The organism is Serratia odorifera, from assembly GCF_041448735.1.
In the GTDB taxonomy this organism is placed as follows: domain Bacteria; phylum Pseudomonadota; class Gammaproteobacteria; order Enterobacterales; family Enterobacteriaceae; genus Serratia_F; species Serratia_F odorifera.
This window is the reverse complement of the sequence record NZ_JBGMUT010000018.1, coordinates 4,895-47,968: the sequence shown is the minus strand read 5'-3', so window position 1 is coordinate 47,968 and position 43,074 is coordinate 4,895. Positions and strand designations below refer to the sequence as shown.

At 56.0% G+C, this 43,074-nt stretch carries 41 protein-coding genes, 2 tRNA genes and 1 pseudogene; 23 read left to right on the top strand and 21 right to left on the bottom strand.

Annotated features, from left to right (window positions below):
- Window position 1: 1 nt before the first annotated feature.
- A tRNA-Gly gene (locus ACCC84_RS22715) sits at window positions 2-77 on the bottom strand.
- A gap of 215 nt (window positions 78-292) precedes the next feature.
- Window positions 293-838 (bottom strand): oligoribonuclease, encoded by a 546-nt coding sequence (orn, locus tag ACCC84_RS22710; protein ID WP_004956002.1) that lies wholly within the window; start codon window positions 836-838, stop codon window positions 293-295.
- A gap of 243 nt (window positions 839-1,081) precedes the next feature.
- Between orn and rsgA the strand changes: the two genes are divergently transcribed.
- The 3 genes from rsgA (at window position 1,082) to mscM (ending at window position 6,478) form a co-directional block, all read left to right on the top strand.
- On the top strand, window positions 1,082-2,131 hold the full coding sequence (rsgA, locus tag ACCC84_RS22705; protein WP_039991290.1) for a small ribosomal subunit biogenesis GTPase RsgA: 1,050 nt from the start codon (window positions 1,082-1,084) through the stop codon (window positions 2,129-2,131).
- A gap of 74 nt (window positions 2,132-2,205) precedes the next feature.
- A complete protein-coding gene (gene asd / locus ACCC84_RS22700; protein ID WP_004956008.1) occupies window positions 2,206-3,102 on the top strand; it encodes an archaetidylserine decarboxylase in 897 nt (298 codons plus the stop codon).
- 13 nt (window positions 3,103-3,115) lie between these two features.
- On the top strand, window positions 3,116-6,478 hold the full coding sequence (mscM, locus tag ACCC84_RS22695) for a miniconductance mechanosensitive channel MscM (protein ID WP_004956010.1): 3,363 nt from the start codon (window positions 3,116-3,118) through the stop codon (window positions 6,476-6,478).
- 66 nt (window positions 6,479-6,544) lie between these two features.
- Here mscM and epmA read toward each other — a convergent pair whose 3' ends face one another.
- A complete protein-coding gene (gene epmA / locus ACCC84_RS22690) occupies window positions 6,545-7,522 on the bottom strand; it encodes an elongation factor P--(R)-beta-lysine ligase (RefSeq protein WP_039991292.1) in 978 nt (325 codons plus the stop codon).
- A 489-nt stretch (window positions 7,523-8,011) separates the two neighbouring features.
- Here epmA and frdA point away from each other — a divergent pair, with 489 nt between their 5' ends.
- The 5 genes from frdA to blc all read left to right on the top strand — a co-directional run bounded on the left by frdA (window position 8,012) and on the right by blc (window position 11,930).
- Entirely contained in the window at window positions 8,012-9,808 is a 1,797-nt protein-coding gene (gene frdA / locus ACCC84_RS22685) for a fumarate reductase (quinol) flavoprotein subunit (RefSeq protein WP_004956017.1), read from the top strand.
- Entirely contained in the window at window positions 9,801-10,535 is a 735-nt protein-coding gene (locus ACCC84_RS22680) for a succinate dehydrogenase/fumarate reductase iron-sulfur subunit (RefSeq protein WP_004956020.1), read from the top strand. The genes frdA and ACCC84_RS22680 overlap by 8 nt, the downstream gene beginning before the upstream one ends.
- Before the next feature lie 16 nt (window positions 10,536-10,551).
- Window positions 10,552-10,944 carry a fumarate reductase subunit FrdC gene (frdC, locus tag ACCC84_RS22675; protein ID WP_039991293.1) on the top strand — a complete coding sequence of 131 codons (393 nt, stop codon included), beginning with the start codon at window positions 10,552-10,554 and terminating at the stop codon, window positions 10,942-10,944.
- 12 nt (window positions 10,945-10,956) lie between these two features.
- Complete coding sequence (gene frdD / locus ACCC84_RS22670; protein ID WP_004956026.1) at window positions 10,957-11,316, top strand: fumarate reductase subunit FrdD; 360 nt, start codon at window positions 10,957-10,959, stop codon at window positions 11,314-11,316.
- Window positions 11,317-11,399: 83 nt separating this feature from the next.
- Window positions 11,400-11,930: an outer membrane lipoprotein Blc gene (gene blc, locus ACCC84_RS22665; protein WP_039991294.1), complete on the top strand. Its 531-nt coding sequence runs from the start codon at window positions 11,400-11,402 to the stop codon at window positions 11,928-11,930.
- On the opposite strand, the gene sugE is transcribed toward blc, so the two are convergent.
- The 4 genes from sugE to efp all read right to left on the bottom strand — a co-directional run bounded on the left by sugE (window position 11,927) and on the right by efp (window position 13,484).
- A complete protein-coding gene (gene sugE, locus ACCC84_RS22660) occupies window positions 11,927-12,244 on the bottom strand; it encodes a quaternary ammonium compound efflux SMR transporter SugE (RefSeq protein WP_198773936.1) in 318 nt (105 codons plus the stop codon). The genes blc and sugE overlap by 4 nt on opposite strands.
- Window positions 12,245-12,463: 219 nt before the next feature.
- On the bottom strand, window positions 12,464-12,595 hold the full coding sequence (locus ACCC84_RS22655) for an entericidin A/B family lipoprotein (RefSeq protein ID WP_004956032.1): 132 nt from the start codon (window positions 12,593-12,595) through the stop codon (window positions 12,464-12,466).
- A 120-nt stretch (window positions 12,596-12,715) separates the two neighbouring features.
- Window positions 12,716-12,847 carry an entericidin A/B family lipoprotein gene (locus ACCC84_RS22650; protein WP_004956035.1) on the bottom strand — a complete coding sequence of 44 codons (132 nt, stop codon included), beginning with the start codon at window positions 12,845-12,847 and terminating at the stop codon, window positions 12,716-12,718.
- 70 nt (window positions 12,848-12,917) lie between these two features.
- Entirely contained in the window at window positions 12,918-13,484 is a 567-nt protein-coding gene (gene efp, locus ACCC84_RS22645) for an elongation factor P (RefSeq protein WP_004956037.1), read from the bottom strand.
- A 42-nt stretch (window positions 13,485-13,526) separates the two neighbouring features.
- Between efp and epmB the strand changes: the two genes are divergently transcribed.
- Window positions 13,527-14,555: an EF-P beta-lysylation protein EpmB gene (epmB, locus tag ACCC84_RS22640; RefSeq protein ID WP_273872454.1), complete on the top strand. Its 1,029-nt coding sequence runs from the start codon at window positions 13,527-13,529 to the stop codon at window positions 14,553-14,555.
- A 68-nt stretch (window positions 14,556-14,623) separates the two neighbouring features.
- On the opposite strand, the gene ACCC84_RS22635 is transcribed toward epmB, so the two are convergent.
- From ACCC84_RS22635 to ACCC84_RS22620, 4 genes are all read right to left on the bottom strand, one after another.
- Window positions 14,624-14,968 carry a DUF4156 domain-containing protein gene (locus ACCC84_RS22635; RefSeq protein WP_039991297.1) on the bottom strand — a complete coding sequence of 115 codons (345 nt, stop codon included), beginning with the start codon at window positions 14,966-14,968 and terminating at the stop codon, window positions 14,624-14,626.
- A 352-nt stretch (window positions 14,969-15,320) separates the two neighbouring features.
- On the bottom strand, window positions 15,321-16,967 hold the full coding sequence (groL, locus tag ACCC84_RS22630) for a chaperonin GroEL (protein WP_004956042.1): 1,647 nt from the start codon (window positions 16,965-16,967) through the stop codon (window positions 15,321-15,323).
- 45 nt (window positions 16,968-17,012) lie between these two features.
- A complete protein-coding gene (locus tag ACCC84_RS22625; RefSeq protein ID WP_025123790.1) occupies window positions 17,013-17,306 on the bottom strand; it encodes a co-chaperone GroES in 294 nt (97 codons plus the stop codon).
- A 235-nt stretch (window positions 17,307-17,541) separates the two neighbouring features.
- Entirely contained in the window at window positions 17,542-18,033 is a 492-nt protein-coding gene (locus ACCC84_RS22620) for an FxsA family protein (RefSeq protein WP_039991300.1), read from the bottom strand.
- Window positions 18,034-18,381: 348 nt separating this feature from the next.
- Between ACCC84_RS22620 and aspA the strand changes: the two genes are divergently transcribed.
- The 7 genes from aspA to ACCC84_RS22585 all read left to right on the top strand — a co-directional run bounded on the left by aspA (window position 18,382) and on the right by ACCC84_RS22585 (window position 25,700).
- Window positions 18,382-19,818: an aspartate ammonia-lyase gene (gene aspA / locus ACCC84_RS22615; RefSeq protein WP_198773938.1), complete on the top strand. Its 1,437-nt coding sequence runs from the start codon at window positions 18,382-18,384 to the stop codon at window positions 19,816-19,818.
- A 125-nt stretch (window positions 19,819-19,943) separates the two neighbouring features.
- Window positions 19,944-21,245 (top strand): anaerobic C4-dicarboxylate transporter, encoded by a 1,302-nt coding sequence (locus tag ACCC84_RS22610; RefSeq protein ID WP_004956057.1) that lies wholly within the window; start codon window positions 19,944-19,946, stop codon window positions 21,243-21,245.
- Between the two features lie 131 nt (window positions 21,246-21,376).
- Window positions 21,377-21,700, top strand: coding sequence for a divalent cation tolerance protein CutA (gene cutA / locus ACCC84_RS22605; RefSeq protein ID WP_004956058.1), 324 nt, complete (start codon window positions 21,377-21,379; stop codon window positions 21,698-21,700).
- Entirely contained in the window at window positions 21,676-23,406 is a 1,731-nt protein-coding gene (locus tag ACCC84_RS22600; protein ID WP_273872458.1) for a protein-disulfide reductase DsbD, read from the top strand. Before cutA ends, ACCC84_RS22600 begins: the two co-directional genes overlap by 25 nt.
- 41 nt (window positions 23,407-23,447) lie before the next feature.
- Complete coding sequence (gene dicD / locus ACCC84_RS22595) at window positions 23,448-24,023, top strand: division control transcriptional repressor DicD (RefSeq protein ID WP_039991301.1); 576 nt, start codon at window positions 23,448-23,450, stop codon at window positions 24,021-24,023.
- Between the two features lie 159 nt (window positions 24,024-24,182).
- Window positions 24,183-24,258, top strand: a tRNA-Phe gene (locus tag ACCC84_RS22590).
- Between the two features lie 746 nt (window positions 24,259-25,004).
- Window positions 25,005-25,700 carry a hypothetical protein gene (locus ACCC84_RS22585; protein WP_371902366.1) on the top strand — a complete coding sequence of 232 codons (696 nt, stop codon included), beginning with the start codon at window positions 25,005-25,007 and terminating at the stop codon, window positions 25,698-25,700.
- Window positions 25,701-25,817: 117 nt separating this feature from the next.
- Here ACCC84_RS22585 and ACCC84_RS22580 read toward each other — a convergent pair whose 3' ends face one another.
- Genes ACCC84_RS22580 through ACCC84_RS22570 form a run of 3 tightly spaced genes read right to left on the bottom strand, consistent with a single transcriptional unit; the run spans window position 25,818 to window position 28,643 of the window.
- Window positions 25,818-27,170: an ATP-binding protein gene (locus ACCC84_RS22580; RefSeq protein ID WP_233092428.1), complete on the bottom strand. Its 1,353-nt coding sequence runs from the start codon at window positions 27,168-27,170 to the stop codon at window positions 25,818-25,820.
- On the bottom strand, window positions 27,139-27,813 hold the full coding sequence (locus ACCC84_RS22575) for a response regulator transcription factor (RefSeq protein ID WP_233092429.1): 675 nt from the start codon (window positions 27,811-27,813) through the stop codon (window positions 27,139-27,141). The genes ACCC84_RS22580 and ACCC84_RS22575 overlap by 32 nt, the downstream gene beginning before the upstream one ends.
- Window positions 27,814-27,824: 11 nt before the next feature.
- Window positions 27,825-28,643, bottom strand: a complete 819-nt coding sequence (locus ACCC84_RS22570) for a MipA/OmpV family protein (RefSeq protein ID WP_233092430.1) — start codon at window positions 28,641-28,643, stop codon at window positions 27,825-27,827.
- 281 nt (window positions 28,644-28,924) lie between these two features.
- Here ACCC84_RS22570 and ACCC84_RS22565 point away from each other — a divergent pair, with 281 nt between their 5' ends.
- Window positions 28,925-29,350 (top strand): cyclophilin-like fold protein, encoded by a 426-nt coding sequence (locus tag ACCC84_RS22565; RefSeq protein WP_371902365.1) that lies wholly within the window; start codon window positions 28,925-28,927, stop codon window positions 29,348-29,350.
- Window positions 29,351-29,367: 17 nt separating this feature from the next.
- On the opposite strand, the gene ACCC84_RS22560 is transcribed toward ACCC84_RS22565, so the two are convergent.
- The 5 genes and pseudogenes from ACCC84_RS22560 to ACCC84_RS22540 all read right to left on the bottom strand — a co-directional run bounded on the left by ACCC84_RS22560 (window position 29,368) and on the right by ACCC84_RS22540 (window position 35,162).
- Window positions 29,368-30,714 carry a c-type cytochrome gene (locus ACCC84_RS22560; RefSeq protein WP_233092431.1) on the bottom strand — a complete coding sequence of 449 codons (1,347 nt, stop codon included), beginning with the start codon at window positions 30,712-30,714 and terminating at the stop codon, window positions 29,368-29,370.
- 46 nt (window positions 30,715-30,760) lie between these two features.
- Window positions 30,761-33,028 carry a xanthine dehydrogenase family protein molybdopterin-binding subunit gene (locus ACCC84_RS22555; RefSeq protein WP_198773943.1) on the bottom strand — a complete coding sequence of 756 codons (2,268 nt, stop codon included), beginning with the start codon at window positions 33,026-33,028 and terminating at the stop codon, window positions 30,761-30,763.
- Between the two features lie 158 nt (window positions 33,029-33,186).
- A pseudogene (locus ACCC84_RS22550) lies at window positions 33,187-33,633 on the bottom strand ((2Fe-2S)-binding protein); the annotation flags it as partial.
- Window positions 33,634-34,300: 667 nt separating this feature from the next.
- Window positions 34,301-34,945, bottom strand: coding sequence for an FMN-binding negative transcriptional regulator (locus ACCC84_RS22545; protein WP_004956086.1), 645 nt, complete (start codon window positions 34,943-34,945; stop codon window positions 34,301-34,303).
- Between the two features lie 22 nt (window positions 34,946-34,967).
- Window positions 34,968-35,162, bottom strand: a complete 195-nt coding sequence (locus ACCC84_RS22540; protein WP_197718874.1) for a rubredoxin — start codon at window positions 35,160-35,162, stop codon at window positions 34,968-34,970.
- A gap of 98 nt (window positions 35,163-35,260) precedes the next feature.
- On the opposite strand from ACCC84_RS22540, the gene pdxR reads away from it, so the two are divergent.
- From pdxR to ACCC84_RS22510, 6 genes are all read left to right on the top strand, one after another.
- Window positions 35,261-36,748 (top strand): MocR-like pyridoxine biosynthesis transcription factor PdxR, encoded by a 1,488-nt coding sequence (gene pdxR / locus ACCC84_RS22535; RefSeq protein WP_371902364.1) that lies wholly within the window; start codon window positions 35,261-35,263, stop codon window positions 36,746-36,748.
- 103 nt (window positions 36,749-36,851) lie between these two features.
- Complete coding sequence (locus ACCC84_RS22530) at window positions 36,852-36,974, top strand: hypothetical protein (RefSeq protein WP_273872471.1); 123 nt, start codon at window positions 36,852-36,854, stop codon at window positions 36,972-36,974.
- Entirely contained in the window at window positions 36,938-38,254 is a 1,317-nt protein-coding gene (locus tag ACCC84_RS22525) for a sensor histidine kinase (RefSeq protein ID WP_371902363.1), read from the top strand. The genes ACCC84_RS22530 and ACCC84_RS22525 overlap by 37 nt, the downstream gene beginning before the upstream one ends.
- Window positions 38,254-38,874 carry a response regulator transcription factor gene (locus ACCC84_RS22520; protein ID WP_004956095.1) on the top strand — a complete coding sequence of 207 codons (621 nt, stop codon included), beginning with the start codon at window positions 38,254-38,256 and terminating at the stop codon, window positions 38,872-38,874. The genes ACCC84_RS22525 and ACCC84_RS22520 overlap by 1 nt, the downstream gene beginning before the upstream one ends.
- 137 nt (window positions 38,875-39,011) lie before the next feature.
- The gene (locus ACCC84_RS22515) at window positions 39,012-39,509 is read left to right on the top strand and encodes a GlcG/HbpS family heme-binding protein (protein ID WP_039991306.1); all 498 of its coding nucleotides are present in this window, start codon (window positions 39,012-39,014) and stop codon (window positions 39,507-39,509) included.
- A gap of 34 nt (window positions 39,510-39,543) precedes the next feature.
- The gene (locus ACCC84_RS22510; protein ID WP_273872473.1) at window positions 39,544-40,227 is read left to right on the top strand and encodes an outer membrane protein; all 684 of its coding nucleotides are present in this window, start codon (window positions 39,544-39,546) and stop codon (window positions 40,225-40,227) included.
- Window positions 40,228-40,303: 76 nt separating this feature from the next.
- Here ACCC84_RS22510 and ACCC84_RS22505 read toward each other — a convergent pair whose 3' ends face one another.
- Together ACCC84_RS22505 and ACCC84_RS22500 are read right to left on the bottom strand one after the other, a co-directional pair.
- Window positions 40,304-41,782 (bottom strand): SulP family inorganic anion transporter, encoded by a 1,479-nt coding sequence (locus tag ACCC84_RS22505; RefSeq protein WP_004956103.1) that lies wholly within the window; start codon window positions 41,780-41,782, stop codon window positions 40,304-40,306.
- The gene (locus ACCC84_RS22500; protein ID WP_039991307.1) at window positions 41,760-42,407 is read right to left on the bottom strand and encodes a carbonic anhydrase; all 648 of its coding nucleotides are present in this window, start codon (window positions 42,405-42,407) and stop codon (window positions 41,760-41,762) included. The genes ACCC84_RS22505 and ACCC84_RS22500 overlap by 23 nt, the downstream gene beginning before the upstream one ends.
- Window positions 42,408-43,074 lie beyond the last annotated feature (667 nt).

Below are 43,074 nucleotides of genomic sequence, written 5' to 3'. Positions count from 1 at the left end.
TTGGAGCGGGAAACGAGGCTCGAACTCGCGACCTCAACCTTGGCAAGGTTGCGCTCTACCAACTGAGCTATTCCCGCGTCGTATCGATAGCCGAACTTTTTCAAATTCTTCATCGGTACGGGGTGCGCATTATACGAGAAATCCTTTTTGCCGCAAGCCCCTAAAAGCAAAAAAACGTTTTTTTTGTTTGATTGCCGATTAATACGCCAAGATGGTGAAATAAACGGCGCGACCTGCGCATTTAACATTCAGTCATAACGAAAACGGCCGGTTATCGGCCGCGATCCACCGACTAGAGCTGAATAAAATGTTCACGATAGTAGGCCAGTTCGGCGACCGATTCGCGAATGTCATCCAGCGCCTGATGCGTACCCTGCTTTTTAAAACCGACCAGTATTTCCGGTTTCCAGCGACGCGCCAGCTCCTTGAGGGTACTGACATCCAGATAGCGATAATGGAAGTAGGCTTCCAGCTGCGGCATATAACGGAACAGGAAACGGCGATCCTGTCCGACGCTGTTGCCGCAGATCGGTGATTTACCGGCCGGCACCCATTGCTGCAGGAAGGTAATGGTAGCCAGTTCGGCGGCTTGGGCATCGTACGGACTGTCTTTAACCCGCTGCACCAGCCCGCTGCCGGTATGGGTGCGCACGTTCCAGTCATCCATCAGCGCCAACTGCTCATCCGGCTGATGTACCGCGATCACCGGCCCCTCCGCCAGGATGTTCAGGTTGGCGTCGGTCACCAGCGTGGCGATTTCGATAATGCGATCGCGTTCAGGATCCAGACCGGTCATTTCCAGATCGATCCAAATCAGATTGTTTTCGTTTCCTGTCATGTGATGTCCTGCTTATCAGTCCTGGCGGCGACCACCGTCGCCCACCGATTGCCGTAGTACGGTCAACAACGGTTATTTAATATAAAATAGCGTGTATCATAGTCTTTTTGGTCGTAACGAGCGATATACTCGTGGTATCTATTCCCCGCAGCGGCGTTGGCTTGGCCCGTTTGCCCTGGCGCCACGGGTTTGTTGCCTTGTCGCCGCATGAATGATGCCGAGTATCCCGCCGAGAGAGGTGCAGTGAGCAAGAACAAACTGTCGAAAGGTCAGCAACGCCGCGTGCAGGCGAACCATCAGCGTCGCCTGAAGCGCACTGATAACAAACCGGAACTGGACGATTCCCAACTGGGCGAGCCGCAAGACGGGATCGTAATCAGCCGCTTTGGCATGCACGCCGATGTTGAAGCGGCAGATGGTAGTCAGCATCGCTGCAACATCCGCCGCACGCTGCGTTCGCTGGTCACCGGCGATCGCGTGGTGTGGCGTCCGGGACTGGGCAGCCATGAAGGGGTAAAAGGCATCGTCGAGGCGGTTCACGAACGAACCTCGGTGCTCACCCGCCCGGATCTTTACGACGGCGTTAAGCCGATCGCGGCCAACATCGATCAGATCGTCATCGTTTCGGCGATCTTGCCTGAACTGTCGCTGAACATCATCGATCGCTATCTGGTGGCCTGCGAAACGCTGGAGGTTGAACCGCTGATCGTACTGAACAAGATCGATCTGCTGGATGCCGAAGCCCGCAAGCTGGTCGATGGCATGATGAACATCTATCGCAACATCGGTTATGGCGTGCTGGAAGTCTCCAGCCGAACCCGTGAGGGGATGGACGCGTTTGAAAAAGCCCTTGCCGGGCGCATCAGCATCTTTGCCGGCCAGTCCGGCGTCGGCAAGTCCAGCCTGTTGAATGCCCTGCTGCCGCCGTCCAAACAGCAAATTCTGGTAAATGAGGTTTCCGATGTCTCCGGCCTCGGGCAACATACCACCACCGCGGCGCGTCTGTATCACTTTCAGCATGGCGGTGATGTGATTGATTCGCCGGGGGTGCGTGAATTTGGCCTGTGGCATTTGGAGCCGGAACAAATCACCCGCGGTTTTGTCGAATTCCGTGACTATCTGGGCAGTTGCAAGTTCCGTGATTGCACCCATGACAACGATCCCGGCTGTGCCATTCGCGCGGCGGTCGAGCGTGGCGATATCGCGGAAGAACGTTTCGACAACTACCACCGCATCCTGGAAAGCATGGCGCAGGTCAAGGTTCGCAAGAACTTCCCCGACGCCAACGGCTAAGTCTATCGGGCGAGCGTTGACAGCGGCCAAACCACCGCTACAATGCGCGCCCTTTACCCTTTCAAGAGGTTAACGTGCTGGATAGCATTAAAATTACATTGCAGTACTGGCTGCCAAAGCTGGCGCTGACGCGTCTTGCCGGCTGGGGCGCCGATAAAAAGGCCGGTTGGCTGACTCAACTGGTGGTAAAGGCATTTGCCCGCTTTTACCGCGTCGACATGCAGGAAGCACAAAACCCGGATCTGGCTTCCTACCCGACGTTCAACGACTTCTTTGTGCGCCCGCTGCGCGACGGCGCGCGCCCGATCGTCGACGATGCCAACGTATTGGCGCTGCCTGCCGATGGCGCAATCAGCCAGCTCGGCCCAATCCGCGACGATCAGATTTTCCAGGCCAAGGGCCACAACTACAGCCTGGAAGCGCTGCTGGCCGGTAATTATCTGCTGGCGGAGCCGTTCCGCAACGGGCTGTTTGCCACCATTTATCTGGCGCCGCGCGACTATCACCGCGTCCATATGCCGTGTGACGGCGTGCTGCGTGAAATGATCTACGTGCCGGGCGATCTGTTCTCGGTCAATCCGCTGACCGCCGCCAACGTGCCAAACCTGTTTGCCCGTAACGAACGCGTCATCTGCGTATTTGATACTGCCTTTGGGCCGATGGTGCAGATTCTGGTCGGCGCGACCATCGTCGGCAGCATTGAAACCGTCTGGGCCGGCACCGTCACGCCGCCACGCGAAGGCATCATCAAACGCTGGACCTATCCGGCAGAAGGCATGGAAGGAGCCATTCAACTGCTCAAAGGTGAAGAGATGGGTCGCTTCAAGCTCGGCTCGACGGTGATCAACCTGTTTACGCCAGGCAGCGTGCACTTCGAACCGCGCCTGAACAACGGCACCGTCACCCGTATGGGCGAAGCGTTTGCCGAAGCGTCTGCGGCAGCTGCAACCGCAGAATCCCCACAGACCTAAAGGAACTGCTGCTGTGCGCCTGATTATTACCACCTTGTTGCTCGGTTGTTTGTTGACTCAATCGGCGCTGGCTGCGCCGCTGCCGGATGAGTCACAGCTCCAACAGGAGCTGAAGCAGGCCGAAAGCAATAAAAACGCGCCTAATCAGGCGGAAACGGTGGAGGCGCTGCAAAGCGCCATTAACCGACTGGCCGAACGCAAGGAATCCATCACGCGTTCGGAGCAGTACCAGAAGGTGATCGACGAATTTCCCCGGATGACGCAGGAGTTGCGTCGTCAACTGACGATTGAAGACGCCAAAATCCTGCCCAATGGCGACAATCTGCCCGCCAGCGATCTGGAACAGCAAATCCTGCAAACCAGCAGCCAATTGCTGGAACAGGCGCGTTTACTGCAACAGGAACAGGATCGCACGCGAGAAATCAGCGATTCCCTTGGCCAACTGCCACAGCAGCAAGCCGAGGCCCGTCGTGCGTTAACCGAAACGCAACGACGTCTGCAAGCTCAGCCGGCCAATCCGACTACGCCAAACGCGCTGGCACAGCTGTCGCTGCTGCAGGCCGAGGCCGCAGCGCGTAAAGCCAAGGTTGACGAGCTGGAACTGGCGCAGCTTTCCGCCAACAACCGCCAGGAGCTGGCGCGAATGCGCGCCGAGGTGCATAAAAAACGCCACGAAAAGCTTGATGTTCAGCTTCAGGCGCTGCGCAATAACCTCAATAGCCAGCGTCAGCGCGAGGCCGAGCTGGCGCTCGAAAAAACCGAACTGTTGGCCGAACAGAGCGGCGAACTGCCTAAAAGCATTAGTCAGCAGTTGCAAATCAACCGAGAGCTGTCCACCGCGCTGAACAATCAGGCTCAGCGTATGGATTTGATTTCATCGCAACAACGCCAGGCCGCCTCACAGACCTTACAGGTGCGTCAGGCGCTCAGTACCATCATCGAACAGGCTCAATGGCTGGGGTCGTCGTCGGTACTGGGTGAAACCCTGCGTGCTCAGGTTGCCACGTTGCCGGAAATGCCGAAGCCGCAACAGTTGGACAGTGACATGGCGCAGCTGCGCGTACAGCGACTGCAGTTCGAAAGCCAGTTGGAAAAACTGCCGCAACGGGCACAAAGCATCAAACAGGACGACGGCTCCGATCTGACGCCGGCGCAGCAACGCATTATCGACGCGCAGATCCGCACCCAGCGTGAGCTGCTCAACTCGCTGCTGTCCGGCTGCGATACGCAAATTCTTGAACTGACCAAACTGAAGGTCGCCAACACTCAACTGGTGGATGCGCTAAATGAAATCAAGGACGCCACCCACCGCTATCTGTTCTGGGTGCCGGACGTCAGCCCGATCAACCTGTCCTACCCGATCAACGTCGCACATGACCTGACCAGACTGCTGTCGCTCGATACCCTGGCTCAGTTGAGCGGCGCGTTCATGATGATGGTGACCAGCCGCAGCACGCTGATCCCGATTTTCGGTGCCCTGCTGCTGGTAATTTTCAGTATCAGTTCACGCAAGCATTACCACGCCTTCCTGGCCCGCTCAAGCAGTAAGGTCGGCAAGGTAACCCAGGATCAGTTCTATCTGACGCTGCGCACCGTCTTCTGGTCGATTCTGGTGGCACTGCCGCTGCCGGTACTGTGGGCTGCGCTGGGATACGGTCTGCAAAATGCCTGGCCATATCCGGTCGCGGTGGCGATCGGTGACGGCGTTACCGCCACGCTGCCGATCCTGTGGGTGTGTATGATCAGCGCCGCCTTCGCCCATCCGCAGGGGCTGTTTATCGTCCACTTCCGCTGGCCGGTGCAACAGGTTTCACGCGCCATGCGTTACTACAAAATGTCGATCTGGCTGATTGTACCGCTGATCATGGCGTTGATTACCTTCGATAACCTGAACGACCGCGAGTTTTCCAATACGCTGGGGCGTCTGTGCTTCATTTTACTGTGTGTAGCGCTCAGCCTGGTGACCAACAGCCTGAAGCGCGCCGGCATCCCGCTGTATCTGGATAAGAAAGGTTCCGGCGAGAATATGCTTAACACCGCGCTGTGGGGGCTGCTGCTGTCGGCACCGCTGCTGGCAGCTCTGGCGTCGGCCATCGGCTATCTGACCACCGCGCAGGCGCTGTTGGCACGCCTGGAAACCTCGGTCGCCATCTGGTTCTTCCTGCTGGTGGTATATCACATCATTCGCCGCTGGATGCTGATCCAACGCCGTCGAATTGCCTTCGATCGCGCCAAACAACGGCGCGCCGACATCCTGGCCCAGCGCGCACGCGGCGAAGAGGAGACACCGAATACCCCGGTCGTCAGCAGTAACGAAGGATCGATGGACGTCGATGAGTCCGAAATCGATCTGGACGCGATCAGCGCCCAGTCGCTGCGGCTGGTTCGGTCGATCCTGACGATGATCGCGCTGGTGTCGGTGATCTTCCTGTGGTCGGAGATCCATTCCGCCTTCGCCTTCCTGGAAAACATCACCCTGTGGGATGTGACGTCCAAGGTGAACGGCGTCGACACCGTACAGCCGATCACCCTCGGTGCGGTACTGATCGCCATTCTGGTGTTGATCGTCACCATGCAACTGGTGCGTAACCTACCGGCACTGCTGGAGTTGGCAGTATTGCAGCACCTGGATCTGACCCCCGGCACCGGCTATGCCATTACCACCATCACCAAGTACCTGTTACTGCTGTTTGGCGCGATCCTCAGCTTTGCCTGGATCGGCATCGAATGGTCGAAACTGCAATGGGTCGTCACCGCGCTCAGCGTCGGTTTGGGCTTCGGCATGCAGGAGATCTTTTCCAACTTTATCTCCGGCCTGATCATTCTGTTTGAAAAACCGATCCGCATCGGCGATACCGTGACGATCCGCAACCTGACCGGCAGCATCACCAAGATCAATACGCGCGCTACCACCATTTCGGACTGGGACCGCAAAGAGATCATCGTGCCGAACAAGGCGTTCATCACCGAACAGTTCATTAACTGGTCGCTGTCCGATTCGGTAACCCGCGTGGTACTGACCGTGCCTGCGCCAGCGGAAGCCAACAGCGAAGAAGTCACCAAGATCCTCACCGATGCTTCCGAACGCTGCTCGCTGGTACTGGATAACCCGCCACCAGAGGTGTATCTGGTCGATCTGCAGCAAGGTATCCAGATTTTCGAGCTGCGTATCTATGCCGCAGAAATGGGTCATCGCATGCCGCTGCGCCACGAGATCCACCAGCTGATTCTGGCCGGCTATCGCGAACACGGCATTACCCTGCCGTACCCGCCGTTCCAGGTACGCACCGAAACGCTGTCGCGCATCAACAACAATGGCCGGGCGGTATCATCTACCCCGGCACCAAACACCAAACGCGAGTCGGGCGGTTTGTAGATCGCAGACAAAAAAAGGGCCGGCAGAGATGCTGCCGGCCCTTTTTTACGCCCAACCGATAGCGGGTTATGCCCGAGTCACCGGGAAGGCAATAACCTCACTCAGGCTTTCGGCCCCCAGCGCCAACATCACCAGGCGATCCACGCCCAGCGCCACCCCGGCGCAGTCCGGCATGCCATGGCGCAGTGCATCCAGCAAGTTGTGGTCAATCGGCTGCTCTGGCAAACCGCGAGCGGCACGTTTCCGATTATCCTGCTCAAAACGCTGGCGTTGTTCGTTACCGTCGGTTAGCTCACGGAACCCGTTCGCCAGCTCCAACCCCTTGAAGTACACCTCGAAGCGCTCCGCTACCCGATGATCTTCGGTACTGATTTCCGCCAATGCCGCTTGCGAGGCCGGGAAATGATAGACAAACGCCGGCTTTTCGCGGCCAATATGCGGCTCGACGCCGACGGTGAACAGCAATTGCAACAGCGTGTCACGGTCTTCTTCCGTGTCGGCAATATTGCCGAGATCCAACTTGGTCGCCGCTTCACGCAGTTGGGCTTTTTCCGCCGACAGTGGATCGATATCCAGATGGCGCAAAAACGCCTGTTGGTACGACAGGGTTTCCGCGCTGTCGCAATCCAGCACCTGTTGCAGCAGATCGTCCACTTCATTCATCAGCCGGTACATGTCGTAATGCGGGCGATACCATTCCAACATGGTGAATTCAGGGTTGTGGTGGCGCCCCGCCTCTTCATTGCGGAACGCACGTCCCATCTGATAGATCGGGCCACTGCCGGCCGCCAGCAGGCGCTTCATGTGATATTCCGGGCTGGTCATCATGTACAGCGTCATCCCTTCAGCCGCTCCCGGGCCAACAAAGCGCGTTTCGAACGGGAACAGGTGAACGTCGGTCACCGTCGCCTGGCTCATCGCCGGCGTTTCAACCTCCAATACGCCGCGATCGGCAAAAAAACGCCGGATCTCAGCCAGGATCGCTGCGCGCTTCAACAAATTGGCGATGGGTGCACTAGGCTGCCAGCTTGCCGTTTCGCTCATGGTAATTACTCCGAAATCAAACAGGGGATGCAGTCTACTCGTATCCTGCCCGGCAAACAAATTCTCGGCTGAAAACCGCACCGCCTGCGGACAAATCCCTTGGTTTCCTGTGGCCAAATCTCTCTTCTGTCCTACGCTTGACCATTGACTTGCCGCGCCGCGCTCATCGCGTCGTCGATGCTTGCGGCAACGCAAGTGGCAAACACCGATACCACCATGATTAAGACGGTTAAAAAGCGCGAAATGGAAGACAACCGCTTCTTTTACAGGACAGCCTCTCGCCAAATGAATAAAAGACAAAACAATCGATCACATCAAATTTCTACTACTTAACTTTAGGTATAGTGAAAACCCTATAGTTGGTAAGCGTTATTTATCCTTAGTATTTATTGCCAACGGCAGATTTTAGTTAGCACCCGAATTATTTACCTGAATTTTAAGTATAGATAATCAATCAGCTATTTTTGACAAGTTTACTGGAGGAATGCAGTGCAAACCTTTAATGCCGATCTCGCCATCATTGGCGCTGGAGGAGCCGGTCTACGCGCAGCAATCGCCGCCGCGGAGGCCAACCCTCAATTAAAAATCGCGCTGATCTCGAAGGTCTATCCAATGCGCAGCCACACGGTTGCCGCAGAAGGCGGATCTGCCGCCGTCACACAGGATCATGATGCCTTTGATTACCATTTCAATGACACCGTCGCCGGCGGCGACTGGCTGTGCGAGCAGGACGTGGTCGATCACTTCGTTCACAGCTGCCCGCGTGAAATGGCTCAATTGGAGCAATGGGGCTGCCCGTGGAGCCGCAAGCCGGACGGCTCGGTTAACGTGCGTCGTTTCGGCGGCATGAAGATCGAACGCACCTGGTTTGCCGCTGACAAAACCGGCTTCCACATGCTGCATACCCTGTTCCAGACCTCGCTGAAATACCCGCAAATCCAGCGTTTTGACGAACACTTCGTGCTCGACATCATGGTGGACGACGGTCAGGCACGCGGCCTGATCGCCATCAACATGATGGAAGGCACCCGAGTGCAGATCCGTGCCAATGCGGTGGTGATGGCCACCGGCGGCGCCGGGCGCGTTTACCGCTATAACACCAACGGCGGCATCGTCACCGGTGACGGCATGGGCATGGCGTTCCGTCATGGCGTGCCGCTGCGCGATATGGAATTTGTCCAGTATCACCCTACCGGCCTGCCGGGTTCCGGTATCCTGATGACCGAAGGCTGCCGCGGCGAAGGCGGCATTCTGGTCAACAAGGACGGCTACCGCTATTTACAAGATTACGGCATGGGCCCGGAAACGCCGCTCGGCGAGCCGAAGAACAAATACATGGAACTCGGTCCGCGTGACAAGGTGTCACAGGCGTTCTGGCACGAATGGCGTGCCGGCCGCACCGTGGCGACGCCTCGCGGCGACGTGGTATACCTGGATTTGCGTCATCTGGGCGAAAAGAAACTGCTGGAACGCCTGCCGTTCATTTGTGAACTGGCCAAAGCCTACGTGGGCGTCGATCCGGTCAAGGAGCCGATCCCGGTGCGCCCTACTGCGCATTACACCATGGGCGGTATTGAAACCGATCAACACTGTGAAACCCGCATCAAGGGGCTGTTTGCCGTCGGCGAATGTTCTTCGGTCGGCCTGCACGGTGCCAACCGCCTCGGTTCCAACTCGCTGGCAGAGCTGGTGGTCTTTGGCCGCGTCGCCGGTGAGCATGCCGCGCGCCGCGCGCTGGAAAGCGGCCCGGCTAACGGCAGCGCGCTGGACGCACAGGGTCGCGATGTGGAAACCGCACTGAGCAACCTGATGAAACAGGAAGGCAGCGAAAACTGGTCGAAGATCCGCGATGAAATGGGGCTGTCAATGGAAGAAGGCTGTGGCATCTACCGCACGCCGGAGCTGATGCAGAAAACCATCGACAAGCTGGCTGAGCTCAAGGAGCGTTTCAAACGCGTCAAGATCACCGACACCTCCAGCGTGTTCAATACCGATTTGCTTTACACCATTGAACTCGGCCATGGTCTGGACGTCGCCGAATGCATGGCGCATTCCGCCTTCAACCGCAAAGAATCACGCGGCGCGCACCAGCGTCTGGATCCAGGCTGTACCGAGCGTGACGACGTCAACTTCCTGAAGCATACGCTGGCGTTCCATAACCCGCATGGCGTACCGCGCCTGGAGTACAGCGACGTGAAAATCACCAAACTGCCACCGGCCAAACGTGTCTACGGCGCTGAAGCCGATGCACAGGAGAAAAAGGATAAGGAGCAGGCGAATGGCTGAGATGAAAACCCTGAAAATCGAGGTCATGCGTTATAACCCGGAAAGCGATGCGCAACCGCATTTCGAAACCTATAACGTACCTTACGATGAGCAAACCTCGCTGCTTGATGCATTGGGTTATATCAAGGACAACCTGGCGCCGGATCTATCCTACCGCTGGTCATGCCGTATGGCGATTTGCGGTTCCTGCGGCATGATGGTCAACCGTGTGCCGAAGCTGGCATGCAAGACTTTCCTGCGCGAATACACCGGCGGCATGAAGGTCGAGGCGTTGGGCAACTTCCCGATCGAGCGCGATTTAGTGGTCGACATGACCCACTTTATCGAAAGTCTGGAAGCGATCAAACCGTACATCATCGGCAACGATCGCAAACCGGAAGACGGCCCGAACCTGCAAACGCCGGCGCAAATGGCCAAATATCACCAGTTCTCCGGCTGTATCAACTGTGGGTTGTGCTATGCCGCCTGCCCGCAGTTCGGCCTGAATCCGGAGTTTATCGGTCCGGCGGCGATCACTCTGGCGCATCGCTACAATCTGGATAACCGCGACCATGGCAAGAAACAGCGCATGCCGCAGCTTAACGGCCAGAACGGCGTCTGGAGCTGTACGTTTGTTGGCTATTGTTCTGAAGTCTGTCCAAAACACGTCGATCCGGCCGCTGCCATCCAGCAGGGCAAGGTAGAGAGTGCCAAAGACTTCATGATCGCAATGCTGAAACCGCAATAAGGGAGAGGAGACGGCAATGACAACACAACGTAAGCCGTATGTGCGTACCATGACGCCAACCTGGTGGCAAAAACTGGGATTCTATCGCTTCTATATGCTGCGAGAAGGCACCTCGGTACCGGCGGTATGGTTCAGCATCGTGCTGATCTACGGCGTATTTGCGCTAAAAGGCGGTCCGGATAGCTGGGTTGGATTTATCGGCTTTCTGCAAAACCCGCTGGTGCTGCTGATTAACATCGTCGCGCTGCTGGCGGCGCTGCTGCACACCAAAACCTGGTTCGATCTGGCGCCAAAAGCCGCCAATATCGTGGTTAGCGGTGAAAAAATGGGCCCTGGCCCGATAGTCAAGGCCCTGTGGGCAGTGACTATCGTGGTGAGCGTGATCATACTCGCCGTCGCGCTACTGTAATCCGGAGGAAACATGATAAATCTTGCACCTAAACGTTCCGACGAGCCGGTATTCTGGGGATTGTTCGGCGCCGGCGGCATGTGGGGAGCCATCGTTGCACCGGCGATAGTATTATTGATGGGTATTTTGCTGCCACTCGGCCTGTACCCTGGGGATGCGCTGAGCTATGAGCGCGTACTGGCCTTCAGCCAAAGCCTGATCGGTCGGTTGTTCCTGCTGCTGATGATCATCCTGCCGCTGTGGTGTGGCCTGCACCGTATTCACCACGCCATGCACGATCTGAAAATCCACGTGCCGGCCGGAAAATGGGTGTTTTACGGCCTGGCGGCGATCCTGAGCGTGGTCACGCTGATTGGCGTCGTCACGCTGTAATCCCCTCGGCGGCCAGCACTGGTTGGCCGCCAACCCCACATTTCCGCTACACTGTTTATCTCACCGGTAAACAGGAGTTACCTATGCGTTTATGGTCAAAACTGTGCATGATGCTTCCCGCGCTGCTTTCTGTCGCCTGCAGCGTGTCCCCGCCAAAGGACGTCAAGGTAGTGGATAACTTCGACGCTAAACGCTATCTCGGCACCTGGTACGAAATCGCCCGGCTCGATCACCGCTTCGAACGCGGCCTGGAACAGGTTACCGCGCAATACAGCCCGCGTGAAGACGGCGGCCTGAAGGTGATCAATAAAGGGTTTAATCGACAAAAACTGCAGTGGCAGCAAAGCGAAGGTAAAGCCTACTTTATCGGATCGCCACAGCAGGCGTCGCTAAAAGTGTCGTTCTTCGGGCCGTTTTACGGCGGTTATAACGTCATTGAACTGGATGCTGACTATCGCTATGCGCTGGTCTGCGGGCCAAACCGCGACTATCTGTGGATCCTGTCACGCACGCCGACGCTGGATGCCAACGTACGCGACAAACTGCTGCAAACCGCACGAGGCTACGGTTTCGAGGTCGACAAACTGATCTGGGTGAAACAGCAAGACAATTAATGGCTGCTGAATTTCAACCCGAGAATACCGACAATAATCAGGCACAGGCTTAAAACGCGCATGATATTGGTCGACTCGCCGAGCAGCACCATGCCCATAATCGCCGCCCCGACGGCGCCAATGCCGGTCCACACCGCATAAGCGGTGCCAGCGGGCAGCGTTTTCATTGCATTTGCCAATAGCACCATACTGACGACCATTGCCACAATGGTAATGATGCTGGGCGTTAAACGGGTAAATCCGTGGGTATATTTCAGGCCGATGGCCCAGACAACTTCCAGTAAACCGGCAATAACAAGAATGATCCACGCCATGGAACAGGCTCCAGGATATATGGGGTCGTCCCCTGATCAACGACGCGCAGGAAGGTCGTCCAACCTGGCTTAATGAACGGTAAAATTATAACGCACAGTCGGCGACAAAGTCGCGCCAAAGAATCACGCCAGACACGGTCAAGCAGGGTATTCCACGACGGCAAAACTGATTAACACCGATTATCGCACGTGGAATACCACAGACAACATCAGTGAGCGTTATTGTGCGCTGCGTTGGATCGCCTCGCCACCGGCTTGAACGTCCTTGCCGACGCCTTCGGTGGTATTGCACGCAGTCAGTGAAGACAGAACCAGCACAGAGAAAATCGCAATAATACTTTTCTTCAACATAAGAAAATCCTTATTTGTAAGTGACGAAAAGATACAGCTTTCTAAGCGTAGTCAAAATTGGTAGGCGTTGCCGTTATAAACAGACTTTTCTCTCTCCATCCATTAATAACGCTTAACGTTTTAGTCTGCACCGCGAGAAATAGCGCCGCCAAGATGCTGCACGTCTTCGCCAAAACCACGGAAGGTATTACAGCCGCTAAGGGACAGCAATAATGCGAGGGAAATAATGGCTAACAGCGTTTTTTTCATCATGCCAATTCTGCCAAGGTTCTAAAAAGGACGCTAAAACGCGGGAGCCGCGCTGGCTCCCCCGCATAAATACTTATTTAACGCGTGATACGTATTCGCCAGAGCGGGTGTCAACTTTGATCACTTCGCCGATCTGCACGAACAATGGCACCTTAACCACTGCGCCAGTGGACAGTGTCGCTGGCTTGCCGCCGGTACCGGCAGTATCGCCTTTCAGGCCTGGATCGGTATCGGTGATTTCCGCTTCGATAAAGTTCGGCGGCTGCACGGCGATAGGACGACCGTCCCACAGCGTAACGATACACTCCGCATTATCCTGCAGCCATTTGGCCACGTCGGAAACGGTTTTTTCTTCAACCTGGTGCTGCTCAAAGGTCTCTGGGTGCATGAAGTGGTAGAACTCACCGTCGTTGTACAGGTAGTTCATGTTGGTATCAACCACGTCAGCGCCTTCGCAGGAGTCGGTAGATTTGAAGGTTTTCTCAACGCGGCTGCCGGTCAGCAGACGACGCATTTTAACACGAGCAAAAGCCTGGCCTTTACCTGGCTTGACGAACTCGCTGGATTCAACGGCGTAAGGCTCGCCCTCGAACATGATTTTAAGACCCGGACGGAAATCGTTGCTAGAATAAGTCGCCATGATGGCCCTCTGAATATTTAAACTGGTAGCTTAGCCAAAAAAATGGCACACATTATAACCCAAAACATCGCGGATAGAGAAGAATGGTTGCATCAACTCGCCGATGTTATTACCGACCCCGATGAATTACTGCAGCTGCTGTCACTGAACGCGCATCCGCTGTTGCCGCAGGGGCGTGAAGCGCGTCGGCTGTTCCCGCTGCGCGTACCACGCGCCTTTGCTGCTCGCATGCGTCCTGGCGATGCCAATGACCCTTTGCTGCGACAGGTACTGACCGCCAGCGAAGAGTTCGTTATCGCCCCCGGCTTTACCACCGACCCGCTTGACGAACAGCGCAGCGTAGTGCCAGGACTGTTGCATAAATACCGCAACCGCGCGCTGCTGCTGGTGAAAGGCGGCTGTGCGGTCAACTGCCGCTACTGTTTCCGCCGCCACTTCCCTTATCAGGATAACCAGGGCAACAAGGCCAACTGGCGTCTTGCGCTGGAGTATATCCGCCATCACCCGGAACTGGATGAAATAATTTTCTCCGGCGGCGATCCGCTGATGGCGAAAGATCACGAACTTGATTGGCTGATCGGCGAACTGGAGGCTATTCCACACCTGAAACGACTGCGCATTCACAGCCGTTTGCCGGTGGTGATCCCTGCACGCGTCACCGAGGCCTTGTGCCAACGGCTGGCTGCGTCACGTCTGCAGGTGCTGATGGTTACGCATATCAACCACGCCAATGAAATCGATGCCGCACTAAGCACCAGTATGGCGCAACTGCGCCGAGCCGGGGTTACGCTACTCAACCAGAGCGTGCTGTTGCGTCACATCAATGATGATGCCGACACGCTGGCGGCGCTGAGCAATGCGCTGTTCGAGGCCGGGATCCTGCCGTATTACATTCATGTGCTGGATAAGGTACAGGGAGCGGCGCACTTTATGGTCAGCGACGACCAGGCTCGCGAGATCATGAAAGCGCTGCTGAGCAAGGTTTCCGGCTATCTGGTACCGCGCCTGACGCGTGAAATTGGCGGCGAGCCAAGTAAAACGCCGCTGGATCTGCGCCTCACCCAGCAATAGATCGCACCGTCAGATGCAAAAAGAGGAATGCCTGAGCATTCCTCTTTTGTTTTAAACCGTAGACCGTATCAAGGGCACTTATACACCTGGCCGATCATTTTGCTGTCCAGTGGCGCGAAGCTGGAAAGCAGATTCTGGCTTGGGCTGGTTGCGCCGTAAATCACGTTGCCGCCCATTGCCGCCGCCTTATTGCGCAGATCGTTGGCCGCGCCGCGCAGGCCGCCGCTTTCAGCATTGCTGCCAGACAGCCAATTGCTCTGGGTGCCGGTCACTTCACCCACCAGTTGGCATTCTGCCGCCGGTTTGGTGTCGGTGAATTTAACTTGCTGACCTGCGCTGGTCAGTTCATTGGTCGTGCTGCATCCTGCCAGCAGCAACGCTGCTGAAAGTCCCAGTAAGGCTTTAATCCGCATCTTGTTCCCCATATGATGTTGAGAATTACGCAAAAGCTTATCAGAAAGCGATGCTATCTCTTAAGCTTCCGTTGCCACATGTGCCTGGTCAACGCCTTGAGCGACAGCTGATGATGTACCAGTTTACACGCTAAATCAGCCCGGTCTGCAAAAATATCATCAAATACCGTGCGCGAACGCGCGCATTATTCGCCGACCGTGCTTGCATAACCAATGGCAGACGCGGCGGCATACGCCAACTGCGCCCAAGATCCCCAATGAAATCGTTATGGCACCAGGTCGTTGCCGGATCCCGCGCATAAAAAAACCCCGACTATCGCCGGGGTTTATCACACTACGGTGTGGGGGATGATTACATCATGCCGCCCATGCCACCCATGCCGCCCATACCGCCAGCGCCACCCATGTCAGGTGCGTCAGCTTTAGGCAGATCGGTAACCATGCACTCGGTGGTGATCATCAGACCAGCCACGGATGCTGCGTACTGCAGAGCAGAACGCGTTACTTTGGTTGGGTCCAGGATACCCATGGCGATCATGTCGCCGTACTCTTCAGAGTAAGCGTTGTAGCCGTAGCTGCCTTCGCCTGCCTTCACGTTGTTGGCGATGACAGAGGCTTCTTCACCGGCGTTGATCACGATCTGGCGCAGAGGCGCTTCCATCGCACGCAGTGCAACCTTGATGCCCACGTTCTGATCTTCGTTGGCACCTTTCAGTTCGGCAATTTTGCTGGCTACGCGTACCAATGCTACGCCACCGCCGGCAACCACGCCTTCTTCAACCGCAGCACGGGTTGCGTGCAGGGCATCTTCAACGCGGGCTTTCTTCTCTTTCATTTCAACTTCAGTTGCAGCGCCAACCTTGATAACGGCAACGCCGCCAGCCAGTTTGGCCACGCGCTCTTGCAGTTTTTCACGATCGTAGTCAGAGGTCGCTTCTTCGATCTGCTGACGGATCTGGCTAACACGGCCCTGAATAGTCGCTTCGTCGCCCACGCCATCAATGATGATGGTGGTGTCTTTGCTGATGACAACGCGTTTTGCCTGACCCAGGTCTTCCAGGGTAGCTTTTTCCAGCTCCATACCGATCTCTTCAGAGATAACGGTACCGGCAGTCAGGGTGGCGATGTCTTGCAGCATGGCCTTACGACGGTCGCCGAAGCCTGGTGCTTTAACCGCTGCAACTTTAACGATGCCACGCATGGTGTTGACCACCAGGGTCGCCAGCGCTTCGCCTTCCACGTCTTCAGCAACGATCAGCAATGGCTTGCCGGCTTTCGCCACGGCTTCCAGTACTGGCAGCATTTCGCGGATGTTGGAGATTTTCTTGTCAGCCAGCAGGATGAACGGGCTTTCCAGCTCAACAGAACCGGTTTCCGGCTTGTTGATGAAGTAAGGAGACAGGTAACCACGGTCGAACTGCATACCTTCAACCACGTCCAGCTCGTCTTGCAGGCCGGTACCTTCTTCAACGGTGATAACGCCTTCTTTGCCGACTTTTTCCATCGCTTCTGCAATCAGTTTACCCACGGTTTCGTCGGAGTTTGCAGAGATGGTGCCTACCTGGGCAATTGCCTTGGAGTCAGAGCAAGGTACGGACAGATTCTTCAGCTCTTCAACTGCAGCAATAACGGCTTTGTCGATACCGCGCTTCAGATCCATCGGGTTCATGCCCGCGGCCACGGCTTTCAGACCTTCGTTGATGATCGCCTGCGCCAATACGGTGGCGGTGGTGGTACCGTCGCCCGCAGCGTCGTTCGCTTTAGAGGCGACTTCTTTCACCATCTGCGCGCCCATGTTTTCGAACTTGTCTTCCAGTTCGATTTCACGTGCTACGGAAACGCCGTCTTTGGTGATGGTAGGAGCGCCGAAGGATTTATCCAGCACTACGTTACGGCCTTTCGGGCCCAGGGTCACTTTCACTGCATCAGCGAGAACATTCACGCCGCGTTGCATTTTTACGCGAGCGTCATTGCCGAATTTTACGTCTTTAGCTGCCATTGGTATTTCCCTTCAACTCTTTTCAGTTCAGAAGATAAAGCGTAATTACGCTTCAACAATTGCCAGAATGTCGCTTTCGGACATGATCAACACTTCTTCATTGTCGATCTTCTCTGCTTTCACGCCGTAACCGTCGTTGAAAATCACGATGTCGCCTACTTTCACATCCAGCGGTTGAACATTACCGCTTTCCAGAACGCGCCCTTTGCCGACGGCTACTACTTCACCACGGGTGGATTTACCCGCCGCAGAGCCAGTCAGTACGATGCCGCCAGCAGATTTTGATTCAACTTCTTTACGCTTGACGATAACGCGGTCATGCAATGGACGAATACTCATTGAACGCTCTCCTGTAAGAAGGTCTGTATCAGATTTAGGGTTATTCACCGGATTATCATATTTACCGGCCTCGTGGGTTTGAAATGGGGGCATTCCATCCCCCTTCAAGGGGGCCGAGTAAAAATTTTTTGCTTTTATGTCTGACGGCACCCTGCCGCCAGCCACGCACGGCCCGCAGGCCGCATTGACGCGCCATGTCTGCCGGTTTGTCGGCCGACACGGCGCGAAAACGGTTTTAGCGATCGTCGCGTTTGTGGCTGTCGTCCGGGCGGTGCTCGATCACATTGCGATCGTCGTCCTTACGCTGGAACTCGCCGTCAAACGTGTTGCCGTCGGCAGCGCCGCCGCCCTGCCCCCAACCGCCGGGACGATACACCGACAGATGCGGCATCAGCTTCAGCGTCAGGGATTTCTGCACCGGCGGCAGCAACAGCAGCAGGCCGAGAAAATCGGTAAAGAAGCCCGGCACCAGCAGCAAAAAGCCCGCCAGCACCAGCGAAACGCTCTTCACCATTTCCGCCGCCGGACTTTCGCCAGCCGCCAGCTTCTGCTGCATCTGTACGAAGGTTTTCATGCCCTGGTTACGCACCAGCGAAACGCCAACGCACGAGGTAAAGATCACCAGCAACAGGGTGACTGCGACGCCCAGCACGGCGGCGACTTTAATAAACAGCGATATTTCGATGTAAACCAGCAAAAATATCAGCAAAAACGGTAACCAGCGCACCGCGTTCTCCTATCAGATGGCTTCGCGTACCCGCGCGGTGGCGCATACGTGAAAAAGAGGGCCAGATTCAGGCCGATTTGATAACAATGGGGGCGGCCTGCAGACATTTCAACCAGACGGCATTTTTTATTGCTAGAGTTAACAAACGTGAATGAGATCACAGAATGCAAAAGCTGTGGTTTTTGAAGCGTCAGATAGTGATCTGGGTTCATTCATTTATTCCAAAGCAGCATATGATCTGGGCTGCAACAATTGCCACGGTCAATACTTCGGCAGTTGAAGCTCACGGCGACATAAATTAGTTAACAAGCAAATAATTAATTCGGCAGCAACATAGAGAAGGTTCTCATGTCAAACAACATTCGTATCGAAGAAGACCTGCTAGGAACACGTGAAGTACCCGCAGAAGCCTATTACGGTGTTCATACTCTGCGTGCGATTGAAAACTTTTATATTAGTAACAGCAAGATAAGTGACGTTCCTGAGTTTGTCCGTGGCATGGTTATGGTGAAGAAAGCCGCTGCGCTGGCTAACAAAGAGCTCAAAACCATTCCGCGTAAAATCGCCGATACAATCATCCAGGCTTGCGATGAAGTGCTGGATAAAGGCAAGTGCATGGATCAATTCCCGGTGGATGTGTTCCAGGGCGGTGCAGGCACCTCTTTGAACATGAACACCAACGAAGTGCTGGCGAATATCGGCCTGGAGCTGATGGGACATCAAAAAGGGGAATATCAGTACCTGAACCCGAACGATCACCTCAACAAGAGCCAGTCCACCAACGACGCCTACCCAACCGGTTTCCGCATCGCAGTGTACGCGTCGATCATCAAACTGAATGACGCCATCAACCAGCTGCGCGAAGGCTTCGACCGCAAAGCCAAAGAATTTGAAACCATCCTGAAAATGGGACGCACCCAGTTACAGGATGCGGTACCGATGACCCTCGGCCAGGAATTCCACGCCTTCAGCGTGCTGCTGAGCGAAGAAATCCGCTGCCTGCAACGCACCTCGGAGCTGCTGCTGGAAGTGAACCTGGGCGCGACCGCCATCGGCACCGCGCTGAATACGCCAGAAGGCTACCAGCAATTGGCGGTACAGAAACTGGCGGAAGTCAGCAACCTGCCGGTGGTACCGGCGGAAGACCTGATCGAAGCCACCTCCGACTGCGGTGCCTATGTCATGGTGCACAGTGCGTTGAAACGCCTGGCGGTGAAACTGTCCAAAATCTGTAATGACCTGCGCTTGCTGTCTTCCGGCCCACGCGCTGGCCTCAATGAAATCAACCTGCCAGAACTGCAGGCGGGCTCATCGATCATGCCGGCCAAGGTAAACCCGGTGATCCCGGAAGTGGTGAACCAGGTATGCTTTAAGGTGATTGGCAACGACACTTGCGTTACTATGGCCGCCGAAGCAGGTCAGTTGCAGTTGAACGTGATGGAGCCGGTGATTGGCCAGGCGATGTTCGAGTCAATTCACATCCTGACCAACGCATGCTACAACCTGCTGGAAAAATGCATCAACGGCATTACTGCCAACAAAGAAGTGTGCGAGCACTACGTCTTCAACTCTATCGGTATCGTGACCTATCTGAACCCGTTCATTGGCCACCACAACGGTGACATCGTCGGCAAGATCTGCGCGGAAACCGGTAAGAGCGTACGTGAAGTAGTGTTGGAGCGCGGCCTGTTGACCGAAGCCGAACTGGATGACATTTTCTCGGTTGAGAACCTGATGCACCCGGCCTATAAAGCGAAACGCTACACTGATGAAAACGAACAATAACAACGACATCCGTTAGCCCGAAAGGCACGCTAAATCCTCTGGATAGCGTGCCTTTTTACTTTCTGGCGCCCACAAAAATTTAACGTTTCATTTTCATAATGTTTTCTATTGAGGAGTAACACACTATGTTAGCGGTGGAATTGATTATCGTTCTACTGGCCATTTTTTTGGGGGCCAGATTGGGCGGTATCGGCATTGGCTTTGCAGGGGGCCTTGGGGTTTTAGTCTTGGCAATGATCGGCGTTAAGCCGGGCAATATTCCCTTTGACGTTATTTCAATCATCATGGCGGTTATCGCTGCCATCTCCGCAATGCAGGTCGCGGGCGGCATGGATTACCTGGTACAGCAAACTGAAAAATTGCTGCGTAAGAACCCAAAACACATCACTATTCTGGCGCCCGTTGTCACCTATTTCCTGACCATTTTTGCCGGCACCGGCAATATTTCGCTCTCCGCGCTGCCGGTGATCGCCGAAGTGGCCAAAGAGCAGGGCATCAAACCGTGTCGGCCGCTGTCGACCGCCGTGGTGTCCGCCCAGATAGCCATTACCGCCTCACCGATTTCCGCTGCGGTCGTGTATATGTCGTCGGTAATGGAAGGCCACGGCGTCAGCTACTTGCATATGCTGATGGTGGTGATCCCGTCGACCTTCTGTGCGGTGTTGCTGATGTCGCTGCTGGTCAGCTGGATCTTCGACTCAAAACTGTCTAACGACCCGGTTTACCTGAAGCGATTCGAGGAAGGCCTGGTCACACTGCGCGGCAATAACGTGGTCACCATCAAGCCACGCGCCAAAATGTCGGTGATGCTGTTCCTGCTGGGCGTACTGTGCGTAGTGGCCTACGCCATTATCAACAGCCCAGGTCTGGGGCTGGTGGCTACGCCGTTGATGAACACCACCAACGCCATCCTGATCATCATGTTGAGCGTAGCTACCCTGACCACGCTACTGTGCCGCGTCGATACCGATCTGGTGTTGAATTCCAGCACCTTCAAGGCCGGCATGAGCGCCTGTATCTGTATTCTTGGCGTAGCCTGGCTGGGCGATACCTTTGTTCAGGCCAACATCGGCTGGATCAAGGAAACCGCGGGTAACGTCATTCAGGCGCACCCGTGGCTGCTGGCGGTGATTTTCTTCTTCTGTTCGGCGTTGCTCTATTCGCAGGCGGCAACCGCCAAAGCGCTGATGCCAATGGCGCTGGCGCTGAACGTCAGCCCACTGACTGCCATTGCCTCCTTCGCTGCGGTATCCGGCCTGTTTATTTTGCCTACCTACCCGACGCTGGTGGCTGCGGTGCAGATGGACGATACCGGCACCACCCGCATCGGCCGCTTCGTGTTTAACCATCCGTTCTTTATTCCGGGTACCATTGGCGTCGTCTTCGCCGTGCTGTTCGGCTTCCTGCTGGGCAGCGTCATCTTGTAACACCACCATCGGGGTTGCCACGCAGCCCCGATTTCCTCCTGCTTTTCTCCGGTCGTGATAAACTCGCCTTCTGGCCCAACGGCCTTCAAGGTATAGTGCCTGCCTGCCCCTAACGGTTGAGAGGAGTAAACATGTCTGATTGCAATGCCGTCGTCATACTCTGTACCGCACCGGATGAAGCCACAGCGCAAGAACTGGCGGCGCGCGTATTGGGCGAAAAACTGGCGGCCTGCGCCACGTTGCTGCCCGGCGTCTCATCGCTCTATTACTGGGAAGGGAAACTGGAACAGGAATACGAAGTGCAAATGCTGTTCAAAAGCGATAAACAGCATCAGCACGCCCTGCTCAGCCACCTGAAACAACATCACCCGTATCAAACGCCCGAGTTGTTGGTGCTGCCGGTGATGACTGGAGATAAAGACTACCTGTCATGGATCAACGCATCGTTAAACTGATTTTCCTGCTTTGCGGCCTGTGGTTACTGCCGCTAAGCGCACAAGCCTCACTGTTTGGCGGCAACGGCGGTAGCCAGTTTGTGCCCGTCGATCGGGCATTTGCCTTCGATTTTCAGCAAAAAGACCACCAACTGACGCTAAGCTGGCAAATACGCCCCGGTTATTATCTGTATCGCCAGCAAATCAAGCTGGTGCCGCAGCAGGCCCAATTGGGAGCCGTTACGCTACCCAGCGGCTTGAGCCATAAAGATGAGTTCTTCGGCGAGGTTGAGATTTACCAGCAGCAATTGAGGTTGCCGCTGACGCTACAGCAGGCCGGTGACAACGCCAGCCTCAGCGTCACCTATCAGGGCTGTGCCGAAGCCGGTTTTTGCTATCCGCCGGAAACCCGCGTGGTCCCGCTGAATGCCGTGATCGCCGCCGCAACGCCGAGCCCAACGCCGGCTGCTGCGCCGCAGCCGTCCCCGACGGTATCGGCGCCACCGGCCGAACTGCCGTTCTCACCGCTGTGGGCGCTGTTGATTGGCATCGGTATCGCCTTTACCCCGTGCGTATTGCCGATGTATCCATTGATTTCCGGCATTATTCTTGGCCGTGAACGCCCGCACAGCAGCGGCCGCATCCTGTTGCTGGCGGTGGTGTATGTGCAAGGTATGGCGCTGACCTATACCCTGCTTGGGCTGGTGGTGGCCGCCGCCGGGCTGCAATTCCAGGCGGCGCTGCAACACCCTTACGTACTGATTGGCCTGTCGCTGCTGTTTATTGCGCTGGCGTTGTCGATGTTCGGCCTCTACTCGCTGCAATTGCCGTCATCACTGCAAACCCGGCTGGCCACGTGGAGCAACACCCAGCGCGGCGGCTCGCTGGCCGGGGTGTTCGCCATGGGCGCGCTGGCCGGGCTGATCTGCTCGCCATGCACTACCGCACCGCTCAGCGCCATCCTGTTGTATATCGCGCAGAGCGGCAACCTGTGGGCCGGTGGCGGTACGCTGTATCTGTATGCCTTGGGCATGGGCATCCCGCTGGTGCTGGTCACCCTGTTCGGCAACCGACTACTGCCGCGCAGCGGGCCGTGGATGCAATACGTGAAAGAAGCGTTCGGCTTCGTCATTCTGGCGCTGCCGGTATTCCTGCTTGAGCGGGTGATTGGCGACGTCTGGGGTCTGCGACTATGGAGCCTGCTGGGTCTGGCGTTCTTTGGCTGGGCCTTTGCACTCAGCCTAACCGCCACGCGTCGCTGGGCGCGTCTGGCACAATTGCTGCTGCTGGCCGCCGCGGTGATCGTCGCCCGGCCGTTGCAAGACTGGGCTTTCGGCTCCAATGCCACACAGCAGGCAGCGCAGCCGCACCTCAATTTTACCCGTGTCGATAACGTGGCGCAGCTCGAACAGGCGCTGCAGCAGGCGCAGGGCAAGCCGGTGATGCTGGATCTGTACGCCGACTGGTGCGTCGCCTGCAAAGAGTTCGAAAAATATACCTTCAGCGACCGCGCAGTACAGGCCCGTCTGGCCAATACCGTCCTGTTGCAGGCTGACGTGACCGCCAACAGCAGCGAACAGGCTGCGCTGCTCAAGCAGCTCAAGGTGCTGGGGTTACCGACTATCCTGTTCTTTGATGCTCAAGGGCAAGAGCTGCCGGCCGCCCGCGTTACAGGTTTCATGGACGCGCAGACCTTTGATGCGCATTTGCAGAAAACAGTGCCATAAACGACACTGAGGTTCATAACAAGAGTTTGGAGGGGTTACACGTGCAACGCGAACTTGTTCTTGATACGGCGCTGGGACTATTGGAACAAAAGGGTCTGGCGACCACCACGCTGGAAATGCTGGCGGAAAAACTCGGCATGCAGCCCAGCGATTTCAAGCCGTTCTGGGCGGATCGCGAAGCCCTGCTGTACGACTGTCTGCGTCATCACGGGCAGCAGATCGATGCCTGGCGCCGCCAGCTATTACTGGACGAATCCCTTAGCCCGCAGCAAAAACTGCTGGCGCGCTACGACGTGCTGGCCGAGTACGTGAAAAACGATCGTTATCCCGGCTGCCTGTTTATCGCCGCCTGCAGCGTGTTCCCCGAAGACGACCATCCGATCCACCAGTTGGCGGAGCAGCAAAAGATGACCTCCCTCGAGCTGACCCGCGACCTGCTACGCGAAATGGATGCGGATGACGCCGACATGGTGGCTCAGCAAATGGAGCTGGTGCAGGAAGGGTGTTTGAGCAAACTGCTGATCAAACGGCAGCTTCAGGATGTATCGGTTGCCAAACGGCTGGCAGAGGATATTCTGCAGGTAGCACAATGCCGTAAACACGGTGCGTTAAGCTAGAATTGTGCCCCCACTGACGCCGGCATGAGCCTGATTTATCACGCCAAGGACAAACTTCAGGCAGTTTGTTTGAAAAGTCAGCGAGCGCGCCGGTTTTTTGGCGTTTATGACATAAAGCGATTGACGCCATCGGGCCTTTAGGGTTTAATGCGGCGCGTTGCCCGGATAGCTCAGTCGGTAGAGCAGGGGATTGAAAATCCCCGTGTCCTTGGTTCGATTCCGAGTCCGGGCACCATATTTAGAAGAACCCGCCTATGGCGGGTTTTTTGCTTTCTAGGGTATGGACTCTCCATCGAACTACGTTCGATTATTCGGCCTGGCGGCCTCACCCTGCGGGCCAACGCCAAGCGTTGTTCAACCCGTCGCCAGCGACGGTTGTCCGAGTCCGGGCACCCTATTTAGAAGAACCCGCCTATGGCGGGTTTTTTGCTTTCTAGGGTATGGACTCTCCATCGAACTACGTTCGATTATTCGGCCTGGCGGCCTCACCCTGCGGGCCAACGCCAAGCGTTGTTCAACCCGTCGCCAGCGACGGTTGTCCGAGTCCGGGCACCCTATTTAGAAGAACCCGCCTATGGCGGGTTTTTTGCTTTCTGGGGTATGGACTCTCCATCGAACTACGTTCGATTATTCGGCCTGGCGGCCTCACCCTCAGGAATAATATTTCCCCACCAGCAGGTTTAGAAAAATCCGGCGGCCCTGAGTCAAACATAACCACGTTGGCAATCCGGACCAGAACGTCATTCACCGCCTCGTCTCTTGCCCGTCATGAATCTATCGGTCATTAACGGCTCCATTGTGCCCGCATTGAGCATAACAATGCACAAATTAACTTTTTCCTGCGGAAAATGGACTTGGTACAGTAGCTGGTTGCGATTTATCTGCCCTTTTTTATCCGTTAAACTGATTTAATCGTCCGTCGGGTTTACACAATCGACAGCATAACCGACGCTTAAAAGCTTTTTAATCGGGGAAATGGACATGAAGAGCAATGACCTGGCGCATATTTATTACAATACCAATCAGCAAACCATGAAAGAGTGGCGCAATCATCCGCATATTGGAGACGTCAAGCCAGGGTATTACGACTACATCAAACTTGCTGTTACCAGCGGCATAAAACCGCCGCTCACCGGACCGATCGCACAGCTTTTTAACGATATCGAAGAACAACTGAAAAATGATCCACTCGCCGACCTCTTGCCAAGGGCGGGATTTCACTTCACCTTTTTACCCCTGACTTTACCACTGTACACAGAAAACCAAAGGTTACCCGGCAAGGCTAGACGGTTATTGGATATTTGGCATGATTATGATGCAAAAAACCTTCACCTCCGAGAGCTAAGACTCATCGCCTTGCCCAGTCAGTTATTGCTAGCAGGAATACCTGATGATTCCAACGTGGTCATGCGTCGGACATTATGTGAAAAGGTTTTAGACTCACCATGGCGGGACGAGCTGCTTGCACGTCATTCCAGCACCCCGTTACCCGCGCCGTTCTGGCACAGTACCTTGTTACGTTATAATGCAGCGTTTTTGCCCGAGATAATGAGGACGTTTTTCCGCAACAATCGATCGCGACGTTTTGGCGATGTGTCAGGAGAGCTACAATTGACCATGGTTAATTATAACTGGACTCGGGGCACTTCAATTGATAACGCCATAGTTTATCAATAAACTGAATATCTGATTCAACGGCGCGTTCTATGTCCGCCAGGTACGGCTGTAGCGCATGATAGATTACGCGAGTTTAACGCCGAAAGCCCCTTCCCCCTCTACCACTTAATACGCTCATTACCTGATTACCGTCACCATCAGGCCAGGGTGGCTGTTGCGCGCCGACAGCGACCATTCATGCGCCAGCGCGATTTCCCGGCAAATGGCCAGCCCCAGCCCGGCTCCCACATCCCGCCGGTGCTCGCCTCGCCAAAAGCGTGAAAACATCACCGACAGCTGTTCTGGCTCTACGCCAGGCCCCCAGTCGCGCACGCTGATGCTGTCGGCGTTGATGTCGATCGCGATCTCCGTAGCGGCAGGTGCGTGTTGTATGGCGTTTTCGATCAGATTTTTCAGCAAGGTAAACAGCGCGCCGCGATCGGCTTGCCATATGATTTTTTCATGCATATCGCTGGCGATCAGCTTTACCTTGGCATCCTCGGCAATTTTTTGTAAAAAGAACAGCACATTACGCGCAACTTCACAGGCATCAACCGGTTGAAAACGGTAGCTGAGCGGCTCGCTGGCCTCGGCCAGCAACAGGATCTGTTGCACATGCCGCGCGAGGTGTGCCACATGCATCAGTAACGGCTCTCGAGGAACCAAATCGCCTTCCATGGTTTCAACTTCGGCCCGAATCAAAGTCAGGGGGGTTTTTAATTCATGCGCCGCTTTGGCCAGGAAATCCTGCTGCACCCGATAGCCGTTTTCAAGCCGCTCCAGCGCGTGATTAAAACTGCCGATCAGCGGAACGATTTCAGCGGCCACGCATTGGGTTGGCACGCGGTCACTGAGTGATTGCGGGGTGATCGCCGCCGCGGCACGCGAGGCCTGACGCAAGGGCCTGAGGGCATACTTCAGGCTCACATAGGCACAAAGCGTAAAAACAAAAAGCAGCACCACGCTGAACACCATGATACCGAGACGGATAAAAGGCAGGGCAAATTCCTGGTGCAGAAAACTGACGATGCGGGAACTGACCGTCAATTGCATAAACCAGGTTTTACCATGATGTTCAAAGGGTTCTGTCGCACCATCGTAGAAGACACCATGCGTTGTAAACTCAAAGCGACGCCGCTGCAGTTCGGCGATCGATGCCAGATGCGGCCAGTTTCTGACGCCGGGCGACATCAGCACCACCTTGCCGCGAGCATCCATGACTCGAAACGCGGTTTCCTCGCTCAGGCTATCGTACAACCAGTGTGGGTGCTCCGCATCGCCGCTAAAACCGACCGGGTTGCCGCTGCCGTCGTACTCCAGCTTTTGTGCCAGATGCAGGGTACGTTCCGACAGGTTCATTCCCGGCAAACGGTCTTTGACGATTGCGCCAAACAGCAGCAGAAAACCGATGCTCAGCAGAATACCGCCGACCAGGGTCAGCAAAATCCTCAGCGATAGGCTATTGATCCACAGCGTTTTTTCTAAGCGCATAGCCATGCCCCCTGACATTGACGATCTGTAGGCTAGAGCCGACGGCAGTGAGCTTGCGCCGTAAACGATGTAACGCCACATCCAGCGCATTGGGAGTAATGGCTACGCTTAATCCCCATCCCGCCGCTTCCATAGCGCTGCGGCGCAGCACCTCACCCTGACGGTGGATCAGAGCCGACATGATTTGCATCTCGGCTGGCGCCAGCGTAATACTTTTATCACCGCATTGCATCGCGCCGGCTTCCAGCGACAACACCACATCCTGGTAGCCGGGCTGAAGCGGCTGACGGGTCGCCGGGCGACGCAGCAGCGCCCGCACGCGCGCCACCAGCTCCGCCATCGCAAAAGGCTTCGGCAGGTAGTCATCCGCCCCCGCTTCCAACCCTTCAACGCGATCGTGCAAGGCATCTCTGGCGGTAAGAATCAGACAGGGAACCGGTGAACTGGCCTGACGCAGGCGCCGCAGCAGCGACAATCCATCACCGTCGGGTAATCCACGATCAATAATCAATCCCTGGTAGGCTATTTGCCGGGTTGCGCTCCACGCCTGTTCGCTACGTTCTACCTGGTCGGTGGCAATCCCCGCAGCGGCCAACCCCTTGCCGATCAACTTCGCAAGTTGCTGATGATCTTCGACTAACAATATTCTGCTCATTAGAAGTAGTAGGCATATCCCAGGAAAAAGCGGTTTTCAGTGGTTCGCTCCGTTATCGGGCTATCGCCAATCTCTGTCGACAGACGCGTCGCCTGGACGTCGAACATAACGGCATGGTGCGGGTTAAACGCGTAAATCGCTCGCATGCCGATTTCAACGTCAATCCCCGCCTCGCCCTGATAAGCAGGGCGCCCGGCGCGCGCTTCCTCCGCACGTATGCCGTAATAATAATCAGTGTATTTATCATCGTGCCAGGTTAGGCCGAAACGTGGAGTGAGGGTAACGCTGTCGCCGATGCGCCAGGATCTGTCAGCCGCCAGGGCAATCTGCTGCCCTTTGCTATTCCCCGAAACGTCATGCGTCCAGTCGGCATGCAGGTTCACCAACGCGGTCTGCCATTCGATCCGCACGCCGCCCCATAGCCCCCCTTTGCGCTCTGCCATTCCGTCAAGCACCGGTGAATCATCTGCGTGATACCCTGCCCCGTCATAGCGTCCAATTAGACCGAAATTAAGCCGCTGAGTTTCACTCAACGCCAAGCCGGGCAGTTTGAGCTCCAGGCCGGTGCCGAAGAAATGGAAATAGCGGTTATCCACGTGGAGTAATGGCATCACGCTGGTGTCACGATCGATAGATTTATAGGCTTTTTGACTACTGACGACGCCAACGCCCAATCCCCAGACGCTTTCCTGCTCGACGGTGGCCGGTTGCGCCAAAGTGGAAAAAGACCAACATAACAATAGGGAACAAGCCGTGGCCGTAGCGTGAGGTGGGATAGGGGTACGGCTGCCGAACAACGGGCGATAAAGAGCATTCATGGCGGTCCTCCAGGATGATGAATGCGTCCATCATCAGGAGGTTTTTCTTACTGGTTGCTTACTGAACCCAGCCAACGGCAAAAAAGAGTCATAACCATCTTCAATGCAGCCGCGATTATTTATAAATTCTACTCATCACTATATTCAGCTGATGGCTATTAAAAAATAAAACGCGCTCTGTTAAAACTGAGCACGTATTATTCTGGCCTTGATCGGGGGTAAATAGCGGAATGTTCTGCCTGGCCGGTCAGGCGTCGCTCGGGCGTTAGCCAGAGCAAAGTATGTCGAACACCACCCACCATCAGGATACGCCGATGAAATTGAATATTATCATTGATGGCTATGCCCGTACGGCCACGCTTAATCACAGCCAGGCCAGTAAAGATTTTGTCGCCTTGCTGCCGCTCACGCTGACCTTGCAGGACTATGCCGCAACGGAAAAAATCAGCGTTCTGCCCTCTCGCCTGACCGTCTCGGACTCCCCAGCCGGCACCGCCGCACGGAACATTTTATGCCCCGTGGGGAAATCTGGCGCTGTTTTATCAAGATCATGGTTACGCCTCCGGGCTGGTAAAAACTCGGTCAGTTTGACGAACCCGGCGCCGTTCCCAGCCAACAAAAATCCTGCACGGCAAGGTTCGAACTCGCCCAGTAATTCAGAGGCTCTCACCAGGCAATCGACGCGCTTTGCATGGATGCAAAAGTAACCTCTCCACAATTATCGTCAACGCATCTGCAGAATGATAACGTTGCTGCTGGCCGGATCCGTACGTTCACGCAGTTGCTTGACCTCGGCTTCCTGCACCGCGCCACCGTGGTTACCCCACGACGTCCTGACAAACGACAATACCTCGGCAATCTCCCGATCTGAGAGCTGATTGCGGAACGGCGGCATGCGATAGGCATCAGGTACCCCATTGGCAACAATCCGCATCGAACCGTTCAGCGTAATGTTGATAGAGGACGCATTTTCCTTGGCGAGCGAAGAAGCCGAGCCGGCAAGCGGCGGGATCCATTGTCCCTGACCACGCCCATCCTGGCCATGGCAGGCACTGCATTTCGCCGCGAAGGTTTGCGCCCCCGGCACCTTCAACCTCTGCGCTGGCGACAGCCTGTTGTGAGCGCTGGCATCATACTGCCAAGGCTCACCGTCACGCTCTGCATCACCCGGCAGCGATTTGAGGTAGTGCGCGACCGCCTTGAGGTCATAGTCCGTCATAAACTGCGTCGAATTGTTGAAAGCCTCGGTCATCGAACCGAATACCACGGCATGCTTGTTGCGACCGGTTTTAAGCAGTTGCACGATCTCCTCCTCGCTCCAGCGGCCGAGTCCGGTATTGTGATCGCCGCGCAGACTTGGCGCATACCAGCCATCCAATAGCGCCCCGGAAAGGTAGAGCGGACTGCGTTCGGTCAGCGCTTTCTCATTCATCGCGACACTGCGCGGCGTGTGACAACTGCCACAGTGACCGGCACCTTGAACGATATAGGCGCCGCGATTCCACAATGCTTCCTCTTCGCCGGTATTGGTAAGGTTTTTCGCCTGGTAAGGCTCCGATTCGGTGAACAGGGCATTCCACAATGCCAACGGCCAGCGCATATTTAACGGCCAGGGGATCTCGCTGGGTCTGTTCTGCTCACTGACCGGAGAAACGCCATGCAGGAAGAAGGCATACAGCGCCTGTACGTCTTCGTCGCTGAGCTTGGCATAAGAAGGATATGGCATCGCGGGATAGAGCCGGTGGCCATCGGCGGCAACGCCCTGTCGTAATGCCCGGTCAAAGTCCGCCAGACGGTAGCTGCCGATGCCGGTTTGCTTGTCAGGCGTAATGTTGGTGGCAAAGATTGACCCCATCGGGGTCGCCATTTCAAGGCCGCCGGCAAACGGCTTACTGTCCGGTGTGCTATGACATGCCACACAATCGCTGAGTCGAGCGACATACTCACCACGCTGGATCAACTCAGCCGTCGGCGTCGATATGGCGGTTGCCTCGTCAAAGGGGGATGCCGGCGTGCGTGTGACAAACCACGCTATAGCCAGCGCCGCGACCACACCGATGAGCAATAGCATGAGCAGGGCCTTTTTCAATCTGGATCGCCTCATTTGTCGCTCTCCCTCATAACGTTTTCTCGCTATCGAAATGGTAATGCGAGAGTGGCATGCTGCGAATACGCTGCCCCGTCAAGCGGGAAACGGCATTCGCCACCGCCGGGGGAACCGCCGGCAAGGGCGGCTCGCCAATGCCGCCCATCTTTGCCCCGCTCTCGATAATACGCACATGCACGCGAGCCATGCGATGAGCTGGCAGGATCGGATACAGGTCGTAATTTCGCCCCACCGGCATACCGTTTTTATAAACCGCCTCTTCAAGCAGTACCTGCGAAAGCCCCAATGCGACGGCACCGTTTACCTGTGCTTCCACCAGTGCCGGATTGACGATGCTACCGGGATCGATTGCCTGCCAGATGTCATGGACCTTGACCTGACCATGCTCAATAGAGACTTCGGCAATCACCGCAACTTCGGTGCCAAATGGCGAGGCCATCGCGATACCTCGAGCACGACGAGATCCATCTTCTGCCGTGAAGGGGCCTCTTTTCCAACCGCCAGATAGCGCCTCAACGGCCTGCAACAGGTTGCTCAGGCGCGAGTTTCCCTTCAGCAGATGCATCCTCAGTGCAAAAGGATCCTGCCCCCCTTTATCCGCCAGCTCATCAAGAAACGTCTCATATAAAAAGTCGTTCATTGAGTTACCAACCGAACGCCAGTAACCCAGCATCACCGGGTTTTTCACATACAACTGGGCCACGCGTTTATTCGGTATCGCATAAGCCTTGCCAGACAAGCCTTCAAGCGCCGTGGGATCCAGGGCGTCCCCCTGTTTGTTGGCCACCCCTTCGGTGGGGCCTTCGGTGGCACTGATCGCTTCCAGTGCGACAGGCAAACCCTGCTCATCAAGGCCGCCACGAAACCGAACCGCCGCCATTGGACGCAGTACATCACGCAGAAACTCTTCTTCACGACTCCAGATCAGTTTTACCGGCTTTCCGACCGCTTTAGCCAACTGAATGGCCTGCGGGTACGGCGTAGCCGTGGGGTACAGAAAGTGACGGCCAAAGAAGCCGCCGAGCAATGGCGAGTGGATATGGATCTGTTCCAGACCAAGCCCGGTTATTTTTGCGACGTCAGCCTGGAACATTCCCGGCGCCTGATTAGGCAGCCACAGATCCAATGAGCCATCGGGATTGAAGCGCGCCAGTGTAGAAGGCGGTTCCAACTGGGCGTGATTGAGGTACTGGCTGCGGTAAGTTGCACTGACCACCTGATGCGCATTGGTCAGCGCTTGATGTATATCCCCTTCGGTCTCCGCGTCCTGGCCCGCGCCGGTCTCATTCGCCAGACGGTCATTAAAGGCCGCGCTAGAAAAATCGGCCGGCATATAGCGCACCGAGGTTTCGGCTCCCGGATCGTTCCAGTCTACCTGTAAGGATTCGGCCGCACGTTTAGCTGTCCACCATCGTTGCGCCACCACCGCCACCGCCCCTTCCAGACGATGTACCGAATGTACCCCCTTCATGCTGGTGACCTGCTGTTCGTTGCGAATGCTGCCAACGGTCAGACCAAGTCGTGGCGCATGCTGCACCGCCGCGTGCAACATGCCCTCAACCTGAACATCAATGGTGTAAATTGCCTTGCCGGTCGATTTATCGTAACCGTCCAGACGTGGTACCGGTTTCCCTATCCAGCGGAACTGGCTCGGCTCCTTGAGCGTCACGCTGGCAGCATCTGGCACCGGCAGTTCCATTGCCCGCGGCGCGAGTTGCCCATAGCGCAGAGACCGGCCGGAAGCCTGATGAATGACCCTCCCAGGTTCGGTCGTCAGGGTATCCAGCGGCACGCCGAGCTGGCTGGCTGCCGCTTGCAGCAACATATGGCGCGCCAGGGCGCCCAGTCGACGCATGGTCGAATAGCTCATACGTACCGACATGCTGCCACCGGTAATACGCAGGCCGTTTTCCATGACCGTGTACTCGGCGTCTGGCGGGGCGTTTTCAACAATAAAGCTCATCGGTTCGGCGTCGAGCTCTTCACCCACGATTTGCGCCATTCCGGTAAAGATCCCCTGGCCCCCCTCAATAAAGGGACTTTGTAAACGAATGGTATTGTCAGGGCGAATTTCCAAAAATGCCGGAACGCGAGTGCCCGGCGCAGCATGGTTGCCCGGCGTTTGAGCGCGAACTTGGCGCACCGGCAGCCCAAAACCGAGCACCAGCGCGCCGGCCATGGTCCCCGCCGCGCCCAACAGAAAACGGCGTCTGGAAATATTCACCGGCTCGCCCGTCGGGAAGGCCTCGCGGTCATGGCTATCGCTCACTTTTGTCATACCCCGCTCTCCTCATCGTTCGCGCACACGGACTGTGGTTGTCGGTGGAACACATCATTCCCCGCCAACGCCAGCGCACTGGTCGCGACAGCCGCGCCGCTATGCGTCGGCGTCCATGTCTGTTCCGCCCCCTTGCCAACGGCGCTGTCTGGTGTCGTTACCGCAGTTGCTGCCTCATGCACCGCTGCGTTGATGGCGTTATAAGTACCGCAGCGGCACAGGTTGATCATCGCTGCCGCAATTTGCTCATCCGAAGGGTGCGGGGTCTGTTTAAGCAACGCGGCCGCCGCCATCACCTGCCCGGATTGGCAGTAGCCGCACTGGGGAACCTGGTGACTGATCCAGGCCTGAACCAGCCGTTTGCCCACCTCGTCGGTCTCTATCGCCTCGATAGTGGTAATAGCACGACCCGCTACGCCCTCAATTGGCGTTACGCAGGAACGTACCGCGACGCCATCAACCAACACGGTACAGGCACCGCACTGCGCCAGCCCACAACCGTATTTTGTGCCGGTGAGGCCAAGATCGTCGCGGATCACCCACAACAGCGGCGTATCCGCCTCGGCATCTACCTCATAACTCGTTTCATTAATCTGAAGTTTCATTACTGTCCCCTGCCTGAGGCGGTCGGTTTTACTTATTAATGAGAATTTATTGCCCGTTGGCCGTGCAATCGACGGGTGGCAGTTCTCCCCTACCGATGACGAGAATCCAGCCCAATGTTGCCGTGATAGGCATAGTGCAAAGCTCGACCCACCTGCGGTCGCAACGGGCAGCAGGCAGGAAGCCGCGAGCTTTTTTGTCAAACGCGTTAATGCGGGCGGTAAATTTTCCGCCGAGGGTGGCAAGAGGCTGCATCGCCCCGGAAGACCACATCACTTGAGTGAGTATAGACGCGGGAATACACCCCGTTGCCCGAAGCGCATGTAGTGCTAAATCCCCTAGCGCGGGGGCAACGCCGCCTGAGCCTCATCGGGCTGGCTGTCGATTTGCGTGCTGGCTAGGCGAGGTTCTCGCTGTCGTTATTGATGTGCTTAATCATCGCTCAGCCAGGCCCCGGCGACTAGTTTATGAATACTTATAATGTTTATAAGTCTGGCTAATCAATAATCGTCGTCGGAGAGCGGCAGAACGTTACAATTCCAACGAGGATTGGGGGTTGTGACCGATAAATTGGCTGGGGGATCCATGCCGGCGTCGATTCGGCATGAAACCGGCTAGCGCCATAGCCTAGCTTGCCTGGCGCGGCGTGGCGTGGCGTTCGCCTCAGCCTTACGCCGATTTCTTTTTATCTGCCGCCACCGCCAGCATCGCGTCCCCGATCGGATGCTCGCCCCGCGCTTTCAATGCGCTGCCAGCCCCGTCAATATCCCGGATTTCCTTGTTCTGGCTCAGTTTGAATTTCCCCACCAGTTGGGTTATTTCAATTTCTATGCCGACGATCGCCGTCAGCATCGCGTCAATGTAGTCTTTTGGCCCATCGGCCATTTTCCAGGGCTCGGCCTGAAAGGCTTCGTGCTTGCGGGTCAGGCGTGCCACCAGCCCGCGCACATAACGCAAGTCATCATGAAGCGTCACCCGCCCGACCGCATGGACCACCCGGTAATTCCAACTGGGCACCTGTTTATGGGTCTCATGCTTGCTGGGAAGCCATTGCGGGGAAATGTAGGCATCGTCAGCCCGGAATACCACCAGCACTTCCTGGCCATTACTCAACGCCTGCCACAACGGATTTTTGCGGGCGATATGGCAATGCAGCACGCCAAATTCACCGTCTGCGGCGTTTAATTCAAAAGGAATATGATTGGCATCGAGACTGTTATCGCTGTTGGTAATTAAAATACCCAATGGGTTTTGTTCAATTAATTGATGCAACAGCGCAACGCGGGTTTCTGCAAAATGCTCGGGTAAATACATTGCCGATCCTCCTAAAGGAAAATTAAATTTCAACCATGGCAAATTCTGCCTTGCCGGCCCCGCAATCGGGGCATACCCATGCCTCCGGCACCTCTGCCCAGCGCGTGCCGGGGGCGATGCCATCTGTCGGCCAGCCGTCATTTTCGTGATACTCCAAGCCACACAGCGCACATCGCCAGCTTTTCAATACTGTCGTTTCCAAACTACGGTTATTCATCACGTCTCCAGCCGCATTAATCATCGGTAGTGCTATTTTTCGTCCAATGCGGTGTATTATGAAGGTCCAGTTTGCGCTTGTTTTAATGGACCAGAATTATGGCGAGAAAAGCAAAAGTGATGGATATTCCGTCGATTGGACTGTTGGACAGAACGCAGGGCAACCTGGTCCGTCAGCTGACTCAGACCTTGCGGAATGCGGTACAACGTGGAGATTTGCAACCGGGAGAGCTGCTGCCGTCATCACGTTCGCTGGCCAGATCGTTGGGCATCGCCAGAGGTACTGTCATCGACGCTTTTGAACAATTGCAGGCCGAGGGGGTGCTGGAAACCAAACCGGCGTCGGGGACCTGCGTTTCTTCGTCACTGACGCATCAGACCACAACCGCTCCCCAGCAGGTTGTTACCGACGCTGGGCAGACGCTCGCTCCCACTGCCCGAGCTGCCGCGTTTGCCAAACTCTATGACCAGTTCTTGCCGTTGCCTGCCGTGCCTTTCGCGGTTTCCGTACCGCAAGGGTTGGCACTGCCGGATGAGAGCTGGCGCAAACTGGGCAATCGGATCCGCGCTCGCGGCCCCGGATCGCCATCAGGCTATGACGATCCACGCGGTGCGCAGGTATTGCGAGAAGCGATAGCCGAATACGTCAGGCGATCGCGCTCGGTACGCTGTGAACCACAGCAGGTGATTATCACCAGCGGCATTCAGCAGGCCCTTTACCTGTGCTGTCAGCTTTTGCTGGAAAACGGCGATCGGGTGTGGGTGGAGGATCCCGCCTATCGCGGCATCACGGCGATCCTGGAAAATGCCGCCAACGCGGCCACGATGGTCCGCGTGCCGGTCGATGCCGAAGGGATCCAGGTCGACGTCGGCATCGCGCAGGCAGCCAATGCCCGCGCGGCGTTTGTCACACCGTCGCATCAATACCCACTAGGGATGCCGATGAGCATGGCCCGCCGCAATGCCCTGCTGGCCTGGGCAAAAAGCGAACATGCCTGGATTGTTGAAGATGACTACGACAGCGAGCTGCGCTACGCCGGCCATCCGTTCCCCTCACTGCAGGGGCTGGATCCGTCCCGCGTCATTTATCTCGGCACCTTCAGCAAAATTCTGTTTCCCTCGTTGCGTCTGGGATATGCCATCGTGCCCCCCGGCTTGGAACGCGCGTTTTGCGGCGCTCGCATCCTGATGGATCGCCATCCTCCCAGCGCCGATCAGCATGTGCTTGCGGCATTTATTCAGGAAGGGCATCTGGAGCGCCATATTCGCCGGATTCGCAGCGTCTACGCGGAACGGCGCGCCCAGTTGGTCACGCTGCTTGAGCATCATATTCCCGCCTCGTTGGGCTGGTTACAGCCGAGTGACCAGGGCATGCACCTGGTGCTGTGGCTGGCGAGGCACATTGACGATCGCCAGTTGGCCGCCAGCGCGTTGGCGGCAGGTGTCGCAGTCAGGCCGGTTTCCTCGACCTTTACCCTCGGGCGGAGCCGGCCGGGACTGATTCTGGGGCTGGGGGATTTTGACGCCGAGGCGACGCTGGCAGCGGTGCGCACCCTGGCGACGCTGATTATCGCTGCACCCGGTTGAACACTCTGCGTCATCAGTAACCGGACATGGGTTGGTACAGTGTTCAACTGCACAATATGGCGGTTAAAAAGTCGTAGAGATGACAACAACATGATATCTGTGCATGATGGATACCCGCGTATTGCTGGCGGTGTTGCCCGGCGATGCGCTCAACGTCAAGCTGCCGTCAGGCAACCAAATGGATGAAGCATGGTTAAGATCGTCAGTTGGCTATTGCTCACGCTGATTTCCAGCGCTGGACTGGCCACCTATTTTCTCCAGCAGCAGTATGAAGAGAAAAGCGCCGATTTCCGCATTCTTTACCGTGAGATCACCGTCAAGCTGTCCCAGCATGACGCGATTATCCCGCTATTGCCGGAAAATCAGGACGCGCAGGAGGTACAGAAAATCCTGCCGCAAATCGTTCGCTGGCGGCAACACACCAACCTCGAACCGCGTCGGCCGATCGTGTTGGAAGGACGGGGGCGCTACTGGCTCAACTTCGCTCAACTGTCGTTACTGATCGATCTAAAAACACTGCTCAATACCTTGCCGGAAACCAAGCCGTTCAAACACCTCACCCTACGCTGGAATAACGAGCCCCTGTTTGAACAGGGTGAAGCGGGTTCGCACTATTGGCGCTGGGACAAGACCATCTCCAGCCCGTCACAGCCGTTTGTACTGGCGGTCGGCGACGATCCACACTGGGCCGTACTCCCTTGGCTAACCATTCTGGCTCCCGCTCCCTGCTGGGCCCTGCTGCTTTACCTGATAAGCCAATATCAAATAAACAAGCGCCGGCGCGATATTGCCGACCTGCGCGCGCACTATTCCGAACTGACCCGGCTGAATACCATGGGAGAGCTGGCGGCTGGCATTGTGCATGAGTTGAATCAGCCGCTGACGGCGATCCTCAGCTATAACCAAACCGCAATCCGCCTGATGAAACAGGATCAAGGCTCGCAGGTACCGGCATTGCTGGATGCCGCCGTGGTGCAAATCAAACGTATCGATACCTTGCTGCGTCAGTTTCGTCAAAGGCTGGACAGTGAGCAGACAGACTACCAGCCGGTTGACTTGCGTTCGCTGTGGTCACGAATCATCACCCTACTGGACAATGAACTTCACAGCCAGAAAGTGCGAGTGAGCAGTCATATCCCTGATAATTTACCACCGCTGTTTGCCCCGCCGTTATGGATAGAGCAGATCCTGCATAACATTGTCAGTAACGCGATCCAGGCACAGTGCGAGAACGCGCCCGGTAGCGCCTGGATCACCCTGCATGCCACCAGCGATGACGTCGGCATGACGTTGACCCTGGCAGACGGTGGGCCAGGGCTGACGCCACAGGCACTACAGCAGGTCTTTATGCCGTTCTTCACCACCCGCGCCCATGGCATTGGCCTGGGCATGGCGTTGGCGGATACGCTGGTACAGCGGCTCAACGGCAAAATCGAGGTCGCAAACGTGGCGGGACAGGGTGCCCGTTTCACGCTGTGGTTTCCGCTGACAACCCAGGTGGAATAATGGAACAACGCATTTATCTCATCGATGACGATCAGGCCATTCGCAGCTCATTAAGCCTGCTGCTGGCTACCGTCGGCTGGCAAACCGACGCTTACGGCAGCGCCCAGCTGTTTCAGCAAGCGGCCGATGACCTATCCGCGCTGGCCGGCTGCATGCTGCTGGATATCCGCATGCCGGGCAAAACCGGGCTGACGCTGCTGGATGAATGGCGGCAGCAGGGATTAACCATCCCGGTGATCATCATGACCGGCCATGCGAATATCGATCTATGCCGTCGCGCCTTCAAGAATGGCGCGTTTGAATTTCTCACCAAACCGATTGACGCCGATCTGTTGTTCGAAGCGATCGGCGCCGCCATGGAACAGCAGAAAACCGGCCATGAACAACAGAAAAAACGACTGCTGCTGCAAGCCAGGCTCGCCACACTCACCGCTCGCGAAAATGCTATTTTTGAAATCATCATGAAAGGATATTCGAACAAGGAGATTGCCCGTCAGTTCTCTCTGTCGCCACGCACCGTTGAAGCGCACCGCGCCAATATTTTTGCCAAACTCGAGGTTAATTCCCTGCCGAAACTGTTAAATACCTATGGCGAGATAACGCTGCTCAAAAATGATTAATCACCCGCGCCCACTGCCCTTGCGCATCGATGCTAGGTAAAAATACCTAGATAGTTAGGTATTCACATCAATAGTCTGCTTGCTCCCCGCCTTTTATTATTCCGTCATCAACGGTGTAAACCATGGAGCAAACTACGATGAAACACATTATTTTAAGCACGATCGCCCTCGGCAGCGTCATTTCCTTTAGCAGTGCGGCAGCCGGCATTCTCAATGAAAAAAACCTGTCACTCGAACTGGCCGATAAATTGGCCCAGCGTGCCATACAATCCTGCAGCGCCGACCGCTACAACGTGGCGGTTACCGTTGTCGATCGCGCCGGCACCCCGCTGGTAATCAAACGCATGGATAACGCCGGCCCACACACGGTTGAAGCCAGCCGCATGAAGGCCTTCACCGCCCTGACCACTAAAAACGCCACCGACGACGTGATGAAAAGCGCCCAGGCCAATGCCGGCGCGGCAAATCTGCGCGACATTCCCGGCTTCCTGCTGCTGGCCGGCGGCGTGCCGGTAAAAGTTGGCGAACAGACCATTGGCGCCATTGGCATTGGCGGCGCACCTGGCGGTCATCTGGATCAAAAATGTGCGCTTGACGCGCTGAAAGGCAGTCAGGCCGAACTCAGCGCCGGTTGATAGCGGCCACACAGCATTTTCCGGGAGGGAATCCATGACCATCAAACCCATGTTTGTCATTTTGCCACTGATGCTGACCTCAGGCGCCACACTGGCCAACGAGAGTGCGGAAGGCTATTACGGTTCAGCGAAATACCTGCAGGTTGAACAACGCGCCAAAGACCAGGACACCAGTAGTCGTCCGGGCGTGGGGCAGTTCGTCGGCGGCAAAGAGAAAGAACATCTGGGCGGCGCGGCCATTGCGCTGGGCTACCAGTATGGCAATGGCTGGCGAACCGAAGGGGAATACACCTTCAAGCAAAAAACGGAATACACCAGCGGATCCAGCACCTTTGCCAGTAGCTACAACCACCTGCAGACTCACGTCGAACGCTTGATGTTGAACGTCTACCGCGACTATGCGTTAGGTTATGGCTTTTCTGTTTTCGCCACCGCCGGGGTTGGGATCAGCAAAATCAAGGCTGGTGGTTGGCAGGGAGTCCCTTCCCGTGAATATGACTCGACCAGCCAAAACAACTTTACCTACGCTATCGGCGGCGGCGTCAGCTATGCGCCCATCGAACGACTCAGCGTTGACTTAGGCTACCGTTACGTCGATATGGGGAAAATAGAAAGTGGCTACAACAGATTCGCTAATGCCCGTGGCCTGAAAGATGAACAAATGAAGGCCCATCTGGTATCCAACGAATTTACCCTGGGCGTGCGTTATCTGTTCTAAGCGTAACGCGCAAATTTCTGGCCAACCCGATACTGTCAAATAGCCCCCATCCGCCTGCGCGTATGGGGGCTATTGGCTATATCTGGACCGGCCAGCGGTTTAAGGTAATCCCCCGGGTCGCCGCACTGGCGCCGAAGTCAGCCAGCATGGCGCGAACGTCCGGATCGATGTATTCGGCATTGTCATGCTCGGCAATCACTACGCAGTTGTCCGGGATCTGCGCCAACAACAGCTGTAAACGTGGATTATGCAGGAAAGTCAGGTTCTGGTGAAAACGCACCACGTAATGGTCGTCATAACGCGTCAGTTGCAACGCATTGTGGTGACTCTTATAGGTGCTGCACAGCAGCTGCGCCATCAGCCCCACCGCGATCCCCGCCAGCATGCCAAATACGATAATACCGCCGACGGTAACGATAAACGGTACGAACTGCGGTAATCCCATTCGCCACTGGGTAACGAAAAGTGCCGGTGAAGCCAGCTTATAGCCGGTATACAACAGTACCGCCGCCAGGCTGGCCAATGGAATGGTGTTCAACAGATCGCTGAAGAACAGCCCACACAGCAGCAGCAGCACACCATGCAGCAGAATCGACACCTTACTGCGCGCGCCGGCGTTGACGTTCACCGAGCTGCGTACAATAACCGCAGTAATCGGTAAACCACCAAGAAAACCGCTCAACATATTACCCACGCCCTGCGCACGCATTTCTTTGTCCGGCGATGGAACCGGCGTTTGCGATTTCAATTTCTTCAGCGCTTCCTGACTGAGCAGCGTTTCCAGGCTTGCCACCAACGCCAGGGTCACGGCAATCAGATATACCGACGGATTACGCCATGCGCCTTGCCAATCAGGGCGGCTCAACTGCGCGCCCAGCTCATCGACGCTGTCAAACTGGGGCAATGCAATGCGCGGCATGCTGCCCATGCCTTCCGGCAACAGGCGATCGCCAAAAATGACCGCCAGACTGCCCCACAGAACAGCCACCAGCGGGCCGGGCACATAGCTCATCATTTTGATACGCTTAATCGGCGCCGTGGTCCACAGCCACATGATAAACAAGGCGACCAACGCCACCAATGCCGATGCTGGCGACAAGAGATCCGTGCCTGCCGACAGTATCGCGCTCAGGCTTTCTTCTCCCTGATAGCCCAGAGCCACCGGCACTTGCTGCATAATCAGCAAAATACCGATTGCCGCCAGCATGCCCTGGATCACCGTTCCCGGCACCAGCGAAATCCAGCGCCCGGCACGCAACAGACCAAAAATCAGCTGTAACGCGCCGGCCATGATCAACGCCACCAACAGCAAGGAAAACGAGCCGAGGGTTTCCATCGCGCCGACCACAATGGTGACCAGGCCGGCAGCCGGGCCGCTGACCGCATAGCGCGACGGGCTGAGCATCGTCACCACAATACCGCCAATCACCCCGGTCAGCAGGCCAACAAACGGTGGCAGCCCACTGGCCTGCGCAATGCCCAGACTCAGCGGCAGCGCCACCAGAAAGACCACCACCCCGGCGGGAATGTCATTACGCAGAGTGCTTAAGTTCATGGCGCGCCTCCATACTGTCCTGATGAACCAATTCCTTCAAATGACCGTCTTGCAAATCATAAACACAACCGAAAACGTCCAACGTCTTGCCCTGTTCCCACGCCTGTCGTACCGGTTGGCTGGCGATCAGATGGCCAACTTGCGTGACCACATGGGCTTCAATCAGACGATTCAACCGCGCCGTCTCATCGTCCTCTGCCTGCTGATAATGCTGCAGTTCGTTGGCCAGCGAGCGTCGTAAATGCACCAGCCGACGCGCCAGCGCGCTGTCTTCCTGCGACAACGGCATATTCGGCAGATTCACCGCCGCCTGCACGCCGCCGCAGCCGTAATGGCCGCACAGCACGATGGCGGAAACGTGTAGATAGTCCAACGCGTATTGCAATACGCTCATCAGACTATCGTCATCCTCCAAAACCATATTGGCGATATTACGATGAACGAAAAGTTCGCCGGGGTGAGCGCCGGTCAGCACTTCCGCGGGTACACGGCTGTCAGAGCAGCCAATCCATAACGCCTGCGGCTGCTGGCCGGCAACGTGCTTGCGAAAGTAATGAGGGTTACGCTGACGCTGCTGTAGCGCCCAGCTTCGGTTTCTGGCTAAAAGGGGTTTGAGTATCGTCACAACGTGCTTCTCTCTGTTGGGGGACAAACAGGTTTATACCTACCCGCCCAGGGCCAATAACATTAGTAAAACTGATGATGTTGATGAAGGCTTGAAGCTGATACACGGTTTCTTCACCCCGTGCAGGATCGCTCCTGCACCAGGAAAGTCCTTTATTAAAAATAGAGGCGATAGCCATTAAGGCAAGTAAAAAAATGCGGGAACTTTTATCAACTCGATGGAATACAGTTGATTTAAAAGGAAAATAAAATGATACGCAAGTATTAAAAAAGTAAAGTAATCGCTCACTGAAGAAACTTTACACTGCAGATTTTCCGCTAGTGAATTATGCTGTCAAACCTTCTCTCGATAGCGGATATTGAAATAATTAACAGAGATTAATATTAAGTTTGCCTTTCTGTTTTAACATCATCAGGCAGAAGTTCCTTTGTATAGAAATGTGTGACGCCGATCTCTGCGGGGATCCCCTGCCAGACCAGGGGGAAACTGGCGCAGTCAACGGAGGATGATAAGCCAGCCTGTACTTTCATCTTGGACAGCAGCAGGATGGTACGGTGATAGGGTAAACATCAGGAGCAGCCATTTCGGCCATTTCGGCCATTTCGGCCATTTCGGCCATTTCGGCCATTTCGGCCATTTCGGCCATTTCGGCCATTTCGGCCATTTC

What these genes read in the sequence shown, in the direction of transcription:
- orn (WP_004956002.1), bottom strand. Translation starts at nt 838, where the DNA reads ATGACAGGAAACGAAAACAATCTGATTTGGATCGATCTGGAAATGACC.
- epmA (WP_039991292.1), bottom strand. Translation starts at nt 7,522, where the DNA reads ATGAGCGAAACGGCAAGCTGGCAGCCTAGTGCACCCATCGCCAATTTG.
- ACCC84_RS22680 (WP_004956020.1), top strand. Translation starts at nt 9,801, where the DNA reads ATGGCTGAGATGAAAACCCTGAAAATCGAGGTCATGCGTTATAACCCG.
- frdC (WP_039991293.1), top strand. Translation starts at nt 10,552, where the DNA reads ATGACAACACAACGTAAGCCGTATGTGCGTACCATGACGCCAACCTGG.
- frdD (WP_004956026.1), top strand. Translation starts at nt 10,957, where the DNA reads ATGATAAATCTTGCACCTAAACGTTCCGACGAGCCGGTATTCTGGGGA.
- blc (WP_039991294.1), top strand. Translation starts at nt 11,400, where the DNA reads ATGCGTTTATGGTCAAAACTGTGCATGATGCTTCCCGCGCTGCTTTCT.
- sugE (WP_198773936.1), bottom strand. Translation starts at nt 12,244, where the DNA reads ATGGCGTGGATCATTCTTGTTATTGCCGGTTTACTGGAAGTTGTCTGG.
- ACCC84_RS22655 (WP_004956032.1), bottom strand. Translation starts at nt 12,595, where the DNA reads ATGTTGAAGAAAAGTATTATTGCGATTTTCTCTGTGCTGGTTCTGTCT.
- ACCC84_RS22650 (WP_004956035.1), bottom strand. Translation starts at nt 12,847, where the DNA reads ATGATGAAAAAAACGCTGTTAGCCATTATTTCCCTCGCATTATTGCTG.
- efp (WP_004956037.1), bottom strand. Translation starts at nt 13,484, where the DNA reads ATGGCGACTTATTCTAGCAACGATTTCCGTCCGGGTCTTAAAATCATG.
- epmB (WP_273872454.1), top strand. Translation starts at nt 13,527, where the DNA reads ATGGCACACATTATAACCCAAAACATCGCGGATAGAGAAGAATGGTTG.
- ACCC84_RS22635 (WP_039991297.1), bottom strand. Translation starts at nt 14,968, where the DNA reads ATGCGGATTAAAGCCTTACTGGGACTTTCAGCAGCGTTGCTGCTGGCA.
- groL (WP_004956042.1), bottom strand. Translation starts at nt 16,967, where the DNA reads ATGGCAGCTAAAGACGTAAAATTCGGCAATGACGCTCGCGTAAAAATG.
- ACCC84_RS22625 (WP_025123790.1), bottom strand. Translation starts at nt 17,306, where the DNA reads ATGAGTATTCGTCCATTGCATGACCGCGTTATCGTCAAGCGTAAAGAA.
- aspA (WP_198773938.1), top strand. Translation starts at nt 18,382, where the DNA reads ATGTCAAACAACATTCGTATCGAAGAAGACCTGCTAGGAACACGTGAA.
- ACCC84_RS22610 (WP_004956057.1), top strand. Translation starts at nt 19,944, where the DNA reads ATGTTAGCGGTGGAATTGATTATCGTTCTACTGGCCATTTTTTTGGGG.
- cutA (WP_004956058.1), top strand. Translation starts at nt 21,377, where the DNA reads ATGTCTGATTGCAATGCCGTCGTCATACTCTGTACCGCACCGGATGAA.
- ACCC84_RS22600 (WP_273872458.1), top strand. Translation starts at nt 21,676, where the DNA reads ATGGATCAACGCATCGTTAAACTGATTTTCCTGCTTTGCGGCCTGTGG.
- ACCC84_RS22585 (WP_371902366.1), top strand. Translation starts at nt 25,005, where the DNA reads ATGAAGAGCAATGACCTGGCGCATATTTATTACAATACCAATCAGCAA.
- ACCC84_RS22580 (WP_233092428.1), bottom strand. Translation starts at nt 27,170, where the DNA reads ATGCGCTTAGAAAAAACGCTGTGGATCAATAGCCTATCGCTGAGGATT.
- ACCC84_RS22570 (WP_233092430.1), bottom strand. Translation starts at nt 28,643, where the DNA reads ATGAATGCTCTTTATCGCCCGTTGTTCGGCAGCCGTACCCCTATCCCA.
- ACCC84_RS22565 (WP_371902365.1), top strand. Translation starts at nt 28,925, where the DNA reads ATGTCGAACACCACCCACCATCAGGATACGCCGATGAAATTGAATATT.
- ACCC84_RS22560 (WP_233092431.1), bottom strand. Translation starts at nt 30,714, where the DNA reads ATGCTATTGCTCATCGGTGTGGTCGCGGCGCTGGCTATAGCGTGGTTT.
- ACCC84_RS22555 (WP_198773943.1), bottom strand. Translation starts at nt 33,028, where the DNA reads ATGACAAAAGTGAGCGATAGCCATGACCGCGAGGCCTTCCCGACGGGC.
- ACCC84_RS22545 (WP_004956086.1), bottom strand. Translation starts at nt 34,945, where the DNA reads ATGTATTTACCCGAGCATTTTGCAGAAACCCGCGTTGCGCTGTTGCAT.
- ACCC84_RS22540 (WP_197718874.1), bottom strand. Translation starts at nt 35,162, where the DNA reads ATGAATAACCGTAGTTTGGAAACGACAGTATTGAAAAGCTGGCGATGT.
- pdxR (WP_371902364.1), top strand. Translation starts at nt 35,261, where the DNA reads ATGGCGAGAAAAGCAAAAGTGATGGATATTCCGTCGATTGGACTGTTG.
- ACCC84_RS22530 (WP_273872471.1), top strand. Translation starts at nt 36,852, where the DNA reads ATGATGGATACCCGCGTATTGCTGGCGGTGTTGCCCGGCGATGCGCTC.
- ACCC84_RS22525 (WP_371902363.1), top strand. Translation starts at nt 36,938, where the DNA reads ATGGTTAAGATCGTCAGTTGGCTATTGCTCACGCTGATTTCCAGCGCT.
- ACCC84_RS22520 (WP_004956095.1), top strand. Translation starts at nt 38,254, where the DNA reads ATGGAACAACGCATTTATCTCATCGATGACGATCAGGCCATTCGCAGC.
- ACCC84_RS22515 (WP_039991306.1), top strand. Translation starts at nt 39,012, where the DNA reads ATGAAACACATTATTTTAAGCACGATCGCCCTCGGCAGCGTCATTTCC.
- ACCC84_RS22510 (WP_273872473.1), top strand. Translation starts at nt 39,544, where the DNA reads ATGACCATCAAACCCATGTTTGTCATTTTGCCACTGATGCTGACCTCA.
- ACCC84_RS22505 (WP_004956103.1), bottom strand. Translation starts at nt 41,782, where the DNA reads ATGAACTTAAGCACTCTGCGTAATGACATTCCCGCCGGGGTGGTGGTC.